Annotated in this window: 54 protein-coding genes (1 of these 54 cut by a window edge); 25 read left to right on the top strand and 29 right to left on the bottom strand. The window is 70.1% G+C overall.

Annotated features, from left to right (window positions below; all coding sequences use genetic code 11):
* A protein-coding gene (locus ABD056_RS05660) for a helix-turn-helix transcriptional regulator (protein ID WP_343865235.1) crosses the window boundary here: on the bottom strand, window positions 1-766 show its 5' portion. Its footprint begins 272 nt before the window's first position; 766 of the gene's 1,038 nt are visible here — the first part of the coding sequence; its start codon is at window positions 764-766; its stop codon lies beyond the left edge, outside the window.
* Between the two features lie 179 nt (window positions 767-945).
* On the opposite strand from ABD056_RS05660, the gene ABD056_RS05655 reads away from it, so the two are divergent.
* The 4 genes from ABD056_RS05655 to ABD056_RS05640 all read left to right on the top strand — a co-directional run bounded on the left by ABD056_RS05655 (window position 946) and on the right by ABD056_RS05640 (window position 7,688).
* A complete protein-coding gene (locus tag ABD056_RS05655) occupies window positions 946-2,952 on the top strand; it encodes a TonB-dependent receptor domain-containing protein (RefSeq protein ID WP_343865233.1) in 2,007 nt (668 codons plus the stop codon).
* 78 nt (window positions 2,953-3,030) lie between these two features.
* Window positions 3,031-3,348 carry a DUF2218 domain-containing protein gene (locus tag ABD056_RS05650; RefSeq protein ID WP_343865231.1) on the top strand — a complete coding sequence of 106 codons (318 nt, stop codon included), beginning with the start codon at window positions 3,031-3,033 and terminating at the stop codon, window positions 3,346-3,348.
* Between the two features lie 100 nt (window positions 3,349-3,448).
* Complete coding sequence (locus ABD056_RS05645) at window positions 3,449-4,633, top strand: efflux RND transporter periplasmic adaptor subunit (protein WP_343865229.1); 1,185 nt, start codon at window positions 3,449-3,451, stop codon at window positions 4,631-4,633.
* Between the two features lie 19 nt (window positions 4,634-4,652).
* A complete protein-coding gene (locus ABD056_RS05640; RefSeq protein ID WP_343865227.1) occupies window positions 4,653-7,688 on the top strand; it encodes an efflux RND transporter permease subunit in 3,036 nt (1,011 codons plus the stop codon).
* A gap of 23 nt (window positions 7,689-7,711) precedes the next feature.
* Here the strand turns inward: ABD056_RS05640 and ABD056_RS05635 are convergent, their stop codons facing one another.
* The 4 genes from ABD056_RS05635 to ABD056_RS05620 form a co-directional block, all read right to left on the bottom strand.
* Complete coding sequence (locus ABD056_RS05635) at window positions 7,712-8,278, bottom strand: hemerythrin domain-containing protein (RefSeq protein WP_343865225.1); 567 nt, start codon at window positions 8,276-8,278, stop codon at window positions 7,712-7,714.
* A gap of 79 nt (window positions 8,279-8,357) precedes the next feature.
* Entirely contained in the window at window positions 8,358-9,011 is a 654-nt protein-coding gene (gene maiA / locus ABD056_RS05630; RefSeq protein ID WP_343865223.1) for a maleylacetoacetate isomerase, read from the bottom strand.
* The gene (locus ABD056_RS05625; RefSeq protein ID WP_343865221.1) at window positions 9,008-10,030 is read right to left on the bottom strand and encodes a fumarylacetoacetate hydrolase family protein; all 1,023 of its coding nucleotides are present in this window, start codon (window positions 10,028-10,030) and stop codon (window positions 9,008-9,010) included. The genes maiA and ABD056_RS05625 overlap by 4 nt, the downstream gene beginning before the upstream one ends.
* A gap of 16 nt (window positions 10,031-10,046) precedes the next feature.
* Window positions 10,047-11,171, bottom strand: coding sequence for a homogentisate 1,2-dioxygenase (locus tag ABD056_RS05620; RefSeq protein ID WP_343865219.1), 1,125 nt, complete (start codon window positions 11,169-11,171; stop codon window positions 10,047-10,049).
* A gap of 141 nt (window positions 11,172-11,312) precedes the next feature.
* Between ABD056_RS05620 and ABD056_RS05615 the strand changes: the two genes are divergently transcribed.
* The gene (locus tag ABD056_RS05615; protein ID WP_343865217.1) at window positions 11,313-11,858 is read left to right on the top strand and encodes a MarR family winged helix-turn-helix transcriptional regulator; all 546 of its coding nucleotides are present in this window, start codon (window positions 11,313-11,315) and stop codon (window positions 11,856-11,858) included.
* Window positions 11,859-11,891: 33 nt separating this feature from the next.
* A complete protein-coding gene (locus ABD056_RS05610) occupies window positions 11,892-12,116 on the top strand; it encodes a hypothetical protein (protein ID WP_343865215.1) in 225 nt (74 codons plus the stop codon).
* 7 nt (window positions 12,117-12,123) lie between these two features.
* Here the strand turns inward: ABD056_RS05610 and ABD056_RS05605 are convergent, their stop codons facing one another.
* From ABD056_RS05605 to ABD056_RS05585, 5 genes are read right to left on the bottom strand one after another with little or no spacing between them, the layout of a single operon-like run.
* A complete protein-coding gene (locus tag ABD056_RS05605) occupies window positions 12,124-12,900 on the bottom strand; it encodes an ABC transporter ATP-binding protein (RefSeq protein ID WP_343865213.1) in 777 nt (258 codons plus the stop codon).
* On the bottom strand, window positions 12,897-13,736 hold the full coding sequence (locus ABD056_RS05600) for an ABC transporter ATP-binding protein (protein WP_343865212.1): 840 nt from the start codon (window positions 13,734-13,736) through the stop codon (window positions 12,897-12,899). Before ABD056_RS05600 ends, ABD056_RS05605 begins: the two co-directional genes overlap by 4 nt.
* Before the next feature lie 7 nt (window positions 13,737-13,743).
* Window positions 13,744-14,664, bottom strand: a complete 921-nt coding sequence (gene nikC / locus ABD056_RS05595) for a nickel transporter permease (RefSeq protein WP_343865211.1) — start codon at window positions 14,662-14,664, stop codon at window positions 13,744-13,746.
* Window position 14,665: 1 nt separating this feature from the next.
* Window positions 14,666-15,766 (bottom strand): ABC transporter permease, encoded by a 1,101-nt coding sequence (locus tag ABD056_RS05590; protein ID WP_343865209.1) that lies wholly within the window; start codon window positions 15,764-15,766, stop codon window positions 14,666-14,668.
* Between the two features lie 14 nt (window positions 15,767-15,780).
* The gene (locus tag ABD056_RS05585) at window positions 15,781-17,376 is read right to left on the bottom strand and encodes an ABC transporter substrate-binding protein (protein WP_343865207.1); all 1,596 of its coding nucleotides are present in this window, start codon (window positions 17,374-17,376) and stop codon (window positions 15,781-15,783) included.
* A 360-nt stretch (window positions 17,377-17,736) separates the two neighbouring features.
* On the opposite strand from ABD056_RS05585, the gene ABD056_RS05580 reads away from it, so the two are divergent.
* Window positions 17,737-19,788 (top strand): methyl-accepting chemotaxis protein, encoded by a 2,052-nt coding sequence (locus tag ABD056_RS05580; RefSeq protein ID WP_343865205.1) that lies wholly within the window; start codon window positions 17,737-17,739, stop codon window positions 19,786-19,788.
* A 75-nt stretch (window positions 19,789-19,863) separates the two neighbouring features.
* Here ABD056_RS05580 and ABD056_RS05575 read toward each other — a convergent pair whose 3' ends face one another.
* Window positions 19,864-20,268 carry a PIN-like domain-containing protein gene (locus tag ABD056_RS05575; RefSeq protein ID WP_343865204.1) on the bottom strand — a complete coding sequence of 135 codons (405 nt, stop codon included), beginning with the start codon at window positions 20,266-20,268 and terminating at the stop codon, window positions 19,864-19,866.
* On the bottom strand, window positions 20,265-20,960 hold the full coding sequence (locus ABD056_RS05570; protein ID WP_343865202.1) for a hypothetical protein: 696 nt from the start codon (window positions 20,958-20,960) through the stop codon (window positions 20,265-20,267). The genes ABD056_RS05575 and ABD056_RS05570 overlap by 4 nt, the downstream gene beginning before the upstream one ends.
* A 167-nt stretch (window positions 20,961-21,127) precedes the next feature.
* Between ABD056_RS05570 and ABD056_RS05565 the strand changes: the two genes are divergently transcribed.
* The 4 genes from ABD056_RS05565 (at window position 21,128) to ABD056_RS05550 (ending at window position 25,157) form a co-directional block, all read left to right on the top strand.
* Complete coding sequence (locus ABD056_RS05565; RefSeq protein ID WP_343865201.1) at window positions 21,128-22,759, top strand: GMC family oxidoreductase; 1,632 nt, start codon at window positions 21,128-21,130, stop codon at window positions 22,757-22,759.
* A 112-nt stretch (window positions 22,760-22,871) separates the two neighbouring features.
* Complete coding sequence (locus ABD056_RS05560; protein WP_343865199.1) at window positions 22,872-23,627, top strand: FadR/GntR family transcriptional regulator; 756 nt, start codon at window positions 22,872-22,874, stop codon at window positions 23,625-23,627.
* Between the two features lie 409 nt (window positions 23,628-24,036).
* Complete coding sequence (locus tag ABD056_RS05555; RefSeq protein ID WP_343865197.1) at window positions 24,037-24,276, top strand: hypothetical protein; 240 nt, start codon at window positions 24,037-24,039, stop codon at window positions 24,274-24,276.
* Between the two features lie 191 nt (window positions 24,277-24,467).
* A complete protein-coding gene (locus tag ABD056_RS05550; RefSeq protein WP_343865195.1) occupies window positions 24,468-25,157 on the top strand; it encodes an extensin-like domain-containing protein in 690 nt (229 codons plus the stop codon).
* Between the two features lie 2 nt (window positions 25,158-25,159).
* Here the strand turns inward: ABD056_RS05550 and ABD056_RS05545 are convergent, their stop codons facing one another.
* The 10 genes from ABD056_RS05545 to ABD056_RS05500 all read right to left on the bottom strand — a co-directional run bounded on the left by ABD056_RS05545 (window position 25,160) and on the right by ABD056_RS05500 (window position 33,439).
* Window positions 25,160-25,429: a pilus assembly protein HicB gene (locus tag ABD056_RS05545; protein ID WP_343865193.1), complete on the bottom strand. Its 270-nt coding sequence runs from the start codon at window positions 25,427-25,429 to the stop codon at window positions 25,160-25,162.
* On the bottom strand, window positions 25,426-25,851 hold the full coding sequence (locus ABD056_RS05540) for a putative toxin-antitoxin system toxin component, PIN family (RefSeq protein WP_343865191.1): 426 nt from the start codon (window positions 25,849-25,851) through the stop codon (window positions 25,426-25,428). The genes ABD056_RS05545 and ABD056_RS05540 overlap by 4 nt, the downstream gene beginning before the upstream one ends.
* A gap of 43 nt (window positions 25,852-25,894) precedes the next feature.
* Window positions 25,895-26,095: a hypothetical protein gene (locus ABD056_RS05535; RefSeq protein ID WP_343865189.1), complete on the bottom strand. Its 201-nt coding sequence runs from the start codon at window positions 26,093-26,095 to the stop codon at window positions 25,895-25,897.
* A gap of 67 nt (window positions 26,096-26,162) precedes the next feature.
* Window positions 26,163-27,848, bottom strand: a complete 1,686-nt coding sequence (gene leuA / locus ABD056_RS05530; RefSeq protein WP_343865187.1) for a 2-isopropylmalate synthase — start codon at window positions 27,846-27,848, stop codon at window positions 26,163-26,165.
* A 369-nt stretch (window positions 27,849-28,217) separates the two neighbouring features.
* The gene (locus ABD056_RS05525; RefSeq protein ID WP_343865185.1) at window positions 28,218-29,402 is read right to left on the bottom strand and encodes a vWA domain-containing protein; all 1,185 of its coding nucleotides are present in this window, start codon (window positions 29,400-29,402) and stop codon (window positions 28,218-28,220) included.
* A 66-nt stretch (window positions 29,403-29,468) separates the two neighbouring features.
* A complete protein-coding gene (locus tag ABD056_RS05520) occupies window positions 29,469-30,071 on the bottom strand; it encodes an SEL1-like repeat protein (RefSeq protein ID WP_343865183.1) in 603 nt (200 codons plus the stop codon).
* A 73-nt stretch (window positions 30,072-30,144) separates the two neighbouring features.
* Entirely contained in the window at window positions 30,145-30,990 is an 846-nt protein-coding gene (locus tag ABD056_RS05515; protein ID WP_343865181.1) for an AAA family ATPase, read from the bottom strand.
* Window positions 30,991-31,152: 162 nt separating this feature from the next.
* The gene (locus tag ABD056_RS05510) at window positions 31,153-31,944 is read right to left on the bottom strand and encodes a DnaJ domain-containing protein (protein WP_343865179.1); all 792 of its coding nucleotides are present in this window, start codon (window positions 31,942-31,944) and stop codon (window positions 31,153-31,155) included.
* An 8-nt stretch (window positions 31,945-31,952) separates the two neighbouring features.
* Window positions 31,953-32,696 (bottom strand): VWA domain-containing protein, encoded by a 744-nt coding sequence (locus ABD056_RS05505; protein ID WP_343865177.1) that lies wholly within the window; start codon window positions 32,694-32,696, stop codon window positions 31,953-31,955.
* A gap of 71 nt (window positions 32,697-32,767) precedes the next feature.
* Window positions 32,768-33,439, bottom strand: a complete 672-nt coding sequence (locus tag ABD056_RS05500) for a trimeric intracellular cation channel family protein (protein WP_343865175.1) — start codon at window positions 33,437-33,439, stop codon at window positions 32,768-32,770.
* 141 nt (window positions 33,440-33,580) lie between these two features.
* On the opposite strand from ABD056_RS05500, the gene ABD056_RS05495 reads away from it, so the two are divergent.
* The 5 genes from ABD056_RS05495 (at window position 33,581) to ABD056_RS05475 (ending at window position 38,119) form a co-directional block, all read left to right on the top strand.
* Entirely contained in the window at window positions 33,581-34,756 is a 1,176-nt protein-coding gene (locus ABD056_RS05495) for an ABC transporter substrate-binding protein (RefSeq protein WP_343865173.1), read from the top strand.
* 61 nt (window positions 34,757-34,817) lie between these two features.
* Window positions 34,818-35,702, top strand: a complete 885-nt coding sequence (locus tag ABD056_RS05490; RefSeq protein ID WP_343865171.1) for a branched-chain amino acid ABC transporter permease — start codon at window positions 34,818-34,820, stop codon at window positions 35,700-35,702.
* A complete protein-coding gene (locus tag ABD056_RS05485; RefSeq protein ID WP_343865169.1) occupies window positions 35,702-36,703 on the top strand; it encodes a branched-chain amino acid ABC transporter permease in 1,002 nt (333 codons plus the stop codon). The genes ABD056_RS05490 and ABD056_RS05485 overlap by 1 nt, the downstream gene beginning before the upstream one ends.
* Window positions 36,687-37,433, top strand: a complete 747-nt coding sequence (locus ABD056_RS05480; RefSeq protein ID WP_343865167.1) for an ABC transporter ATP-binding protein — start codon at window positions 36,687-36,689, stop codon at window positions 37,431-37,433. Before ABD056_RS05485 ends, ABD056_RS05480 begins: the two co-directional genes overlap by 17 nt.
* Window positions 37,427-38,119 (top strand): ABC transporter ATP-binding protein, encoded by a 693-nt coding sequence (locus ABD056_RS05475; protein WP_343865165.1) that lies wholly within the window; start codon window positions 37,427-37,429, stop codon window positions 38,117-38,119. The genes ABD056_RS05480 and ABD056_RS05475 overlap by 7 nt, the downstream gene beginning before the upstream one ends.
* 18 nt (window positions 38,120-38,137) lie before the next feature.
* On the opposite strand, the gene ABD056_RS05470 is transcribed toward ABD056_RS05475, so the two are convergent.
* The 3 genes from ABD056_RS05470 to ABD056_RS05460 form a co-directional block, all read right to left on the bottom strand.
* On the bottom strand, window positions 38,138-38,419 hold the full coding sequence (locus tag ABD056_RS05470; protein ID WP_343865163.1) for a hypothetical protein: 282 nt from the start codon (window positions 38,417-38,419) through the stop codon (window positions 38,138-38,140).
* Window positions 38,420-38,459: 40 nt separating this feature from the next.
* On the bottom strand, window positions 38,460-38,780 hold the full coding sequence (gene sugE / locus ABD056_RS05465) for a quaternary ammonium compound efflux SMR transporter SugE (protein ID WP_343865161.1): 321 nt from the start codon (window positions 38,778-38,780) through the stop codon (window positions 38,460-38,462).
* Window positions 38,781-38,979: 199 nt separating this feature from the next.
* A complete protein-coding gene (locus ABD056_RS05460; RefSeq protein ID WP_343865159.1) occupies window positions 38,980-40,698 on the bottom strand; it encodes an AMP-binding protein in 1,719 nt (572 codons plus the stop codon).
* A 205-nt stretch (window positions 40,699-40,903) separates the two neighbouring features.
* Here ABD056_RS05460 and ABD056_RS05455 point away from each other — a divergent pair, with 205 nt between their 5' ends.
* On the top strand, window positions 40,904-41,353 hold the full coding sequence (locus ABD056_RS05455) for a GNAT family N-acetyltransferase (RefSeq protein WP_343865157.1): 450 nt from the start codon (window positions 40,904-40,906) through the stop codon (window positions 41,351-41,353).
* Between the two features lie 21 nt (window positions 41,354-41,374).
* Here the strand turns inward: ABD056_RS05455 and ABD056_RS05450 are convergent, their stop codons facing one another.
* Window positions 41,375-44,212 (bottom strand): ATP-binding protein, encoded by a 2,838-nt coding sequence (locus tag ABD056_RS05450; protein WP_343865155.1) that lies wholly within the window; start codon window positions 44,210-44,212, stop codon window positions 41,375-41,377.
* Window positions 44,213-44,643: 431 nt separating this feature from the next.
* On the opposite strand from ABD056_RS05450, the gene paaA reads away from it, so the two are divergent.
* The 7 genes from paaA to ABD056_RS05415 all read left to right on the top strand — a co-directional run bounded on the left by paaA (window position 44,644) and on the right by ABD056_RS05415 (window position 50,399).
* Window positions 44,644-45,627 (top strand): 1,2-phenylacetyl-CoA epoxidase subunit PaaA, encoded by a 984-nt coding sequence (gene paaA / locus ABD056_RS05445; protein WP_425545009.1) that lies wholly within the window; start codon window positions 44,644-44,646, stop codon window positions 45,625-45,627.
* 80 nt (window positions 45,628-45,707) lie between these two features.
* On the top strand, window positions 45,708-45,998 hold the full coding sequence (gene paaB / locus ABD056_RS05440; protein ID WP_343865153.1) for a 1,2-phenylacetyl-CoA epoxidase subunit PaaB: 291 nt from the start codon (window positions 45,708-45,710) through the stop codon (window positions 45,996-45,998).
* Between the two features lie 13 nt (window positions 45,999-46,011).
* Entirely contained in the window at window positions 46,012-46,776 is a 765-nt protein-coding gene (gene paaC, locus ABD056_RS05435; protein WP_343865151.1) for a 1,2-phenylacetyl-CoA epoxidase subunit PaaC, read from the top strand.
* A 7-nt stretch (window positions 46,777-46,783) separates the two neighbouring features.
* A complete protein-coding gene (gene paaD, locus ABD056_RS05430) occupies window positions 46,784-47,275 on the top strand; it encodes a 1,2-phenylacetyl-CoA epoxidase subunit PaaD (RefSeq protein WP_343865149.1) in 492 nt (163 codons plus the stop codon).
* A gap of 17 nt (window positions 47,276-47,292) precedes the next feature.
* Complete coding sequence (gene paaE, locus ABD056_RS05425) at window positions 47,293-48,366, top strand: 1,2-phenylacetyl-CoA epoxidase subunit PaaE (protein WP_343865147.1); 1,074 nt, start codon at window positions 47,293-47,295, stop codon at window positions 48,364-48,366.
* Between the two features lie 129 nt (window positions 48,367-48,495).
* The gene (locus ABD056_RS05420; protein WP_343865145.1) at window positions 48,496-50,127 is read left to right on the top strand and encodes an FAD-dependent oxidoreductase; all 1,632 of its coding nucleotides are present in this window, start codon (window positions 48,496-48,498) and stop codon (window positions 50,125-50,127) included.
* A gap of 17 nt (window positions 50,128-50,144) precedes the next feature.
* Entirely contained in the window at window positions 50,145-50,399 is a 255-nt protein-coding gene (locus ABD056_RS05415) for a DUF2783 domain-containing protein (RefSeq protein WP_343865143.1), read from the top strand.
* A 13-nt stretch (window positions 50,400-50,412) separates the two neighbouring features.
* On the opposite strand, the gene ABD056_RS05410 is transcribed toward ABD056_RS05415, so the two are convergent.
* Window positions 50,413-50,691, bottom strand: coding sequence for a hypothetical protein (locus ABD056_RS05410; protein ID WP_343865141.1), 279 nt, complete (start codon window positions 50,689-50,691; stop codon window positions 50,413-50,415).
* Window positions 50,692-50,710: 19 nt separating this feature from the next.
* Window positions 50,711-51,463 carry a helix-turn-helix domain-containing protein gene (locus tag ABD056_RS05405; protein ID WP_343865139.1) on the bottom strand — a complete coding sequence of 251 codons (753 nt, stop codon included), beginning with the start codon at window positions 51,461-51,463 and terminating at the stop codon, window positions 50,711-50,713.
* A 317-nt stretch (window positions 51,464-51,780) separates the two neighbouring features.
* Between ABD056_RS05405 and ABD056_RS05400 the strand changes: the two genes are divergently transcribed.
* A complete protein-coding gene (locus ABD056_RS05400) occupies window positions 51,781-53,064 on the top strand; it encodes a DUF445 domain-containing protein (RefSeq protein WP_343865137.1) in 1,284 nt (427 codons plus the stop codon).
* Between the two features lie 34 nt (window positions 53,065-53,098).
* Here the strand turns inward: ABD056_RS05400 and ABD056_RS05395 are convergent, their stop codons facing one another.
* Window positions 53,099-54,787, bottom strand: coding sequence for a hybrid sensor histidine kinase/response regulator (locus ABD056_RS05395; RefSeq protein WP_343865135.1), 1,689 nt, complete (start codon window positions 54,785-54,787; stop codon window positions 53,099-53,101).
* Between the last annotated feature and the right edge of the window lie 121 nt (window positions 54,788-54,908).

Below are 54,908 nucleotides of genomic sequence, written 5' to 3'. Positions count from 1 at the left end.
CGTGGCGGGCGACATCGGTCAGCGACAGCGGCTCGTCCAGATGGGCCTCGATATAGGCGCAGGCCGCCGCCACCCGCGCCTCCGCCCGCGCCGGCCGGCGGGACGGGGCGGCAGGCCCGCCGATGGCCTGGAAGGCGCGGCCGAGGATGTCCAGCGCCCGACTTTCCTGGAACAGCTCCGCCGCCAGCCCCTCGCCATCGCCGCCGCCGTCGAGCATGGCGCCCGCCAGCCGGGCGAGGTCATGGCCGAGCGGCCACGCCAGGGCGGCGCCGTGGTCGGCGGCCAGCTGCCGCACCAGATGATCGCCGCCGGCCACATCGCCGGCATCCTCCAGCCAGCCGGTGGGGATGCGCAGGCACACCTTGCGCATGCGCTGGCCGCGCACGCCGCGCCGCTCGAACAGGTCGGGGCCGGTGGTGGTGTAGAGGAACCCGGCCGGCACCGCCGCGCCGCTGCCGTTCGGGCAGGCGCCGACCTCGTGCCGCCGGCCGGCGACCGAGATCCCTACCCGCCCCTGCAGGAACAGCGACACGGTCATGCCCGGCGCCACCGTCGCCTGGGTGGTCAGGTCGTGCAGGTCGACCGCGTCGCTCATGTGCAGGGTGAGGCCGCAGCGCAGCGTCCGCACCAGGAACCGGCCGCGCAGGGCCGCTTCCTCCGGCCGCAGGCGCGGCGCGATCAGCCGCACGCCGTCATCGATGCGGGTGCCGGCGATGTCGATGAACGAGACGGTATCAGGATGCGCCCGCTGCGCCACTGCCCCCATGGATCTGGTCCCTCCGTCGCACTTTGACCGCCGCCCAAACACCTTTGACCGGCCCACAAACGCTGCCGCCCCGGAAAAGCCCTATACAAGTTGATGGCGGTCCGCCATTGTGCGCGCCGCTCATGCGAATGCAAATCATTATTATCAAGACCGCGCAGCGGGCCAGCGAGGACAGAGGGATGAAGGACGTGAGTGGCAAGGGCGGCGCGGGCCGCCTGTCGATCCTGGTGACGACGACGGCCCTGGTATCGGCCGCCGCCGCGGGGGCGGCATCGGCGCAGCAGGCGGGGACCACGGCGACGGCGGCCGATACGCCGGTCAGCCTGCGCCCCATCGCCATCGAGGACACCCGGCCGGAGCCGGCCGGCACCATCCAGTTGACGCCTGAGGACATCGAGCGCGAGCAGCCGCAGACCCTGCGCGACCTGTTCCGCGACCAGCCGGCGGTGACCATCTCCAGCGGCAGCGTGGCGTCGCAGAAGCTGTATGTCCACGGCATCGCCCAGAACAAGCTGAACGTGACCATCGACGGCGCCCAGCAGCGCAACAACGTCTGGCACCACAACGGCAACCTGTTCCTTGACCCCGGCCTGCTGAAGAGCGTTGCGGTCAACCCCGGCGTGGCGCCCGCCGATGCCGGTCCGGCCGCCCTTGGCGGCGCCGTCGCCTTCGAGACCAAGGACGCCGCCGACCTGCTGCTGCCGGGGCGCAGCTACGGCGGTCGCCTGACCACCAGCTACGACACCAACTCGGAAACCGCCCGCGCCACCGCCGCCGGCTTCGCCGCCGTGCAGGGTTTCGACCTGCTGGGCATGGTCACCCGCGCCGACGGCAACGACTATGAGAACGGCGCCGGCATCACCGAGCGCGGCACCGGCACCGACCTGCTCAACGGCCTCGCCAAGCTGAGGTACGAGGCTCCGTCGGGCCACAGGGTGAAGGTTTCGGCCGAGTACCTGAACGACGATACGGTGCGCCGCCTGCGCCCCAACATGGGCTTCGTCACCAACGAGCTGAACCGCAACGACCTGACCCGCACCACCTTCACCGCCGCCTATGAGACCACCGCGCCGACGCCGCTGTTCGACCCCAAGGTCTCGGTCTACTACAACCTCTATGACCTGAAGCGGCCCAACGAGAGCGGCTACACCCGCCCCTCCGGCGACTTCAACTCGCAGGTGGAAACCATCGGCGGCAAGCTGCAGAACACCGTCCTGATCCCCATGGGCAACCTGACCGTGGGCGCTGACTTCAGCCACGACGACATCAGCATCGAACGCTTCCACTTCGCCACCGACGTCGGCGAGGAGATCACCACCGCCGGACTGTTCGCCCAGGCGCGCGTTTCGCCGGTGGACCGGCTGACCGTCTCCACCGGCCTGCGCGGCGACGTCCAGCGCTACGAGGCGGTGGACGGCCAGACCTTCGAGAACGCTGGCCTCAGCCCCAACATCTCCGCCGACTACGGCCTCACCGACTGGCTGACCGTGTTCGGCGGCTACAGCTATGTGTGGGGCGGCTTGGAGCCGTCGGAAACCGCCCTGTTCCACGCCCGCAACTATACGTATGCCGATGATCTGGAGCCGGTGACGTCGCACAACGTCCGGGTGGGCGCGCGCACCGAGTACGAAGGCTTCGGCTTCGAGGCGGCCTACTTCCACACCCTGATGCACAACCCGATGGAGTACAACTACACCACCAGCCGGCGCATCAACGGGCCTGACCTGGAAAGCCGCGGCGTCGACCTCATCGCCTCCTACCGCACGGAGACTGCCGGCGTCAGCGCCAAGTACACCCACACCGACATCACCTATGGCGACCGCATCGCCCTGCCCGGCGACTATTACCAGGGTACGGCCATCGGCGACCTGATCACCCTGTCGGGCCACTACACCTTCACGCCCATCGGGCTGACGGTCGGCGCCTCCACCGAAATCGCCCTCGACTTCAAGCACGACGACCTGCGCGCCAACGGCTACGCCGACGTCGACGGCTACACCGTGGTCGACCTGTTCGTGGAATGGGCGCCGCCGTCGCTGGCCCCCTACCTGACCCTGCGGGCGGAGGCCAACAACGTCTTCGACGAGACCTACTACAGCCGCTCCACCTACAGCCAGACGGCCCGGGTGACGCCGGTCTACGACCCCGGCCGCTCGTTCCTGGTGTCGTCGGTCATCCGCTTCTGACATCCACCGCCGCCGCCGGCCGGCCCGTTGTCCGCGGGCCGGCCGGATCGTTTTTTCTCACCACCGGGAGACACGTCCATGCCCGACGCGATGCTGACCACCAGCGGCCGCGCCGAAACCCCCAACGCCGCCCGCTACCTGGGGCAGCTGTGCAAGCACTTCGCCCACAAGATCACCGTCGACTACGACGGCGACGCCGCCCCCGACCACGGCACCGCCCACTTCCCCTGGGGCACCTGCCGCATGACCGCCACCGCCGAGGCGCTGACCATGGACGTCACCGCCGACAGCGCCGAGGGGCTGGACCGCATCCGGGCGGTGGTGGACGATCACCTCGGCCGCTTTGCGTGGCGGGAGACGCTGGCCCTGGCGTGGACGCCGCCGGCCGGCGGCTGAGGCGGCTTCCGCAACGGGCGATGGCGCGGGGTTTCACGCAACCGGGAGGCGCGCCCGGCGTTCCCGACAGTGCCGATCATAGCTGCCTGGAGCAACGCCCGTGGCCCATCGCCGGTGCCATCAGTCCTCGCCCCCGTCGCGCCGCCTGTCCGCCTTTGCCCTTGCCCCGGCGATGGTGCTGGCGGCTGTCCTTGCCGTCGCCGCCTGCGACGACGGCAACGGCGCCGAGCAGGAGGCGGCGGCCCAGCCGGAGGCGCGGCCAGTGCGGGTGCTGACCGTCGCCCCCCATGCGGAGACGGAGATCCGCCACTTCCCCGGCCGGGTGCAGGCGGCGCAGGCGTCGGAGGTATCGTTCCAGGTGTCCGGCCGGTTGGCCGAGTTCCCGGTGCGCGAGGGCTCCACCGTCGAGCAGGGGGCGGTGATCGCCGCTCTCGATCCCACCGATTATCAGATCGCCGTGCGCGAGGCCGAGGTGCAGGTGGACCGCCTGGGCAAGGACCTGGAGCGCAAGCGCATCCTGCGGTCGGAAGGCCATGTGGCCCAGGCGGTGCTGGACGAGGCCCAGGCGCAGTACGATCTGGCGGCGGCGCGGCTGGATCAGGCGCAGCAGAACCTCGCCTACACCACCATCGAGGCGCCCTACCGCGCCCTGGTCGCCTCGCGGCTGGTGGACACCTTCATCAACATCCAGGCCGGGCAGCCGGTGGCGCTGCTGCAGGACGTCTCCAGCCTCGACGTGCAGGTCAGCGTGCCGGAGCGCATGATGGCCCAGGTGCAGCGCGACGACGTGGTGCGCATCACCGCCACCCTGTCGGCCCGGCCGGACCGCCGCTTTCCGCTGGAGCTGAAGGAGGTGGCGACCGAGCCCGACCCGCAGACCCGCACCTACCCGGTCACCTTCACCATGGCGCCGCCCGACGACATCGCCGTGCTGCCCGGCATGTCGGCCACCGTGACGGCGGAGATCACCGAGCCCGGCGCCGGCAGCATCCGCATTCCCACCGGCGCCCTGGTGGCAGCGGCGGACGGGCGCTTCCAGGTGTGGCTGCTCGACCCGCAGGCGGAGACGGTGCGGCCGCAGCCGGTGCAGCCGGGGACCACCGTCGGCGATCAGGTGATCATCCTCGACGGCCTCAGCGGCGGCGAGACCATCGTGGCGGCCGGCGCCGGCTTCCTGGCCGACGGGCAGCGGGTGCGGCCGCAGGCGCCCACCGATCCGCAGGCCGCCCGCCAGCCGCAGCCGGCCGGCGCCGACGGATCGCAGCCCTCGCCCCGACAGCCCTGACCGCGGAGACCGCGTCGCAATGGATATCGCCCGCGCCTCCATCGAGAAGCCGGTCAACACCTGGCTGATCATACTCATCTGCCTGTTCGGCGGACTGTGGGGCCTGTTCACCCTCGGCCGGCTGGAAGACCCGGAGTTCACCATCAAGGAGGCGGTGGTCACCACCGCCTACCCCGGCGCCTCGCCTGTGGAGGTGGAGCAGGAGGTGACCGACCAGCTGGAAACCGCCATCCAGCGCATGCCGCAGGTGAAGGAGGTGCGCTCCCGCTCCTCCGCCGGCATGTCGCAGATCACCGTGGAGATCCAGGACACCTACGACGGCGACAGCCTGCCGCAGGTGTGGGACGAGCTGCGCCGCAAGGTGAACGACGTGCAGCGCGACCTGCCGCCCGGGGCCGGGCCGTCGGTGGTCAACGACGACTTCGGCGACGTCTTCGGCCTCTACTACGCCCTCACCGCCCCCGACTACAGCCGCGCCGACCTGCGCGACTTCGCCCGCACCCTGCGGCAGGAGCTGCTGCAGGTGCCGGGCGTCGCCAAGGTGGTCATCGGCGGCCTGCGGGAAGAACGCATCTTCGTCGAAATCCCGCAGTCGGTGCTGACCCAGCTGGGCATCCCGCCGACCACCATCGCCGATGCCCTGCAGGTGCAGAACGCCGTGGTCGACAGCGGCGCCATGCGCGTCGGCGACGCCTACGTCCGCCTGGCGCCCACCGGCAGCTTCGGGTCGGTGGAGCGGATCGAGAACCTCTATCTCAGCGCCGGCAGCGGCGCCACCATCCGCCTCGGCGACATCGGCCGCATCGTCCGCGGGTATGAGGACGTGCCCGAGACCCTGGTGCTGCACAACGGCGTGCCGGCCGCCACCCTCGGCGTCTCGGCCCAGCCCGACACCAACATCGTCGAGGTCGGCGAAGCGGTGGAGGCGCGCATCGCCGAGGTGATGCGCGGCCTGCCGGTGGGGGTCGCGCTGCACCCGATCTATGAACAGCACAAGGTGGTGAACGAGTCGGTCACCGGCTTCATCATCAACCTCGCCAGCTCCGTCGGCATCGTCATCCTGGTGCTGTGCCTGGCCATGGGCTGGCGCGGCGGGGTGGTGGCCGGCGGCTCGCTGCTGCTGACGGTGCTCGGCACGCTGCTGCTGATGAAGGTGTTCGGCATCACCATGCAGCGGGTGTCGCTGGGGGCGCTGATCATCGCCATGGGCATGCTGGTGGACAACGCCATCGTCATCGCCGAGGGCATGCTGGTGCGCATGCGCCGCGGCACGGCCGCCACCGAGGCCGCCAGCGAGATCGCCGGCCAGACCCAGATCCCGCTGCTGGCGGCGACGGTCATCGGCATCCTGGCCTTTTCCGGCATCGGCCTGTCGAACGATTCCACCGGCGAATACACCTTCTCGCTGTTCGCCGTCATCGGGCTGTCGCTGCTGCTCAGCTGGCTGCTGGCGGTGACGGTGACACCCCTGCTGGCGTCGTACCTGTTCCGCGTCCGCACCGACCTCGACCCCGACCGGCCGGAGGCGCCGCTGCTGCGGATCTATCGCGGCGGCGTCGGGCAGGCGCTGCGTCACCGGGCGCTGACGGTGGTGTCGCTGGTGGTGGCGACGGTGGCGGCGGCCTTCGGCTTCGGCTTCGTCAGCCAGTCGTTCTTCCCCGACAGCGCGACGCCGCTGTTCTACGTCGATTACTGGCGCGAGCAGGGCACCGACATCCGCGCCACCGCCGCCGACATGGAGGAGATCGAGCGCCACCTGCGCGGGCTGGAGGGGGTGACGGTGGTGTCCACCTTCATCGGCGCCGGGGCCGACCGCATGATGCTCACCTACGCGCCGGAGCGGCCCAACTCCGCCTACGGCCAGTTCATCGTGCGGGTGGACGATGCCGGCCGCATCCCCGCCCTGGCACGCGACGCGCTCGCCTGGATCGCCGACGCCTATCCGCAGGCGGAAACCAAGATGGAGCGCGTGCGCCTCGGCCCCGGCGGCGGCGCCCGCATCGAGGCCCGCTTCTCGGGCCCCGACCCGGTGGTGCTGCGCCAGCTGGCGGCGGAGGCGGAGGGCATCTTCCGCGCCGAACGGCTGATCAACGTCCGCCACGACTGGCGCCAGCGCGAACTGGTCATCGTGCCGGAAATGGCGGAGGACCGCGCCACCGCCGCCGGCGTCAGCCGCCGCGACATCGCCGACGCCCTGGCGGTGGCGACCGAGGGCCGCCGCTCCGGCCTCTACCGCGAGGGCGACCGCCTCATCCCCATCGTGCTGCGCGCGCCCGAGGAGGAACGCCACGGCACCACCGACCTGCGCGACCGGCGGGTCTGGGCGCAGGCGGTGCAGTCCTACGTGCCGATGACCGAGGTGGTGAACGGCTTCCGCACCGAACAGGAAGACGGCCTCATCCGCCGGCTGGACAAGGCCCGCACCATCACCGCCCAGGCCGATCCGCCCTACGGCGCCAACGCCGCCGCCGCCTTCGACCGCCTGCGCCCGCGCATCGAGGCCATTCCCATGCCCGAAGGCTACCGGCTGGAGTGGGGCGGCGAGTACGAAAGCTCGTCCGACGCCCAGGGGTCGCTGGCGAGCGGCCTGCCGCTCGGCTTCCTCGCCATGGTGCTGATCACCGTCGCCCTGTTCGGCAAGGTGCGGCAGCCGCTCATCATCTGGCTGTGCGTGCCCATGGCCATCTGCGGCGTCACCGTGGCGCTGCTGCTGTCGGGGCAGCCGTTCGGGTTCATGGCGCTGCTCGGCTTCCTCAGCCTGTCGGGCATGCTGATCAAGAACGCCATCGTGCTGGTGGACGAGATCGACCTGCGCATCGGCGACGGCCACGCCCGCCACGCCGCCATCATCAACGCCAGCGTCAGCCGCTTCACGCCAGTGCTGCTGGCGGCGGGGACCACCATCCTCGGCATGGTGCCGCTGCTGTTCGACGTGTTCTTCTCCGCCATGGCGGTGACCATCATGGGCGGCCTCGCCTTCGCCACCGTGCTGACGCTGGTGGCGGTGCCGGTGTTCTACGCCCTGTTCTTCCGCATCAGGGAGGACGAGGCGTAGCGCGGCGCCCCCTCGCCCTGCCCCTACCCGCCGACGCCGTAGGGCGCCGGGGCCTCGTTCACCAGCCGGCTGTAGAGGCGGCGCATGTCGGCGCGGGCCTCGGCGCCGAACAGCGGGTCGCGGTTGTCGGCGAAGGCGGCGTCGATGGCCGCCCAGTCGGCCGGCGTCAGGGACTTCTCCGCCATCGGCAGGATGACGCCTTCCTCCTTCTGCATGTGGCGGATCTGGAAGCGCAGGTATTGCGCCACCCGCTCCCGCAGCAGGTCCGCCGCGCCGGCCTCGCCGCGTTCGCAGGCGCCGACGGTGTCCTTCAGGCGGCTGAGGGCGCCGGGGCAGCCGGCGTGCTCGGCCTCCAGTTCCTCCAGCATGGCGTCGGCCAGCGGGTCGCGGCGGCGCAGGGTGGCGAACAGGTGGAGGTCTTCCTTGGGGTGGTGGAACCGGTCGGTGAAGGTCTCGATGTAGTCCAGCACCGCCCGCACGAAGGGGAGGTCCGGCGCCTCCCGTCCGTCGCGCAGCATGGCGTCGAGCATGGTGACGACGCGGAACAGGTTGCGGTGTTCCTGGCGGATGATCTGCACAGCCTGGCTCATGGCCTGCCGCCCTTCCCTGCAGCGGCGCCGCTGCGGCGCCTTATGGTTCGTTCGTGCGCGAGTGCGCGGGCCAAGTGTATCACGTCACCGCGGCATCGGGCTGCCGTTCCGGTGCGGCGTCGGCGAAGGCCGGCAGCTCCCGGCAGGCCTGGTCGATCCGCACCAGCGTCGGGCAGGCCGACAGGTCGAGGTCGAAGCGGCGGGCGTTGTAGAGCTGCGGCACCAGGCAGATGTCGGCCAGGGTCGGGCTGTCGCCCTGCACGAAGCGGCCGGTTCCGGAGTGACCGGCCACCAGCGCCTCCAGCTGCGCGAGGCCAAGGCCGGTCCAGTGGCGGTACCACGCCAGCTTGTCATCTTCCGACAGGCCGAGGCTGCCGGTCAGGTGCCCCAGCACCCGCAGGTTCACCAGCGGATGGATCTCGCAGGCGATGGCGAGCGCGAAGGCCCGCACCCGCGCCCGCGCCTCCGGGTCCGAGGGCAGCAGCGGCGGGCGCGGGTGGCGCTCCTCCAGCCATTCGCAGATGGCGAGCGACTGGGTGAGCACGCTGCCGCCCTCCGTCACCACGGTCGGCACCGCCGCCTGCGGGTTGAGGGCGGTGTACTCCGGCCGGTGCTGCTCGCCGCCGTCGCGGACGAGGTGGACCGGCACCTGCTCCGCCGTCAGCCCCTTCAGGTTGAGCGCGATGCGGACGCGGTAGGCGGTGGACGACCGCCAGTAGCCGTAGAGCTTCATGAGCCGCCCCCCTCGTACCGCCGCACCTCCTGGTCGATGGCGCCGAAGATGGTGGCGCCGGCGGCGTCGAGCATCTCGATACGGATGCGGTCGCCGAAGCGCATGAAGGGGGTGGCGGGGGCGCCGTCGCGGATGGTCTCGATCATCCGCACCTCGGCGATGCAGGAATAGCCGACGCCGCCCTCGGCGATGGACGTGCCGTGGTCGGTGCCCTGCTTGTTGGAGACGGTGCCCGACCCGATGATCGTCCCCGCCCCCAGCGGCCGCGTCTTCGCCGCGTGGGCGATCAGCGTCGGGAAGGCGAAGGTCATGTCGACGCCGGCATCGGGCTCGCCGAACTTGCGACCGTTGAGGTGGCTGACCAGCGGCCGGCAGACCTTGCCGTCGCGCCATGCCTCGCCCAGTTCGTCGGGCGTCACCGCGACGGGGGAGAAGACGCTCGACGGCTTGGACTGGAAGAAGCCGAAGCCCTTGGCCAGTTCCGCGGGGATGAGGCCGCGCAAGGACACGTCGTTGACCAGCATGACCAGCCGGACGGCATCGGCCGCCTGAGCCTCCGTCGCGCCCATGGGGACGTCGCCGGTGATGACGGCGACCTCCGCCTCGAAGTCGATGCCCCAGGACTCGTCGGCCATGAGGATGGGGTCGCAGGGGCCGAGGAAGGTGTCGGAGCCGCCCTGATACATGAGCGGATCGGTCCAGAAGCTGTCCGGCAGCTCCGCCCCCCGCGCCCGCCGCACCAGTTCCACATGGTTGACGTAGGCGGAGCCGTCGGCCCACTGGTAGGCGCGCGGCAGCGGGCTGGCGCAGGCGGCGGGGTCGAACGGCCGCGCCTCCGCCACCCGGCCGGCGTTGAGGGCGTCGGAACGGTCGCGCAGCAGCGCTTCCAACTGGTTCCAGCGGTCGAGGGCATCCTGCAGGGTGCGGGCGATGTCGGTCGGCGCCGTGCACAGGCTCAGGTCGCGCGAGACGATGACGAGGCGGCCGTCGCGGCCGTCCTTCAGGCTGGCGAGTTTCATGGCTGCGGCCCCTCCCTCACCGTGCCTGCCAGGATCGGTAATACTCCGTCCACTCCACCCCCTCGGGCAGCGGCGGCACCTGCAGCAGGTCGCGGGTATCGACCATCACCGCCACCTCGTCGGTTTCCTTGCGGGCGTGGCGCTGGGCGGTTTCATAGGCCTTGGGGTGCGGCCCGTGGGGGAAGCCGACCGGGTGGTAGGTGGTCATGCCGGGGTGGATGTTGTCGCGCGAGAAGAACTCGCCGCGGTGGTAGAAGATGAACTCGTCATAATCGACGTTGCTGTGGAAGTAGGGCAGCTTCAGCGCGCCGGGGTCGGATTCGATGGGGCGCGGCGCGAAGGTGCAGACCACCACCCGCCCGGCCAGGAAGGTGGTATGGGCCGACGGCGGCACGTGGTAGCGGGCGCTCATCAGCGGCCGGATGTCGCGCCAGTTCAGCCGCACCGGGGCAAGGTTGCCGTGCCAGCCCACCGCATCCAGCGGATTGAAGGCGTAGGTCACCTGCGACACCTGCCCCTCGCGCTTGATAAGGCAGGTGGTTTCCGCCTCGGAATACTGGTCGCGGAAGGCCTCGTCGATGCGCGGCACCGCCAGCACCGCCGGATCGAAGATGGCGTGGGTGCCCATGATGCCCTTTTCCGGCAGCTTGAAGCTGTCGCCGGTGGCCTCGATCATCAGCACCTCGGCCGGCTCGTCGCACTCCAGCCGCCACTGCACGCCGCGCGGCACCACCAGATAGTCGCCGTCGCGGAAGGTCATGTGGCCGTAATCGCAGAAGAAACGGCCGCGCCCCTGGTGGAAGAACAGGATGTCGTCGCCGTCGGCATTGCGGGCCAGCACCGGCATGGCCCCCTCCGTGCGCCAGAACCGCACCTTGGTGGCGGCGTTGTGCAGCACCAGTTGCGCTGCCCAGGGGTCGTGGCCCACCTCCGTCACCTTGTTGAGGTCGAAGGCGCGCGGGCGCAGCGGCCCCTCCCACTTGACCCAGCCGGTCGGCGGGTGTTTGTGATGGATCTGGGACGCCGGGCCGAAAAAGCCCTCGCGCCCCATCTCCTGCTCGTAGGTGCCTTCGGGCAGGTCGCAATGGGCCTGCCGGCTCGCCAGCCCCTCCACATGCGGAAAGGAAATCCAGTTCTTCATGGCCGTCGCCTCATTTTTCGTGGTGCCGGAGGCCGCTGCGGGCGTCGTGCCGCCGCTGCGCGACCGTCCGGCCGCGGGTCGCTTGCCCGCTGCCTCCGCCTACGTTAGTTTCATTTGAAACCACTTCCAAGGACAAATGCGATGAGGGATGGCAAGCCCGCGCCCGACGCCCCGCCGGCCGACACCCCGGAAACGACAGGCCACGACACCGCACCGCCGCCGCCGCTGCTGCTGGACGGCTTCGTGCCCTATCGGCTGTCGGTGCTGGCCAACGTCATCAGCCGCTCGGTGGCGGCGATCTATGAGGAGCGGTTCGGCCTCACCATCCCCGAATGGCGGGTGATGGCGGTGCTGGGGCTGGAGGACGGCGGGCCGGAGCCGGTGAGCGCCAATTCTGTCGCCGCCCGCACCGCCATGGACAAGGTGCAGGTCAGCCGCGCCATCGCCCGCATGGTGCAGGCGGGCCTGGTCAGCCGCGACACCGACAGCGCCGACCGCCGCCGCTCCGCCCTTGCCCTGACCGACAAGGGCCTGGCCGTCTACCGCCAGATCGTGCCGGCGGCGCGGCGTTATGAACAGGAGCTGCTGGCGGCGCTGAGCCCCGAGGATCAGGCGGCGCTCGACCGGCTGCTGTCCACCCTGCATGCGGCGGCTGTGGCACGGGCACGGGCGCAAGGCGTAGAATAGGGACCAGCCACCTTGCCTGAAGGGATTAGCATCATGATCCGCCCTGCCCTGCCCCTCCGCCTTGCTGCCGCCGGCCTTGCCGCGGCCCTGCTGGCCGGGTGCGCCGGCGCGCCGGGGACGTCCTACGACCCCGCCACCGACCCGATGATCGCCAACGCCCGCCCCGGCTCCATCGTCTACAGCGACAGCTGGAAGCCCGGCTGGTCCTACGACATGGACGACAGCCGCTACTACTATCTGGTGCCGCCGGCCCGTTGACGGGCGCTCACCCCTCCAGCAGCAGCTCCGCCGCCACGGCGCGATCATAGCCCTTGGCGGCGAGCAGCAGCTGGCGGGTGTAGTCCTCGCGCACCTCGCCGCCGCGCAGCTGGTCGACGGTCAGCCGCTCCACCACCGCGCCGTGGCGCATGACGCTCATGCGGTCGCACATGTGGGCAATGACCGCCAGGTTGTGGCTGACCAGGATCATGGTCAGGCCGAGGTCGCGCTTCAGCCGCATCAGCAGGTTGAGGATCTCCGCCTGCACCGAGACGTCGAGGGCGCTGGTCGGCTCGTCCAGCAGCAGCACCCGCGGCTCCAGGATGATGGCGCGGGCGATGGCGACGCGCTGGCGCTGGCCGCCCGACAGCTGGTGCGGGTAGCGGAAGCGGAAGCTGTCGTTCAGCCCGACCTCGCGCAGCGCCCGGCGGATGCGGCCGTCGTGGTCGTCGAAGCCGTGGATCTTCAGCGGCTCGGCCAGGGTGCGGTCGACCGTGTGGCGCGGGTGCAGGCTGCCGTAGGGGTCCTGGAACACCATCTGGACGCGGCGGTGGAACTGCGCCGACCGCCGCCGTCCCAGGCGTTCCCCGGCCACCTCCATGCGCCCGTCCCAGGCGCCGTCCAGCCCGGCCAGGGCGCGCAGCACGGTGGACTTGCCGCTGCCGCTCTCCCCCACCAGCCCGTAGACCTCGCCTTCCTCGACGGTGACGGAGACGCCGCGCACCGCCCGGATGACGTGACGGCCGCTGCGGAAGGTGACGTGCAGGTCGTCGATGACGATCATGCGCCGTCTCCCGTCCAGGCCGGATCGCGGGCCAGCACCGGCAGGTCGCCGCGCGGGCCGTCCAGCACCGGCAGCGCCGCCAGCAGGCCGCGGGTATAGGGGTGGCGGGCGGCGTGCAGGTCGGCGGCGGCGCATTCCTCCATCACCCGGCCGGCGAACATCACCACCACCCGGTCGCAGAAGCTGGCGACCAGGTTGAGGTCGTGGGAAATGAACATCAGCCCCATGCCGGTTTCCCGCACCAGATCGTCCAGGATCGCCAGCACCTGCATCTGCACCGTCACGTCGAGCGCGCTGGTGGGTTCGTCGGCGATGAGCAGGTCGGGGCCGAGGGCGACCATCATGGCGATCATCACCCGCTGGCCCATGCCGCCCGACAGTTCGTGCGGGTGGGCGTCGTAGACCCGCTCGGGATCGTGGATGCGCACCCGCGCCAGCGCCTCCAGCGCCTTGGCCCGCGCCGCCCGGCGGCCAAGCGCCGGGTCGGCGGTGCGGAAGGCTTCCGTCAGTTGACGGCCGATGGTCATGACCGGGTTGAGCGAATACTTCGGGTCCTGCAGCACCATGCCGATGCGGCGGCCGCGCAGGCGGCGCATCTCCGCCTCCGGCAGGGTGAGCAGGTCGGTGCCGTCGAAGCTCAGGCGGTCGGCCGTCACCACGCCGGGCGGGCGGATCAGGCGCAGCACGGCACGGCCGGTCATGGACTTGCCGGAGCCGGACTCGCCGACGATGCCCACCCGCTCGCCGCGTGCCACCCGCAGGGACAGGCCGCGCACGGCATGGACGGTGCCGGTATCGGTGTGGAAGTCGACGCGCAGGTTGTCGATGTGGAGCATGGCGGCCTCAGTTCCCGCTCTTGGGGTCGAGCACGTCGCGCAGGCCGTCGCCGAGCAGGTTGAAGCCCAGCGACACGACGAAGATCGCCACCCCCGGCACCGTCGCCACCCACCACTGGTCGAGCATGAACTTGCGGCCCGACGCGACCATGGCGCCCCACTCCGGGCTCGGCGGCTGGGCGCCAAGGCCGAGGAAGCCGAGGCCGGCGGCGGTGAGGATGATGCCGGCCATGTCGAGCGTCACCCGCACGATCACCGACGACGTGCACAGCGGCGCCACCTGCCGCACGATGATGCGCAGCGACGACGCCCCCTGCAGCCGGGCGGCGGCGATGAAGTCGCTGCGGCGGATGGTCAGTGTCTCCGCCCGCGCCATGCGGGCATAGGGGGGCCAGGTGGTGATGGCGATGGCGATGACGGCGTTCTCGATCCCCGGCCCCAGCGCCGCCACCAGCGCCAGCGCCAGGATCAGGCGTGGAAAGGCCAGGAAGACGTCGGTAATGCGCATCAGCACCGTGTCCACCCAGCCGCCGAAATAGCCGGAGACGGTGCCGACGACCAGCCCCACCGGGGCGACGATGATCGCCACCAGGATGACGATGGTCAGGGTGATGCGGGCGCCGTAGAGCAGGCGGGACAGGATGTCGCGCCCCAGCTCGTCGGTGCCGAGCAGGTAGCCCTCGGTGCCCGGCGGCACCAGGCGCATGCTCAGGTCCTGGGCGTAGGGGGAATGGGGCGCCAGCCACGGCCCGATCAGCGCCACCAGCAGCAGCGTGACGATGATGGCGAGGCCGGTGACAGCCAGCGGGTTGCGGCGGAAATGCAGCCAGCCGCGGAAGGCACGGCCGCACCACGCCTGCCGGCGGGAGGCCGGCGCCTCGTCCAGCAGCCAGGCGCGCAAGGTGGGGGGCGGCGAGGAAACGGTCATGTCAGCGCGCCCTCGGGTCCAGCTTGCGGTAAAGAAGGTCGGACAGCAGGTTGAGGCCGATGAACACGCAGCCCACCACCACCGTGCCGCCCAGCACCGCATTCATGTCGGCATTGAGCAGGGAATTGGTGATGTAGAAGCCGAGCCCCGGCCACGAGAACACGATTTCCGTCAGCACCGACCCTTCCAGCAGCGTGCCGTAGGACAGGGCGATCACCGTCACCAGCGGCACCCAGGCATTGCCGAGGGCGTGGCGCCAGATCACCGTGCGCTCCGGCAGGCCCTTCACGCGGGCGGTGGTGATGTACTCCTGCCGCAGCTGCTCCAGCATGAAGCTGCGCGTCATGCGGCTGATGTAGGCGAGGCTGAAGTAGCCGAGGATGGAGGCCGGCAGCACGATGTGCGACACCGCGTTGCGAAACACGTCCCACTCCCCGGCAATGGCGGAATCGAGCAGGATCACGCCGGTATAGGTCGGCACCAGGCCTTCATAGTAGAGGTCGATGCGCCCCGGCCCGGCCACCAGGTCGAGCTTGGCGTAAAGGATCAGCAGCCCCATGAGGCCGAGCCAGAACACCGGCACCGAATAGCCCATCAGCCCGATGACGCGGATCACATGGTCGATCCAGGTGCCGCGCCGCACGGCGGCGATGACGCCGGCGGGAATGCCGACGATGATGCCGATGATGGTCGCCACCGTCGCCAGTTCCAGCGTCGCCGGGAACACCCGCCGCACGTCCGTCAGCACCGGGTTGGACGTCAGCACCGAGGTGCCGAAGTCACCGCGCACGGCATTCCAGACGTAATGGCCGAACTGCTGCCACAGCGGCAGGTTCAGCCCCAATTCCTCGCGCATCCGCTCGTAGGTGTCGGCGCTGGCGCGGTCGCCCACCGCGGCCAGAACCGGGTCGATGGGCACCACCCGGCCGATGAAGAAGGTGACGGCGAGCAGGCCGAGGAAGGTGACCGCCACGCTGATGAGCAGCCGCAGGCCGCTCGCCGCCCATTGCGGGGTGGCGGTGAGGGCGCCGCGGCGGCGCCCTCCCGTCCCCGGGATCTGAGGCGCGGGGATCTGCGCCTCGGGTTTGCTGTCTGGAGTCATGCCGGGGTCTGTCGTCACTCTTTGCTGATGTTGCGGTAGTAGACGACGTCGAAGTTGGGCCCGACCTCGAAGCCGGAGACGCCCTTGCGCTCCGCCACCACGGCGATGTCCTGGAACATGATGACGAAGGGCGACGCCTTCTGGTGCTCGCGCTGCATCTCTTCATACAGGGCGCTGCGCCGGGCGGTGTCGCTTTCCGCCAGCGCCTCGTCGGTGCGGCGGGTGAGGTCGGGGATGTCCCAGGCGTTACGCCAGGCCAGCAGCTTGAAGTCGCTGTCGTCGGCGTTGTTGGGGTTCCAGGCGAAGCCCTGGGCGTTGGAGTGCGGGTCCAGGTAATCCGGCGCCCAGCGGCCGATGTAGATGTCGTGCTGGCGGGCGCGGTACTTGGTCAGTGTCTGCTTGTTGTCGCCGGGGATGATCTCCAGGTCGATGCCGGCCTTGGCCCACATGGCCTGGATGGCCTGCGCCACATCCGCCGTCGGATAGGTGTTGCGCACGTCCATGGTGACCTTGAAGCCGTCGCCGACGCCCGCTTCGGCCAGCAGCGCCTTGGCCTTGTCCAGGTCGTAGCGGTAGGGCTTGTCCTCGATGTCGCCCAGGAACCCGGCCGGCAGGAAGGACTGGTGCTGCACCTTGGTGCCGCGCAGGATGTTGGTCTCGATGCTGTCGTAGTCGATCAGCCACTTCAGCGCCTCGGCCACCTGCGGCTTGGCCAGCTGCTCGTTCTTCTGGTTGAGGCCGAGGTAGTAAATGGCGCCCTGCGGCACCTTGCGCAGGCCGATGTCGGCATTCTTCGCCAGCTGGTCGATGTCGTCGGGGCCGAGGTTGCGGGCGATGTCCGCATCCCCCTTCTCCAGCAGCAGGCGCTGCGGCGCGCTTTCCGGGATGTGGCGCAGGGCGACGCGCTTCATCTTGGCCGGGCCGCGCCAGTAGCCGTCGAAGCGGTCGAGCATGACCAGTTCGTTCGGCTTCCAGGTGTTCAGCTTGAAGGGGCCGGAGCCGGCGGCATTGGTCTTCAGCCAGCCGTTGCCGAAGTCGCCGTCCTTCTCGTGCTGCATCACCGTCTGGCGGTCGAGCACCGAACTGACCCACGAACCGAGGCAGTTGAGCACGAAGGATTCGGCATAGGGCTTGTCGGTCTCGAACACCAGGGTGCGGGCGTCGGTGGCGCGCACCTTCTGGTCCACATTGTCCGCCGTCAGGCCGAACTCGCTCAGGATGAAGGCGGGGCCCTTGTTCAGCTTCACCACCCGCTGCAGCGACCAGGCGGCATCCTCGGCGGTGACCGGGTTGCCGGAGTGGAAGGTCATGCCGTCGCGGATCTTGAACGTGAAGGTCTTGCCGTCGTCAGAGACGCTCCAGCTTTCGGCGATGCCGCCCTGGATGTCGTCGGTGTTGTCGATGTTGTAGAAAACCAGCCGGTCATAAAGGTTGGCGGCCAGCTCGGCGCCGGAAAACTCGTAGGCCTCGGCGGGATCGAGGGTGATCAGCTCGTCGAGCTGCCAGACGATGACGGCCATGTCCTTGGGCGTGGCGGCGTTCACGGCAACGGTGCCGAACGCGGTGGTCAGCGCGACCACGGCCGCGGCGCAGACGGTGCGAAGCTTCATGATTTTTTGTGCCTCCCTGCGGATGCGATGCCGCATGGCGATTATTTTGAACACCAGGATCATGGGGGAGGCCGACTCCGGCGGTCAAGGATCACGCAGGGCGTGCATACGGTCGGATGATACGGATCGCTACGATCAGCGGCCTCCGCCGTATCATCCGCCCGCCCCCGCCCCATCCGGCGATAGCGCCCGAAACCGCTGCAAACCGCGCTGCCGCAGGCAGGGGCGTAACCATTCACCGACACGCATGTACCTATTTCCTGCTCCGCCCGCAAAAATCCCTCTATCCGAATAGGTAAGACCTGTGGATAAAGTCGGACTCGTCCGAAAGGAGTTGCGACAGCGAGGGGAGAGGCTGAGATGGGATTCCTGAACACCTTGCGCGGGGCCATTCTGGTTCCGGTGCTGACGGCAACCGTGGTCAGCCTGGCGTTGCTGATCGGTTTCGCCGCCGTCCTGCAGCGCAATGATGCCGAGATGCTCGACAGCGCCATCATGCGCGAAACCGCCGAGCGTGCCGCCCGCAGCTTCGACGGCTTCGTCATGCGCGCCGCCGCCATCGCCGAGGGCAACGCCGCCACGGTGGCCTCCGCCATCGACGCCGGCACCTGGGACCGCGCCGACAACGCCGTCAGCCTGGCCGGCCAGCTGGCGGTCCACAAGCACCTGACGGGCATCTACATCGGCTTCGAGCCCAATGCCGACGGGCGGGACGCGCAGCACACCAGCGACGGCCTCGGCACCGAGGGCGAGGGTCGCTACCTGCTCTATGCCGCCCGCGCCGCCGACGGCTCGGTGGTGCTGGAGCCGGTGCCCATGACCGGCGACGCGGCGGAGGAGTTCTGGTACCGCCAGCCCATGCGCGAGCGGCGCACCGTCATCACCCCGCCCTACGAGTTCCAGGTGGCCGGCCGCACCGTGCTCATGACCACCATCAGCGCCCCCATCGTGCTGAAAAGCGGCAAGGTCATCGGCATCGCCACCAGCGACATCGCGCTCGACATCATCGCCGGCGAGCTGTCGGCGCTGAAGCCGTTCGAGGTCGGCACGGTCGGGCTGGTCAGCCACGACGGCACCTGGGTCGCCCACCCGCAGGCCTCGCGCATCGGCACCCAGGCCGGCGCCGAGGACCGGCCGCTGCTGCAGGCCGCCGCCAGCGGCGGCAACTGGATCGGCGAGCGCGGCAGCAATCTGGCCGCCAGCGCCGGCTCCGACCTGGGCGCCATCCGCGAGCGCTGGACGGTGATCGCCGAGGCGCCGCTGGACGTGGTCTATGCCCCCGCCCGCCGCACCACCTGGCTGCTGCTGGCGGCCGGCGCGGCCACCATGGCGGTGCTGGTGGTGGTGGGGCTGTGGATCGCCCGCCGCATCAGCCGCCCGGTGGTCGCCATGACCGCCACCGTCGGCCGCCTCGCCGCCGGCGACCTGGACGCGCCGGTGCCGCCCGCCAGCCGCATCGGCGAGGTGGACGCCATCGGCATCGCCATGACCGACTTCAAGGACAAGCTGCGCGCCGCCGAGGAACAGCGCCGCGAGCGCGAACAGCGCCAGAAGGCGGACCTGGAGCGCGCCGCCATGCTGCGCCGCCTGACCGAGACCTTCGATCTGGAAGTGGGCGAGATGGTCACCGGCCTCGCCTCCGTCGCCACCGAGCTGGAGGCGACGGCCCAGTCCATGAGCAGCATTTCCGAACAGACCGCCCGCCAGGCGGAAGCGGTGGCCTCGGCCTCCCACAATGCCGAAGCCAGTGTCGAGAGCATGGCCTCGGCGGCGGAGGAACTGTCGGCCTCCATCGCCGAGATCGCCCGCCATGTGTCCTCCTCCTCCTCCGTCGCCAGCGAGGCGAGCCAGCGCGCCACCTCCGCCCGCGATCTGGTCGGCGGGCTGTCGTCGGCGGCCGGGCGCATCGGCGAGGTGGTGAACCTCATCAACGACATCGCCAGCCAGACCAACCTGCTGGCGCTGAACGCCACCATCGAAGCGGCGCGCGCCGGCGACATGGGCAAGGGCTTCGCGGTCGTCGCCAACGAGGTGAAGAGCCTCGCCAACCAGACCGCCCGCGCCACCGACGAAATCGCCGGGCAGATCAAGGAAGTGCAGCAGGCGGTGGAGGAAACCGTCAGCGCCATGGACTCGATCTCCACCATCATCGAGGAAATCAACACCCTCAGCACTACGGTTGCGGCGGCGGTGGAGGAACAGTCCGCCGCCACCCACGAAATCGCCCGCAACGCCCAGTCCGTCGCCGGCGACACCAGCGAGGTGGTCAGCCACATCGGCGGCGTCAGTAACGGCGCGGCCGAAACCCTGAAGGCCGCCAAGGCGGTGCTGGACGAAGCCGAGTCCATGGCCAGCCGCGCCGACGGCCTGCGCCGCAAGGTGGACGACTTCCTGGCCGCCGTGACGGCGTAAGGGAGGGGGGAGGACGACTTGAGCAACAGGCCCCGCCGGTGCGCACTGGCGGGGCCTGTTGGTAAGGACTGAGACTCAGCGGGAGAACTGGCGGAAGCGGGCGCCCTTGCCTGCGGGGATCTCCAGCATGCTGCCCGGCGCCGTGATCTCGGCCGCCGTGACCATTCGCGGCCACCACAGCAGCAGGTGCCCGGCCTTCGTCACCGTGTTCATCTTGCGCCAGCCGGGCGCCAGGAAGAAGCCAAGCAGGTTGGCCTGTCGCCAAGCCATCCGTTCGCTCTGCACCTTGCGGATCCGGTGATCGTCCGACAACACCGCCCAGCCGCCGTCGGCGCCGAGGGCACTAATCCAGTCCACATCCGACGTGCTTTGGGGAAACATATGGCGGAGTGCGACGACACGATGCCCCTCCGGCTCCACAAGGACGTTCAGTGCGTCAGCAAGCCGAGGCGGCAGGCAGTTGTCCACGAAGAGCTTCACGGCTCGTCCGCCTGCCCTTCCTGGAACCGCACGGCGGCCCGGACCGCCGCCTCGGGAACATCATAAAGCCGTGCCACCAAGGGCAGCGACCCCTCTGCCGCCACCGCATCGGCCAGAACGACGGTCGGCACCCCACCCGCATCCACGATGGGCTGACCGAACGCCCTGGCCGGATCAAGAACGACATGGCGCCCGTGCCCGAGCGGCCACCACCGCACTGCCCCTTCATCATCCATGTCGAGATCGCGAAAGCTCGGTTTCACGACGCTGTGGAACAGGTGTTGACGGCGCGCGACGTCCAGCAGGAGGGGTTCCTCGGCATCCCCCGTGATCTCGACAAAGATACGGCGACCGTCCGTACGGAAGCGTGCGGAAGAAAACGGACGCTCATCGCCAATCAGGTCACGGGCCTGCTGCAGGGCGCGCCGGATGGTTACCAAACCGATCCCCTGTGCAACCAAGGCACCGATCACCCGCACCTCCGCCAGATCGCGGAACCCAAGATTGATGTCGTGGTCGAAGGGGGGAATCTGGGGCCGCCACAGAGGCTCCGAGCGGTGTTCAGCGCCGTCGCGGAGATACCGGTAGCCGCCAAGCCACCGCCGGATGCGGGGCGCGGACACGCCGGTCAGCCGTGCAACCTCTGGAACGCTGTATAAGCCGATCCCAAGGTAGGCAAGGCGGTTGGACATAGCAGCCCCATTCCAGGCGAAGATAAATGTGATGGTTCGTTGTACATCGGGATTCGCGCGGCGTCAGCAACTGCCGCTCCCCCTTCCCCCGCCGCCCTGCCTCCCCTAAACTTGCATACAAACGACCTCGCGAATGGGTCCACCGTGGTCAGGGAGGAACGGCCGTCATGCAGCATCTGGGCAGCTTCGACTTCGTCATCGTCGGCGCCGGCAGCGCCGGGTGCGTGCTCGCCAACCGGCTGAGCAAGGAGGGGCGCCACTCCGTGCTGCTGCTGGAGGCGGGCGGCAAGGACGATTACATCTGGATCCACGTGCCGGTCGGCTACCTCTACTGCATGGGCAACCCGCGCACCGACTGGGGCTTCAGGACCGAGGCCGAGCCGGGCCTTGCCGGGCGGGCGCTCAACTACCCGCGCGGCAAGGTGCTGGGCGGCTGTTCGTCCATCAACGGCATGATCTACATGCGCGGCCAGAGCGCCGACTACGATCACTGGCGGCAGCTGGGCAATCCCGGCTGGGGGTGGGACGACGTGCTGCCCTACTTCAAGAAGAGCCAGGACCAGGCCGCCTGCGCCATCGGCGATCACCATGCCGAAGGCGGCGAGTGGCGGGTGGAGAAGCAGCGCCTGCGCTGGGACATCCTCGACGCCTTCAAGGAAGCCGCCATGCAGTACGGCATCCCCGGCTGCGACGACTTCAACACCGGCGACAACCAGGGTGTCGGCTACTTCCACGTCAACCAGCGCGGCGGCTGGCGGGTGAACACCTCCAAGGCCTTCCTGCGCCCGGCCCTCGGCCGCCCCAACCTGCGCGTCGTCACCAAGGCGCATGCCAAGCGCCTGCGCATCGTCGACGGCCGCGTCACCGGCGTCGAGGTCTCGGTGGACGGCCAGGACGCCTTCGCCGAAGCCGCCGGGGAGGTCATCCTGGCCTCGGGCGCCATCGGCAGCCCGCAGATCCTGCAGCTGTCCGGCGTCGGCCCGGGCGCCCTGCTGCAGGAACACGGCATCCCGGTGGTGCTGGAGCGCGACGGCGTCGGCGCCAACCTGCAGGACCATCTGCAGGTGCGCTGCGCCTACAAGGTCCAGGGCGTCGAGACCCTGAACGAGCGCGCCGGCAGCCTGCTCGGCAAGCTCGGCATCGGCCTTGAGTACGTGCTGTTCCGCCGCGGCCCCATGTCCATGGCGCCGTCGCAGCTGGGCGCCTTCGTGAAGTCCGACCCGGCGCTGGCGACGCCCGACCTGGAATACCACGTCCAGCCGCTGACCCTGGAGGCCTTCGGCCAGCCGCTGCACCCCTTCCCCGCCTTCACCGCCAGCGTCTGCAACCTGCGCCCGGAAAGCCGCGGCTGGGTGAGCATCAACAGCCCCGATCCCTTCGCCGCGCCGTCCATCCGCCCCAACTACCTGTCCACCGACGGCGACCGGCTGGTGGCGGCGCGGTCGGTGCAGATCACCCGGCAGATCGTGCGGCAGCCGGCGCTCGCACGCTTCAAGCCGGAGGAGTTCAAGCCCGGCCCCAACTACCAGACCGACGAGGAACTGTGGCGCGGCGCCGGCGAGATCGCCACCACCATCTTCCATCCCGTCGGCACCTGCCGCATGGGCGCTGACGAGGCCGCCGTGGTGGACCCGCGCCTGCGGGTGAAGGGGCTGGCCGGCCTGCGGGTGGTGGATGCCTCCATCATGCCGACCATCACCTCGGGCAACACCAACTCGCCGGTCATCATGATCGCCGAGAAAGCCTCCGACATGATCCTGGAGGACGCCCGCACCGGCACCGCCGCCCGGGTAGCATGACGGCGGGTGCGGCGACTCGCTTGTGGTCGGCGGGCGGCGGCAGTATTCTCGGCCGCTCGCGGAGAAACGGGGCAGAGTCCCCGTCTCTGGCGAGGGAGAGGAACGGCAGGACATGACCCAGACCTTTGCGCGCCTTGAGGTTTCCCCCGCCTACAAGGTGGTGTACGAGGCCATCGAGAAGGAAATCCTCAGCGGCCGCCTGAAGGAAGGCGACCAGCTGCCGACCGAAACCGCCCTGGCGGAGCAGTTCGGCGTCAACCGCTCGACGGTGCGCGAGGGCATCCGCCTGCTGGAACAGTCCGGCCTGGTGCGGCGCGAGGCCGGCCGCCGCCTGCACGTCAACCTGCCGCATTACACCGAACTGGCGCCGCGCGTCTCCCGCGCCATGGTCATGCAGCGCGTCACCTTCCGCGAGCTGTGGGAAGTGTGCATGGTGCTGGAGCCCCATGCCGCCATCGACGCCTGCCAGCGCGCGTCGGAAGCGGAGCTGGAGGCGCTGTCGCGCAACCTGTGGGAAATGAAGGCGGCGCTGGATGCCGGCACGCCGCTGACCCAGCTGGACGTGGAGTTCCACGCCCTGGTGGCGGAGATGACCGGCAACAAGGCCCTGCTGCTGGCGCGCGAGCCGATCTCGCTGCTGTTCTACCCCGCCGTGAAGGTGCTGTTCGAGCAGCCGGAAACCAGCGCCGTCGCCGGCCGGCGGGTGGTGCAGGCGCACCAGTACATCGTCGACGCCCTGAAGGCCCGCGACGTGGAAACGGCCCGCCTGTGGATGTACAAGCACATGGTCGACTTCAAGCGCGGCTATGACGTCTGCGGCCTGGACATCGACGCCGTGGTCGAGCGCATGCCGGCCGGCCGCGCCTGATCCGGCGGCACAGCGGCGGCGCCGGTCGCCGCTCGGACTTTAGCATCAGATATACGCTCCTTTGGTCGCACTGCCTTACCCCGTCGGAGCCGGCGGGGCGGGCGGCGGCTGCTGTAGACTGGCTGTCCTGGTGAGGCCTTCGCGGGCCGCACCGCGGCATGCCCCTGTCTGCGCGGGCGCATCGGGCCGGCGGCAGGCGGCGCCGTCGGATGCCTCCCCCCGGAACCCCGGCGCAGGTGGGCGGGCCCCCGACCGCCCGTCGGCCGGGGGCTCTGCCGCGTGCGGAGGATCGGCGGCGTGATCGGAAGACGTGCACGCCGCCCCGAAGAGTGCGCCCGCCGGCCGCGACGGCCCGCCCGTTCAGCCGTTGAACGCTTTGCCGTTCAAGCCATTGCAAAGGAGTTCATTCATGCGCGTGCTTTTCTCCGTCGCCACCGTTGCCCTGCTGGCCGCCTGCGCCAATGCCGGCGACGCCGACCGCACCACCATCGGCACCAGCCATCAGCAGATCGGTGAATCCAGCGCCGCCGCGGCCCAGGCCGCCACCCGCGCCGCCGCCGCCGCCGAGCGTGCCGAGGCCGCCGCCGTGCGGACGGAGCAGATCGTCAACCAGATGGAACAGGGCTACCGCCAGGGCCTGCGGAAGTAAGCCCGCCGCCTGAAACCCGGTGCGGCGCCCCGCCGGTGCCGCACCGGCCCTTCCCCGCCGACCGCCGGCTGCGCCCCTGCCCCGCCCCCTCGCGCAGCCGTGACGAAGCGCCCGCTCCGGCACAGGCGTTGCCTTACCAGCACCATGGTTCTGTCGTACTGGTGCGGTGATGGCTGCCTGACCCGGACCGGATGACCCGCTTTCTCTTCCGCGCCGTCCTGCTTGTCGCCGTCGGGCTTGGCCTGGCGGTGTGGCGGGGCGACCTGGTGGTGCCCGACCGCTGGAACCCCTGGGCACCGCTGGACGTGACGGCGGAGCCCGATTTCCTCACCCCGTTCCGGCTCGGCCGGCTGCAGCGCGACGGCGACCTCTGCCGCGCCGCCCTCGCCACCAGTGACCTTGCCTGGACACCCCTGCCCGACCGCCCCTCCGACGTCGGCTGCGGCCTGACCGACGCGGTGCGCCTCACCGACGCCGGCCCCGACTTCGGCGAACCGCTGACCGCCACCTGCCGCCTGGCCGTCGCCTGGGCGCTGTTCGAGCGGCACGAGCTGCAGCCGGCGGCCCGCGCCGAGATGGGGGCGGAGGTGACGCGGGTCGGCCACTACGGCACCCACGTCTGCCGCAATATCGCCGGCTCCGCCCGCCGCAGCGAGCATGCGACGGCCAACGCCCTCGACATCGCCAGCCTGACCCTCGCCGACGGCCGCACCGTCAGCGTCCGCCAGCACTGGGACGACGACGGGGCGCGGGGCCGCTTCCTCCGCCGCGTGCGCGACGGCGCCTGCCGTTACTTCGACGTGGTGCTCGGCCCCGACTACAACGCCGCCCACGCCGACCACTTCCACGTCGACATGGGCCGCTTCAGCACCTGCCGGTAGGCTCAGCAGGACGGCGCCGGGCCGCCCTCCAGGTCGTCCCCAGGTGCGGGCGGGACGTCGGGCGCGCTGTCCAGCAACCGGAGAAACTCCTCCGGCCCGGCACCGGTGGGGCGGCGGGCAAAGAACTCCTCCGTCGCCGTCATCACGCCCACCTTCTCGGCCACTGCAACGGCGATGAACTGATTCAGCGACACACCATCCTGCGCCGCCAGCCGTTTCGCCGCGTCCTTGATCGAGGCAGGCAGCTTCAGCGGGTAGGTTCCCTTGCTCATGAGCACATCCTCCTCATCAGCGCCCCAGGCGTCATCACGGACAGCCCGAACCTGTCGCACGCGGGGCAGAAATCGCGCAGGTTATGAGTCACTAATACCGCAGCCCCACCGTTCACCGCAGCTTCAAGAACGAGTTCGTCACCCGGATCTTTCAACTGCGGCCGCCAGGAGAAGTTCACCGTCACCGGTTCCACAAAAGCCTTCATGCCATCGAGAAAGCGGTCGACAGTCGCTTCATCCCAGCCCGTCAGCGCGAGAAGCTGGGGCCGCTTCAGAACACCTTCATACTCGACAAAGAGAGCGACCGTAGCCAGCGGCACCAGCTCTCGCTCAGCCACCCGGCGCAGGATGGCATTGCTCGCGCCCCGCCGGCTGCGGAGGGCGGCAACAAGAACGTTCGTATCGAGCACCACGCGAAGCATGGCTGAATTTATGACATCCCATGCGATATCTCAACGCCCCGCCCTACTCCCCCAGCACCGCCGTGAAGGCGCGGTCGCCGAAGCGGCGGCGGAGGAAGTCCTCCGCCGTGGTCTCGGCGGCGATCTTGTGCAGGACGGCGGTCACCGCGAACTGTTCCAGGGTCATCTGACGATCCGCCGCCAAGTCCTGGGCAGCCGTCATCATCCAGTCCGGCAGGCGGACCGTCACGCTGTTGCTGTTCATGTCGGATGTCTCTCCGGGAGAGGGTGGAGCGGCCGCGCCGCAGCCGGCGGCGGCCGCTCCCCCTGACTTACTTCGCGGCTTCGCCGCGGTTGATGGCGCTCAACACCGCCTTCAGCGAGGCGACCACGATGTTGCGGTCCATGCCGGCGCCCCAGCGGCTGCGGCCGGCGGCGTCGGTGACGCAGACGTAGGCGGCGGCCTGGGCATCGGAGCCGCGGCCGATGGCGTGCTCGCTATAGTCCTCCACCTTCACCCGCACGCCGCAGGCGCGGCCGAGGGCGTCGACCAGGGCGTCGATGGGGCCGGCGCCCTGCCCTTCGATGGACTTGCCGGCGCCGTTGTCGAGGATGCGCGCCGTTAGCGCCCGCTTGCCGCCTTCGCCCTCGCCCAGCGGCACGGTGCGGTGCTCGATGAAGCCGAAGCGGCCGCCTTCGGCCAGATAGGCTTCCTGGAAGGCGCGCCAGATGAGGTCGGGCGTCTGCTCCTCGCCGGTGCGGTCGGCCATCTGCTGCACGACCTTGGCGAATTCCACCTGCATGCCGCGCGGGATCTTGAGGTCGAAGTCGCGCTCCAGCACATGCGCCACGCCGCCCTTGCCCGACTGGCTGTTGACGCGGATGACCGCTTCATAGGTGCGGCCGATGTCGGCCGGGTCGATGGGCAGGTAGGGCACTTCCCACACCGGCTGATTGCTGGCGCGCATGGCCTTCAGGCCCTTGTTGATGGCGTCCTGGTGGCTGCCCGAGAACGCCGTGAACACCAGTTCGCCGGCCCACGGGTGGCGCGGGTGAACCGGCATGCGGTTGCACTCTTCCGCGATCTCGACGATGCGCTTCATGTCGGAGAAGTCGATGCCGGGGTCGACGCCCTGGCTGAACAGGTTCATGCCCAGCGTCACCAGATCGACGTTGCCGGTGCGCTCGCCATTGCCGAACAGGGTGCCCTCGACGCGATCGGCGCCGGCCATGACCGCCAGTTCGGCGGCGGCGACGGCGCAGCCGCGGTCGTTATGCGGGTGGACCGAGATGATGGCGCAGTCGCGGTTGGGCAGGTGGCGGCAGAACCATTCCACCTGATCGGCGTGGACGTTGGGCGACGACATCTCGACGGTGGCCGGCAGGTTCAGGATGACGCGGCGCTGCGGCGTCGGCTGCCACACCTCCATCACCGCCTTGCAGATGTCGACGGCGAAGTCCAGTTCGGTGCCGGTGAAGCTTTCCGGCGAGTATTCGTGCACGATGTCGGCGCCGCGGGCGCGGGCGGCCTCGGCGTGGGTGTGGACCAGGCGGGCGCCCTTCACCGCCAGGTCGATGATGCCCTGGCGGTCCATGCCGAACACCACGCGGCGCTGCAGCTCGCTGGTGGAGTTGTAGAGGTGGACGATGGCGCGCGGCGCCCCTTCGATGGCCTCGAAGGTGCGGGCGATCAGGTCTTCGCGCGCCTGGGTCAGCACCTGGATGGTGACGTCGGCGGGGATGCGGCCCTCGTCGATGAGCAGGCGCAGGAAGTCGAAATCGGTCTGCGAGGCGGCGGGGAAGCCGACCTCGATCTCCTTGAAGCCCATCTCCACCAGCAGGGTGAACATCTTCAGCTTGCGGTCGGGGCCCATGGGCTCCACCAGCGCCTGGTTGCCGTCGCGGAGATCGACGGCGCACCACATGGGCGGCTTGCTGATGGTGTTGTTCGGCCACGTGCGGTCGGTCAGGGTTACCGGCTGGAACGGGCGGTACTTGGTGGTGGGATCGACCTTCATCGTCTTGTCTCGCGTCTCTTCGGCGGTGCGAACGGAATGGGTGGAGAAAGCGGCTTCAGCCGTCGGTGCGCCGCAGGCGGTCAGGACCGACGGCCGCAGGTAAGTCGCAGCAGCGCCAGAAGTCGCGCGACGATATACGGCGCGACGTAGACGGAAACGGCGGTGGGACTGTGGCTGGTCATGGCGGCGGCGCTCTGCCCTATGGTGACTGCGAAACGACGGATGCCGGCGTCACCTGCGGGGTGCGCCGGATCAGATAAGTCGCAGTAGGACGAGGTCGCGAATCTGTGCCATGCCTTATGGGTAAGGAATGTTCGCCGCCGCGTCAACCCCGGAAACGGCATGACCGGCCGCGACGCCGGGCCGCGGCTAGCGGTTCAGCGCCTGCATGGCGCCGTCCAGCCCTTCCAGGGTCAGCGGGAACATGCGGCCTTCCATCAGCTGCCGCACCATCTGGGTCGACTGGGTGAACTGCCAGTACCGCTGTTCCGTCGGGTTCAGCCACACCGCATGGGGCCAGGTGGCGAGCATGCGGCGCAGCCACACCTCGCCGGCTTCCTCGTTCCAGTGCTCCACCGACCCGCCGGGATAGACGATCTCGTAGGGGCTCATGGCGGCGTCGCCGACGAAGATCAGCTTGTAGTCGCTGCCGTAAGTGTGCAGCACGTCCCAGGTCGGGATGCGGTCGGCATGGCGGCGGCTGTTGTCGCGCCATACGTATTCGTACACGCAGTTATGGAAGTAGTAGTATTCCAGGTGCTTGAACTCGGTCCGCACCGCCGAGAACAGTTCCGCGCAGGTGCGGACGTGGTCGTCCATGGACCCGCCGATATCCAGGAACAGCAGCACCTTCACCGTGTTGTGCCGTTCCGGCACCATCTGGATGTCCAGCATGCCGCCGTGATGGGCGGTGGAGCGGATGGTGCCATCGAGGTCCAGCTCCGTCGCCGCCCCCTCGCGGGCGAAGCGGCGCAGGCGGCGCAGGGCGACCTTGATGTTGCGGGTGCCCAGCTCGATGGTGTCGTCGAGGTTGCGGAACTCCCGCTTGTCCCACACCTTCACCGCCCGCCGGTGGCGGCTTTCGTGCTGGCCGATGCGGATGCCTTCGGGGTTGTAGCCGTAGGCGCCGAAAGGGCTGGTGCCGGCGGTGCCGATCCACTTGTTGCCGCCCTGGTGGCGGCCCTTCTGCTCGGCGAGGCGCTGCTTCAGCGTCTCCATCAGCTTGTCCCAGCCGCCGAGCGACTGGATCTTCTGCTTCTCCTCGTCGGTGAGGAACTTTTCCGCCAGCTTGCGCAGCCATTCGTCGGGGATCTGGGCCAGCAGGGCGTCGGGGTCGGTGGCCTGCTCCAGCCCCTTGAAGACGGTGCCGAACACCCGGTCGAAGCGGTCCAGGTGGCGTTCGTCCTTCACCAGCGCCGCCCGCGACAGGTAATAGAAGTCCTCGACGGAGAAATGGGCGCAGCCTTTCTCCACCGCCTCCAGCAGCGTCAGGTATTCCGTGAGGCTGACCGGCACGCCGGCCTCGCGCAGGGCGTAGAACAGCTTGACGAACATGGGCCTCCGGTCGGGTCGGGCGGGTCGGGTCGGGTCGGGCGCGGGAAGACGGGGGACGCGGCGGCGTCAGAACGGCAGCCGGGCGGCCTGCTGTTCCGTCACCGACATGGACTTGTAGACGGCGATGGCGTTTTCCCGCGCGTTGGGCACGCCCAGCTGGTGGGCGCGAGCATAGAGGCGGAACGCCGCCGGCAGGTCGCGGGCGACGCCGGAGCCGTTGGCGCGCATCCACGCCAGCAGTTCCACCGCCTCCGGCCGGCCTTCGGACGACAGCCGCTCCACTTCCGACACATGGGCCGGTTCCGCCCCGTTGCGGGCGACGGCGGCCACCACCTCGGCCCAGCTGGGCGGCGGCGGCGGCGGCTCGATCTCGTAGACCACCTGCGGCGGCTCGAACCCCGGCGGCGGCGGCGGCGGTTCCGGCGCCGGGCCGAGCAGGGTGAGACCGGCGCGGTTGGTGACGAACTGCGGCAGGCGGCCGGAATTCTCGGTCAGCAGGCTGTCGCGGAACATGCCGTCCAGGGTGGGGGCGAGGATGGCCTCGCGCTCCTGCACCGGCGGCGGCTCGGCCTTGGGGCGCTGGGGCTTGGCGTCCGCCGCCAGGGCAGCCGCCGGCAGCAGCGCCAGCCCGACGAGCGCCGCGGTGAGTCCCGTAAACCAGGATCGCATGATCGTGCCTGTCATGACCCGAACACCCCGTCGATCCCCTCGATCCGACCCCTCGCCCGATTGCCGATGACCGTCAGCGCCCCTCGCGCCGGGCCAGGAACGCCAGGCGTTCCAGCAGGTGAACGTCCTGCTCGCTCTTCAGCAGCGCGCCGTGCAGCGGCGGCAGCATGGTCTTGACGTCCTTGGCCCGCAGCGCCTCGGCCGGCATGTCGTCGGCCATCAACAGCTTGAGCCAGTCCAGCAACTCGCTGGTGGACGGCTTCTTCTTCAGCCCCGGCACCTCGCGCAGGTCGTAGAACAGGTTCAGCGCCTCGCGCACCAGGGCGCCCTTGATGTCCGGGTAATGCACGTCGACGATGCGCTGCATGGTCTCGGCATCAGGGAAGCGGATGTAGTGGAAGAAACAGCGGCGCAGGAAGGCGTCCGGCAGTTCCTTCTCGTTGTTGGAGGTGATGAGGATGATCGGCCGGGTCGCCGCCTTCACCGTCTCGCCCGTTTCGTGGACGTAGAATTCCATGCGGTCGAGTTCCTGCAGCAGGTCGTTCGGGAACTCGATGTCGGCCTTGTCGATCTCGTCGATCAGCAGCACGCAGCCGCCGTCGCGGGTGAAGCCTTCCCACAGCTTGCCGGGGCGGATGTAGTTGCGGATGTCGTGCACCCGCTCGTCCCCCAGTTGCGAATCGCGCAGGCGCGAGACGGCGTCGTATTCATAAAGGCCGTGCTGGGCCTTGGTGGTGGACTTGATGTGCCACGACACCAGCGGCAGGCCGAGCGCCGCCGCCACCTCCTGCGCCAGCACGGTCTTGCCGGTGCCGGGCTCACCCTTCACCAGCAGCGGGCGCTGCAGCGTCACGGCGGCGTTGACCGCCACCATCAGGTCTTCGGTGGCGACGTAATTCTCGGTTCCGGTAAACTTCATCGGTCGGCCTGACAGTCTCTACCAGAGGGATGATGATAGGCGACGAAGGTTGCGCAATCGTTGACGCGAGGAAACACCGCGGCGACTTTTTGTTTTAACGAGTCGACACGGCGATTGCGAGTCTTCCGCGGCTGCGAAAGACCCTGATTTGCGGCGGGAAATTCAATCCCCCAGCAGCACGCGGCGGGCCTCGTTCAGCTTGGCCGCCATCCAGGCGGAGCCGCCGTGGTCGGGATGCATCTGGCGCATGAGGCGGCGGTAGGCGGCCTTGATGGCATCGGCATCCGCCCCCTCCTCCAGGCCGAGCACCTTGAGCGCGTCGGCGCGGGTCATGGGGCCGGAGTCGCCGGCCGCCGGCGGGGCGTCCTGCCCGGCCGCACCGCCGGCGGCGCGCCAGTCAGGGTCGGCGCGGTCGAGCCAGGCTTCATAGAGGCGCAGCGAGTCGGCATCGCCCTGCACCTGCCGCCACAGGTCCAGCCGTTCCTCCGCCGTCAGGGTGGCGAGGTCGCGGCCGAGGTAGGGGCCCTGCAGCACGCGGCCGGTCATGGCGCCGCTGTCGTGCTCCAGCGTCATGGACAGCCACGCCGTCATCACGTCGGAGCGCTGGCCGGCGGCACGGCCGGACCCGCCGCCGGGCATGCCGAAGCCGAATCCGCCGCCAGGGGAGGAAAAGCCGCCCGGCCCGCCGAACAGGCCGGTGCGGCGCAGCACGTGGCCGAGCAGCACCAGCCGCAGCAGCCGCATGACCCAGGGGGCGAGGCCGGCCAGCAGCGCCAGCGCCCAGCCGAGGCGGCCGGTGACCGCCAGCGCCACCACCGCCAGCAGCGCCAGCACCAGGGCGCCGCGCTTCAGCCCGCGGACGACGTCGCGCGGGGCGGCATTGACGTACCATTGCCCGATGAGCATGTAGGCGACCAGCAGGCCGACCCCGAGAACCAGCGCCCCCAGCAGCATGGCGGCCGTCAGCCTCCCATCTGGTGGGTCAGCTGCAGGACGCTGCGGCTGCCGGAGCGGCGGCCGTAGTCCACCAGCGCCCGGCGGCCGCCGGCGGCGAACACCGCCACCGCCGACAGCAGGTCGTGCAGGTCCTTGGGGCTGGAGGCGTCGAAGCGGCAGCAGGCGCCGCCGGACAGCCGCGCCGCCTGCTGGAAGACGCCGAAGGCGGCCATGTCCGGCCCTTCGTGGAACAGGAAGGCGGGCAATCCGTTCAGCCCCATCTCGCCGGCCAGATGGCAGATCTCGTCGGGGTTTTCCTCCACCGCGTCGCCGACGAACACCAGCGCCGCCACCTTGCGCTCGCGCGTCTGGTTGAGGGCGTGGCGCAGCACGCGGGCGATCTGGGTGTGGCCGCCGATGCAGCCCACCTTGCTCATGCGGCGCAGCAGGTCGGCGCCGTCGCTAAGCCAGGGGGTGGCCTTGAACTCGCCGAAGCCGCGGTAGAAGGCGACCTGCATCTCCAGCCCGCCGAGGCCGGCGGCGACGGAGAACATCTCCATCTGCAGGCGGCTGGCCTGGGCCCAGGTGGGTTGCCGGCTGGCGGTGGCATCAAGGGCGAACAGCAGGCGGCCGCGCTGGCCCGCCTGAACCTGCGGCGCCGGCGTTGCCGCCACCTTGCGCAGAAAGGCGTCCACGCCCGATCCGGTGGGGCGCGGCGTCGGTGTTCCGGTGGCGCGCGGCGCCGGGGTCTGTGTGTCGTCTGACGTCATGGCTCCAGCCTGGCCCGATTGCTCCCGCTCACATAGGGACATGGACCGGCCGGTTCCACCGTTGCCGCTGCTCAGGGGCGCCATTTCGGCGGTCCGTCCAGCGGCTTGTCGGGGCGGCGGTAGTGCGGCAGCGACCAGCCGCGCAGGATCGCCAGCGCCCGCACCACGAAGGTGATGCCGAAGGCGGCCATGGCCCGCACCTCGCGCGGGACCTCCAGTTCGGTCATCACCACCAGGGCGGCGGCGCCGATGAAGGCGGCGGTGGCATAGATCTCCTTGCGCAGCATGAGCGGGCTTTCGCCGCACAGGATGTCGCGGATCAGGCCGCCGAAGGCCGCCGTCATGATGCCCATGGTGATGGCGACCGAAGGCGGCGCGCCGGCCTCCAGCGCCTTCTGGGTGCCGGTGACGGTGAACAGCGCCATGCCGACGGCATCGGCCCACACCAGCGCCTTGTAGCGGCTGTCGAGCAGGCGGGCGAGCCAGAACACCGGCAGAGAGGCGACGATGCAGGCCACCAGGTAATGCGGCTTCGCCACCCAGAACACCGGCAGCCCCAGCACCAGGTCGCGCAGGGTGCCGCCGCCGACGGCGGTCGCCACACCCAGCACCATGAAGCCGAAGGGGTCCATCTCCTTGCGCGCCGCCGTCAGCGCACCGGAGAGGGCGAAGACGGCGACGCCCAGCACCTCCAGCACGGCGATGAAGCCCTGCAGGGCGACGACGGAAGGGATCTCGGTCATGGCGGCGGCTCGGCGGTGGGCGGGAGGGAGGCGGGAGACAGCGAGCATGCCTGCGGCGGCGGCGGAACGGAAATCGTTTTCGCCGCGCCCGCCGCATCAGGTACAACAGGACGCTGAACAGAACAGGGGAGCCTTCCGTCGATGCCCATGAAGTCCGCCGCCGCTGCGGCCGCCGCCGCCGCCCTTCTGCTCGCCACCGCCGCCGCCGCCCAGGCGGCCGATCCGGTGAAGGTGGGTATGGTCACCACCCTGTCCACCGGCGCCGGTTACCTCGGCGACCACGTCCGCAAGGGCTTCGAGCTGGCGCTGGAACAGGCCGGCGTCGCCGACCGCGTGACCCTGCTGGTGGAGGACGACGGCCTCGACCCCGGCACCGCCACCCAGCTGACCGAGCGCATGGTGGAGCGCGACGGCGTGAAGATCATGACCGGCGCCATCTTCTCCAACGTCGCCATGGCGACCATCCCCAAGCTGGTGCGCAACTACGACATCCTTTACGTCAGCCCCAACGCCGGGCCGGCGCCGCTGGCCGGCAAGGGCTGCCATCCGCGCTACTTCAACACCGCCTACCAGAACGACAACTTCGCCGAGGTGATGGGCAAGTACGCCAACGAGCAGAACCTGAAGCGGGTCTACCTGATGGCGCCCAACTACCAGGCCGGCAAGGATTCCATCGGCGGCTTCAAGCGCTTCTTCAAGGGCGAGGTGGTGGGCGAGGTCTACACCAAGCTGAACCAGACCGACTACGCCGCCGAAATCGCCGAACTGCGCGCCGCCAACCCCGACGCGGTGTACTTCTTCTATCCCGGCGGCATGGGCATCAACTTCATGAAGCAGTTCGCCCAGGCCGGCCTCGCCGACAAGGTGGTGGCGCTCGGCCCGGCGTTCTCCTTCGACGACACGCTGCTGGATGCGGTGGGCGATGCCGCCATCGGCTTCTTCAACGGCTCCCAGTGGTCGCCGGACCTGGACGTGGCCGCCAACAAGACCTTCGTCGACGGCTACAAGGCCAAGTTCAGCGAATACCCGACGCTCTACGCCGCCCAGGGCTACGACACGGCGCAGGCCATCGTCGCCGCCCTGCAGAAGACCGACTGGTCGACCGCCGACATGGATGCCCTGGCCGCCGCCATGAAGCAGGCCGATTTCCCCTCGGTGCGCGGCGAGTTCGCCTTCGGCAACAACAACCACCCGATCCAGGACATCTATGTCCGCGAGGTGTTCAAGGACGACACCGGCAACGTCACCAACCGCATCGCGACCAAGGGCTTCGACAACCACGTCGACGCCTACGCCGCCGAATGCGAGATGAAGTGATGCGGCCCGGCGGCCGGCGCGGGGACAGTCCGCTCCCGCCGGCCGCCGGTCGGTGAGAGCCATGCTGCTTTTCCTCGAACAGCTTCTGAACGGCGTGCAGCTGTCGGTGACGCTGCTGCTGATGGCGTCGGGCCTGACGCTGGTGTTCGGCATCATGAACCTGCTGAACCTGGCGCACGGATCGCTGTTCATGGTCGGCGCCTATGTCGCCGCCTGGACCACCGGCGTCAGCGGCTCGTGGCTGCTCGGGCTGGTGGCCGGGGCGGCCGCGGCCTTCGTCACCGGCATCGTCATCGAGCTGGTGGTGATGCGCCGTCTCTATGCCCGCGATCACCTGGACCAGGTGCTGGCCACCTTCGGGCTGATCCTGTTCTTCAACGAACTGGTGCGCCTGCTGTGGGGCATCCGCCCCATGCGGCTGGACGTGCCGGAGGCGCTGGGCGGCTTCGTCGAGATCGTGCCCGGCGCCCCCTATCCGCTCTACCGCCTGGCGGTGATCGCCGCCGGGGCGGCCGTCATGCTGGCGCTGGCGTGGCTGGTGCAGGGCACGCGGGTCGGCATGCGCATCCGCGCCGGGTCGGTGGACCGCGAGATGATCGGCGCCCTCGGCGTCGACATCGGCCGGCTGTACACGCTGGTCTTCGCGCTGGGCGCCCTGCTGGCGGGGCTGGCCGGCGTGCTGGCGGGGCCGTTCCTCGCCATCCAGTCGGGCATGGGCGAGCCCATCCTCATCCTCGCCTTCGTCGTGGTGGTGATCGGCGGCATCGGCTCGCTGAAGGGGGCGGTTGCCGGCTCGCTGCTGGTCGGCATCACCGACACCCTCGGCCGCGTCTACCTGCCGAAGATCACCGATGCCGGGCCGGCGCTGTCGTCCATGCTCATCTTCCTGGTCATGGCGGTGGTGCTGGCGGTGTTCCCCACCGGCCTCTACGGGCGGAAAAGCTGATGCCGCCGCTGCTGCGTGATGCCCTGCCCTTCCTGGTGCTGGCGGTGGCGCCGGTGGTGGCGACGCTGGCCGGGGCCGACTGGCTGGTGCCGGTGTTCACCCGCATGGTGGTCTTCGCCCTGGCGGCCATGGCGCTGGACTTCATCCTCGGCGTCGGCGGCATGGTGAGCCTCGGCCACGCCGCCTTCTTCGCCGTCGGCGGCTATGTGGTCGGCATCGGCTCGCAGCATGTGGCCGAGTCCACCCCGACGCCCTTCGGCCTGCCGGGATGGGACGACCTGCTCATCAGCCTGCCGCTGGCCTTCACGGTCGGCGTGCTGATCGCCCTGCCGTTCGGCTGGGTGTCGCTGCGCACCCGCGGCGCCTACTTCATCATGATCACCCTGGCGCTGGCCCAGATGGTCTATTACGGGCTGGTGGGGCTGACGTCCTACGGCGGCGACGACGGCATCTCCATGTGGTGGGGCCGCAACACCGTGGCCGGCGCCGCCCTGCCCAACCGCCTTGCCCTGCACTTCCTCTGCCTCGGCCTGCTGGTGGCGGCCTTCGTCGTGCTGAAGCGCCTGTGCGCCGCCCCCTTCGGCCGGGTGCTCGACGGCGCCCGCCAGAACGAGGCCCGCATGCGGGCGCTGGGCTACCGTCCGCTGCCCTACCAGATCGGCGCCTTCGCCCTGTCGGGCGGCATCGTGGCGGTGGCCGGCGCGCTGATGGCCAACGTCGACGAGTTCGTCTCCCCCGGCATGGGCCACTGGACCATCTCCGGCGAGCTGCTGGTGATCGTCATCCTGGGCGGCATCGGCAGCCTGTCGGGCGCCGTGTGGGGGGCGGTGGTGCTGCTCGGCCTGGAGGAAGGGCTGAAGGAGATCACCGAGCACTGGCCCATCCTGCTCGGCCCGCTGCTGGTGGTGATCGTGCTGTTCGCCCGCGGCGGCCTGACCGGCCTGCTCGACCGCCTGGGCAGCCGCCGCACGCAGGGAGGCGACGATGCTGGAGGCGCGTGACCTGCGCAAGAGCTTCGGCGCCCTGGTCGCCACCGACGGCCTGTCGCTGATGGTGGAACACGGCCGCATCCACGCCCTCATCGGCCCCAACGGCGCCGGAAAGTCGACGGCGCTGGCGCAGCTCGGCGGCTCGCTGCGGCCGGACGAGGGCGACATCCGCCTCGACGGCCGCAGCATCACGGCGGTGGACGAGGCCGGGCGGGCGCGGCTCGGCATCGCCCGCTCGTTCCAGATCTCCGCCCTGTTCCCGGAGATGACGGCGCTGGAAAGCGTCATGATGGCGGTGCAGGCGACGCGGCCGCACCACGCCCGCTTCTGGCGCCCGGCCCGCAGCGACAGCGGGCTGGTGGAGCCGGCCCGCGCCGCCCTCTACAACCTCGGCATCGGCCACCTCGCCCGCACCCGCGCCGGCGAACTGGCGCACGGCCAGCGGCGGCTGCTGGAGATGGCCATGGCGCTGGCCGGCAAGCCGCGCGTGCTGCTGCTGGACGAGCCCATGGCCGGCCTCGGCTTCACCGAGACGCGCAACCTGATGGCGGTGATCGCGGCGCTGAAGCCGAAGATGGCGATCCTGCTGGTCGAGCACGACATGGACGTGGTGTTCAAGCTGGCCGACGTGGTGACCGTGCTGGTGGACGGCGCCGTCATCGCCAGCGGCCCGCCCGCCGCCATCCGCGACGATGCGGCGGTGCGCCGCGCCTACCTCAGCGAGGGGGACGACGCATGCTGATCGAAGCCCTCGGCCTGTGCGCCGGCTATGGCGACGCCCGCGTGCTGCACGGCATCGACCTCGCCGTGGCGGAAGGCGAGATCGTCGCCCTGCTCGGCCGCAACGGCATGGGCAAGACCACCACCATCAAGGCGCTGATGGGCATGCTGCCGGCCACCGCCGGCGAGGTGCGCATGGGCGGCCGCGACGTCACCCCCCTGCCCGCCCACGCCCGCGCCCGCCTCGGCCTCGGGCTGGTGCCGGAGGGGCGGCGGGTGTTCCCCAACCTGACGGTGGCGGAAAACCTGCGCGCCACCGCCGTGCCGGGCGGCCGCTGGAGCCTCGCCGACGTCTACGCCCTGTTCCCGCGACTGGCGGAGCGCATGGGCAACTTCGGCAACCAGCTGTCGGGCGGCGAGCAGCAGATGCTGGCCATCGGCCGCGCCCTGCTGACCAACCCGCGGGTGCTGATCCTGGACGAAGCGACGGAAGGGCTGGCACCGGTCATCCGCCGGGAAATCTGGGCGACGCTGGCGCGGCTGAAGGCGGAGGGACAGGCCATCCTGCTGGCCGACAGCCGCCTGCAGGCGGTGCTGGCGCTGGCCGACCGGGCGGTCGTGCTGACCAAGGGCGAAGTCGCCTGGGCCGGCACCACCGCCGCCCTGCAGGCCAACCCGGACCTGCAACGGCGGCACCTGGCGGTGTAGGGCGGCCGGCCGCCGCCCCTACTCCGCCACCAGCCCGAGCGGGGCGCCGAAGGCGCGCACGCGGGCATCCAGCGCCAGCAGGCGCTCGGCGATGCGGCAGGCGGGGTCGGCGGACGGATGGGCGGCGCGGGCGCGGCCGACGTAGAAGCGGGCGACGTCGATGCTGCCGAGGGCGGCGGCGGTGGCGGCCATCTCCAGGTTCATGGCCACACCCATGGCCAGGGCCGGTCCGGCCTCGGCCTCCAGGGCCTGCCGTGTCCGCGCGATGTCTTCCGCCAGCTCGCCATAGTGCCGCTTCATGCCCCGTCCCTGTTGCCCGCCCTGCGGGGCCGGGAACGGATCAGTCCCCCGGCACCAGCTTCAGCCCGACGATGCCGGCGAGGACGAGCCCGATGCACAGCAGTCGGAGGGGCGCCGTGCTTTCAGCGAACAGCACGATGCCCACCACTGCCGTACCCACGGTGCCGATGCCGGTCCACACCGCATAGGCGGTGCCGAGCGGCAGGCTCCGCAGAGCCGTTGCCAGCAGAATGAAACTCACCGCCATCGCCCCTACCGTCAGCGCGGTCGGCGTGATGCGCGTGAACCCTTGCGTGTACTTGAGGCCTACTGCCCAGCCGATCTCGAACAGACCGGCAATGAAGAGAATCAGCCATGCCATGGCGCATCCTCCGCGTCATGGCAGGGCCGTCCCTGCCCATGCTTCCCCTCGCCGGACCACGGCCCGGCGGCGGGGTCGTCCCCGCGGAAGCTGGTGTGCGACAGGTGATGCCATCGCGAAACACGTGTAACAAGACGAAAAAGGCCGCCCGGCCATGCAGGAATGACCGGGCGGCCTTGCATTTACTGCAGACCGAAGATCAGGCGGTCTTTTCTTCCGTCAGCCCAAGGTCTTCCGCAACCATCTTGCGCATGATGAACTTCTGGATCTTCCCCGTCACGGTCATGGGGAATTCATCGACGAAACGGATGTACTTCGGGATCTTGTAGTGGGCGATCTGGCCCTTGCAGAAGGCGCGGATGTCTTCCTCCGTCACCTCGTGGCCTTCGCGGAGTCGGATGCAGGCGCACAGTTCCTCGCCGTACTTCTTGTCGGGCACGCCGATCACCTGCACGTCATTGACGGCGGGATGGCGGTAGAGGAATTCCTCCACCTCGCGCGGGTAGATGTTCTCGCCGCCGCGGATGACCAGATCCTTGATGCGGCCGACGATGTTGCAATAGCCCTCGTCGTCAATCACCGCCAGGTCGCCGGTGTGCATCCAGCCGGCGGTGTCGATGGCCTCGCGCGTCTTCTCCTCGTCGTCCCAATACCCGAGCATGACCGAATAGCCGCGCGTGCACAGCTCCCCGGCGGTGCCGCGCGGCACGATGTTGCCCTCCAGGTCGACGATCTTCACCTCGATGTGCGGCTGCACCCGGCCGACCGTGGACACCCGCTTGTCGAGCGCATCGTCCACCGCCGACTGGAAGCTGACCGGGCTGGTTTCGGTCATGCCGTAGGCGATGGTCACCTGCTGCATGTTCATGTCGCGGATGACCCGCTTCATGACCTCGATCGGGCACGGGCTGCCGGCCATGATGCCGGTGCGCAGGCTCGACAGGTCGAAGCGGCTGAATTCCGGGTGGTCCAGCTGGGCGATGAACATGGTCGGCACGCCGTAGAGGCCGGTGCACTTCTCGCGCTCCACCGCCTCCAGCACCGCCAGCGGGTCGAAGGCCTCGGCCGGGTAGACCATGGTGGCGCCGTGGGTGACGCAGCCCAGGTTGCCCATCACCATGCCGAAGCAGTGATAGAGCGGCACCGGAATGCACAGCCGGTCACCGTGCTGCAGGCGGATCGCCTCGCCGACGAAGAAGCCGTTGTTGAGGATGTTGTGGTGGGTGAGCGTCGCCCCCTTGGGGAAGCCGGTGGTGCCGCTGGTGAACTGGATGTTGATGGGGTCGTCGAACTGCAGCCGGTCGGCCAGCGACGCCACCCGCCGCCGCGCGCCGTCGTCGGCCGCCTCGGCAATCTGGTGGAAGGCGTACATGCCGTGGATGTGGTCGGCGCCGATGTGCACCACCACCCGCAGGTCCGGCAGCCGCGCCGCCGTCAGCGCGCCGGGGGAGCAATGGTCCAGCTCCGGCGCCAGGGTGCGGATCATCTCGATGTAGTTGGAGGACTTGAAGGTGTCGGCCAGGATCAGCGCCTTGCAGCCCACCTTGGTCAGGGCGTACTCCAGCTCCGCCAGCCGGTAGCTGGGGTTGATGTTGACCAGCACCAGCCCGGCCTTGGCGGTGGCGAACTGGGTGACGCACCATTCGGCATTGTTGGGCGACCAGATGCCGACCCGGTCGCCGGGCTCCAGCCCCAGCGCCAGCAGGCCGGCGGCGACCTCGTCCACCTGCCGCTTCAGCTCGGCATAGGTCCAGCGCACCCCCTGGTGGCGGACCACCAGCGCCTCGGTATCGGGCCAGCGGGCGGCGGCCTTGTCGAAGTGACGGCCGATGGTGTCGCCGATCAGCGGCGTCCCGCTGGCGCCGTGGACATAGCTCGGCAGACCCGTGGCCCCCGTGGCCTCCCTGGTGTCGGTCATGGCGAAGCGTCTCCTCCCGTATTCTTCCCGTATTTTTCGTTCCCGCGCCCCTGGAGGCACGGCGGAAAGAGCCTACGCGCAGCTGCCGTTTACGTAAACGTCAATCTGCCGGATCGTTGGGCGTAGCCGACAACGGCCCTTGCCGCCGCCCTTTCCCCCCTGTATCTGCGGGCCGACACCGCCGCAGACAAGGACGCGCCGCGCCATGACCGTTCCCGCCGCCGAGGGGCTGACCGTCACCCTCACCGATGCCCCCGCCGCCGCCGACCTGAAGGCGCTGCATGCCGGGCTGGAAGCGTTCAACACCCGGGTCAGCCCGCCCTACGACCGCCGCGACCTGTGCCTGTTCGCCCGCCGTGCCGACGGCAGCGTCGCCGCCGGCCTGTCCGGCTATACGCAGTGGTCGTGGCTCTATGTCGATTATCTGTGGCTGGACGAGAGCCTGCGCGGCAGCGGCCTTGGCGCCAGCCTGCTGCAGCAGGCGGAGGCGGAGGCGCTGGCCCGCGGCTGCCGCTGGTCGCGGCTCTACACCTACGACTTCCAGGCGCCCGGCTTCTACGAGCGCCAGGGCTACAGCGTCTGGGGCGAGCTGGAGGACTTCCCGCCCGGCCACCGCCAGATCTGGTTCCGCAAGGCGCTGACCGCCGCCGGCTGAGACCCGCCGTTGCCGGCGCCGTCAGGGGTTTGACGGCGCCAGCAGGCGGAAGGGCTCGACGGCCGCCTCGACGCTGCGCGGGGTGACCGGCAGCGGCAGGGCCGGGATGGCGAGGCGGCTCAGGCGCTCGGTCACCTCGTCGGTCGCCGGGTCGGTCACCGCCAGCACCCGCAGGTCAGCATGGGCCGACAGCAGCCGCCGCAGTCCGTCGACATCGGCCAGCGACATGGCCGGCAGGATCACCAGATCGGACCCCTGCGGCGACAGCGCCCGCGCCGCCTCGCCGGCCGGAGCGGTGTCCACCGGCAGGTCGAGCTTGCCGAGGATGGCGACCAGCAGCGCCTCGGTGGTGCGGTCGAAGCCGCACACCAGGGCCCGCGCCACCGGCGGCGGCGGGCGCACCCCGGCGCCGCTGTCGACGGTCACCGGCACCGTCAGGGTGAAGCGGCTGCCGCTCGGGCTGCGGCGCTGGGCGGTCAGGCTGCCGCCCATGCGCTCGGCCAGGTCGCGGGCGACGGCAAGGCCGAGGCCAAAGCCGCCGTAGCGGCGGTCGAGCCCGTTCTCGCCCTGGTGGAAGGGCTCGAACAGCGCCTCCAGCGGGCCGTCGGGCAGGCCGATGCCGGTATCCTCCACCACCACCGTCAGGGTGGCGGCATCGCCGTCGCCGCCCACCACGTCGGCCACCACCGCCACCGAGCCGCGTTCGGTGAACTTGAGCGCGTTGGCGACCAGATGGGTGATCACCTGCCGCACCTGCTGACCGGCGGCCAGCACCCGCAGCTGCAGGCCGGGGCCGGGCAGCAGCGCCAGGGTCAGGCCGCGGAAGCCGTCCACCAGTTCCTCCAGCAGCGTCGCCGGCACCACCCAGCGGCGGTCCAGCACCAGCGTGCCGGTGTCGAGCGACGACATGGTCAGCAGGTCTTCCACCAGCCCGAGCAGCGCCTGGCCCGACTGGCCGATCATGCCGATGGAGCGCTGCATGCGGGCCGGATCGGTCTCGTGGCTGCACACCTCGGCCAGGCCGATGATGCCGTTGAGCGGCGTGCGCAGCTCGTGGCTGACCTTGGCGAGGAATTCCGACTTCACCCGCGCCGCTTCCAGGGCGCGGTCGCGCGCCTCGGCGATCTGGCGGCGGGCTTCCTCCAGCACCGTGACGTCCAGCAGCACGCACAGCACGCCGCGCTCGCCGCCGTGGGCAAGGCGGGTGAAGCGGCCGCTGTAGCGCCGCGCCGGCTCGCCCAGGGTGAGCGCCAGGGTGCCCTCCTCCTGGCCGCCGTCGCAGGCGAGCAGGGCGTCGTGCAGGGGCGTGTGGCCGACCTCGGCCACCAGGGCGTCGTAGGCGCTGTTGTGGGCGATGACCACGTCGGGGTCGCCGGCACGATAGAGCACCACCGGCACCGGCAGGTTCTCGATCAGGGCGCGGCGGAAGGCATCGGATTCCTCCAGCGAGCGGCTGGCCGCCATCAGACGGGCGGTCTTGTCGCCCAGTTCGCCGCCCATGTCGACCACCGCCCGGCCCACCGCCGCCACCTCGCGGATGGCCGAAGGCGGCAGGGTCTGGCGGAAGTCGCCGCGGGCGATGTTGCCGGCCGCCGTCGCCACCGCCTCCAGCGGCTGGGCCAGGGTGTGGGCGTGGCGGCGGGCGGAGAACCACAGGACGGTGAAGAACAGGGCATAGAACACCACCAGCGCCGCCACCATGGCATAGCCCAGGCGGTCGAAGCGATCGCCGACGGCGATGGCGGCGGCGAACAGGTCGCGCTCCGGCACGAACACGATCAGGTGCCAGTCGGTGGCCGGCACCGCCTGCCACGCCACCAGATGCGGTTCGTCAAGCAGGGTGGCGCTGCCGCTGCCCTCGCCATCCATCACCGGCAGGCGGCTCAGGTCGGCGATGCGGGCGAGCGAGTAGTCCTCCGGCTTGAAGGTGTTGGAGCGCACCGCCTCTTCATACGTATGCTTACCCACCTCGCGCAGGCCGAGGCTTTCCTCCGCCGCCGGCGGCATGGCGAGGATGGTGCCGTCGCGCCCGACCATGACGGCATAGCCGCCCCACGGCGTGCGGATGTCGAGGATGCGCTTGACGATGGTGTCGATGGTGATGTCGAGGCCGACCACCCCTTCCAGCACATCGTCGCCGCCATAGACCGGGGCAATGGCCGAGATCAGCCAGCCCTGGCCGGCGGGGTCGACATAGGCGTCGGTCCAGACCACGCGACGGTCCGGGTTATGGGCGGCATCGGCCTCGTAATAGAAATTGAAGCTGGGGATATCCAGGCGCGGGGCGTACTGGCTCAGCGTGTCGAAGAACGGGAAGATGCGGTTGTAGCTGTCCCAGGTGTTGTAATAGCTCTGCACCACCAGCGGGTTGGCGTGGGTGACGTCGCGCAGGATGGGGTCGAGCGCCGCCAGGTCCAGCGCCTTCTGCTGCATCTCCGGCGTCACCGGCACCGCCCCGGAATAGAAGCCGGCGCCGCGGCCGACGTCGTCGCGGGTGTAGTAGACCACGCCGGTGGGGTCAAAGGTGAACCGCCCCGCCTCGTCGGCCGGCACCGGCAGGCGCGGATCGGCGCCCTGCACCTCCTCCACCTGGCGGCGCAGCACGTCGGTCAGGCTGGTCACCGCCTGCAGCTTCTCGTCCACCGCCACCGCGTTCAGGCGCGCCACCTCCTGCAGGGACTGTTCCGCCGTCGCCCGGATGGAGGCGATGTTGGCGTTCTTGGTCAGCAGGTTGGTGCTGAAGTAGGCGCCGATCAGCAGCAGCTCCACCGCCAGCAGCGGCACCAGCGCCGTGCGGGCGTAGGAGCGCCAGATCCAGCGAAACAGCGTTTGCGGCGATGCCTGGGCGGCAGAGGACATGACCATGGTTCCCGGCGCTGCAGAGCGACCGCCCGGCGGCGGCCGAACGATCAGACGGCCGGGGAGAGGCAATTTCCGCGCCAACATCCTGCGGCGGTAGAACCCTAGACTTTCTGCGGATCGCCCCTGCCGAACGTCGAGTCGCGCCTGCCGCTCGTTCGCATCCTGCGAGGCGCTTCGCATCCCGCCACGCCACCGCCCCCTTTGCGGTCGCCGGAAAACCCGTAAGGGAAACATGGTTTCGCCATCCGAACGCATAACCGTATCACATCAGCAACGCCACATCCTGCCCGCTCCCCGCCCAAGGGCGGAACATCTGCGACACACTTGCCGCCCGACCTCCCCATAAAGCGTTACAGTTTTATCTAGCGACATGGCAGAAACTGTATTACGTTGATCGGAGCAAGGAGAGACGGCCACCCAAGGCCGGCATGACGGGAGGCAACACGGTGATGAAGGACGCTCTGTCGAGCCCGGACCCGCGCGAGGCGACGTTCCAGGCCACCATCGACGCCGAGGGCAAGATCGAGCCCAAGGACTGGATGCCCGAGGCCTATCGCAAGACGCTGATCCGCCAGATCTCGCAGCACGCCCATTCCGAGATCATCGGCATGCAGCCGGAAGGCAACTGGATCGGCCGGGCGCCGACCCTGCGCCGCAAGGTGGCGCTGATCGCCAAGGTGCAGGACGAGGCCGGCCACGGCCTTTACCTCTACAGCGCCGCCGAAACCCTCGGCGCCAGCCGCGACGACATGGTGGAGGCGCTGATGGACGGTCGCGCCAAGTATTCCACCATCTTCAACTACCCGACCCTGACCTGGGCCGACATCGGCACCATCGGCTGGCTGGTGGACGGCGCCGCCATCACCAATCAGGTGGCGCTCTGCCGCACGTCCTACGGCCCCTATGCCCGCGCCATGGTGCGCATCTGCAAGGAAGAGAGCTTCCACCAGCGCCAGGGCTACGAAATCCTGCTGGAGCTGTGCCGTGGCACACCGGAGCAGAAGAAGATGGCCCAGGACAGCATGAACCGCTGGTGGTGGCCGGCGCTGATGATGTTCGGCCCGTCCGACGACAACAGCCCCAACTCGGCCCAGTCCATGGCCTGGAAGATCAAGCGCCTGTCCAACGACGAGCTGCGCCAGCGCTTCGTCGACCAGACGGTGCCGCAGGCGGAGTTCCTGGGGCTCACCATCCCCGACCCGCAGCTGCGCTGGAACGAGGAGCGCGGCCACTACGACTTCGGCGACGTGCCGTGGGACGAGTTCCACGCCGTCCTTAAGGGCAACGGCCCGTGCAACCGCCAGCGCATGGCCTTCCGCCGCCAGGCCCACGACGACGGCGCCTGGGTGCGCGAAGCCGCCCTGGCCCATGCTGCCAAGCGCGCGGCCCGCGACAAGAAAAACGCCGCCTGAGGCGACGAGAAGAACGCCGCCTGAGGCGACAAGAAAAAAACGCCGCCAGAGGCGGCTGGCACCGGGAGGAGTCCGAGCCCATGAGCAAGCAGCAGCAGTGGCCGCTGTGGGAAGTGTTCATCCGCAGCAAGGCGGGTCTGGCGCACAAGCACGTCGGCAGCGTCCACGCCGCCGACGCGAAGATGGCGCTGGAAAACGCCCGTGACCTCTACACCCGGCGCGGCGAAGGCGCCTCGCTGTGGGTGGTGCCGGCGGCGGCCATCGTCGCCAGCGCGCCGGAGGACAAGGGCGCCCTGTTCGACCCCGCCGACGACAAGGTCTACCGCCACCCCACCTTCTACAAGATCCCCGACGACGTCGGGCATATGTGAGGGGCGGCCGGCGATGACCACGATCAGCAAGGACGACCTGTTCACCTATGCCCTGCGGCTGGGCGACGACAGCCTCATCCTCGGCCAGCGGCTGGGCGACTGGTGCGCCCGCAGCCCGGAGATGGAACTGGACATGGCGCTGATGAACGTCGCGCTCGACCTGTTCGGCCGGGCGCGCGGCTTCCTCACCCACGCCGGGGCCGTGGAAGGCGCCGGCCGGGACGAGGACGCGCTCGCCTTCCGCCGCGACATCGAGGCCTTCACCAACGTGTTGCTGGTGGAACAGCCCAACGGCAGCTTCGCCGACACCATCGCCCGCCAGTTCCTGTTCGACGCCTTCGACCTGCCGTTCATGGAGGCGCTGACCACCTCCGCCGACGAGACGCTGGCCGCCATCGCCGCCAAGGCGGTGAAGGAAACCGCCTATCACCTGCGGTTCTCGGCCGAGTGGGTGGTGCGCCTGGGCGACGGCACCGAGGACAGCCACCGCCGCATGCAGACGGCGCTGGATGCCCTGTGGCCCTACGCCCACGAATTGTTCGAGATGGACGCGACGGAGGACCGCCTGTGCGCCGCCGGCGTCGCCGTCGACCGCGGCGCCCTGCGCGGCCGCTTCGACGACATGCTGCGCACCACGCTGACCGAGGCCACCCTGACCCTGCCCAAGTCCGCCTGGCGGCCGGCCGGCGGACGTCAGGGCCGTCACTCGGAACCGCTCGGCCTGCTGCTGGCGGAAATGCAGTGGATGCAGCGGGCCTATCCCGGCTGTTCGTGGTGAGGCCGCCATGTCCGCCGACCGCCGCGCCTGGGATGCGCTCGACGGAGTGCACGACCCGGAAATCCCCCATGTCTCCATCGTCGATCTGGGCATCGTCCGCTCGGTGACGGCGGCGCCCGATGGCTCCCATGTGGAGGCGGCCCTCAGCCCCACCTACTCCGGCTGTCCGGCGGTGTCGGTGATCGAGCTGGATGCCGAGATGGCGCTGCGTCAGGCCGGCTTCCGCTCCGTCACCGTGCGGCGGGTGATGGCGCCGGCCTGGACCACCGACTGGATCACCCCGCGCGGCCGCGACCGCCTGACCGCCGCCGGCATCGCGCCGCCGGCCGGACCGGCGGGCGGCAAGGGCGCCCTGCTCGGCCATGCGCCGCAGGTGGCGTGCCCGCAGTGCGGCTCCCTCCACACCGAACGTCTGTCGGAGTTCGGCTCCACCGCGTGCAAGGCGCTGTACCGCTGCCGCGACTGCCTGGAGCCCTTCGACTACTTCAAATGCCTCTGAAGGGAAGGACTGCCCCCATGGCCTCCCACTTCCATCCGCTCACCGTCGCCGACGTGCGGCATGAAACCGACGACTGCGTTTCCATCCGCTTCGCGGTGCCCGAGCCCCTGCGCGACGCCTTCCGCTTCCAGCACGGCCAGTACCTGACCCTGCGGACCGTCATCGACGGCGAGGACGTGCGGCGCAGCTATTCCATCTGCGCCGGCGTGCCCGACGGCGAGCTGCGGGTGGCGGTGAAGAGCGTGCCCGGCGGCCGTTTCTCCACCTGGGCCAACCAGGCGCTGAAGCCGGGCGACGTGATCGAGGTGATGCAACCCACCGGCCGCTTCACCACCCCCATCGAGCCCGACCGCGCCAAGACCTACGTGCTGTTCGCCGCGGGCAGCGGCATCACGCCGGTGATCTCCATCGTCCGCACCGTGCTGGCGCTGGAGCCGCAGGCCACCGTCACCCTGTTCTACGGCAACCGCAAGGGCAGCGGCATCATCTTCCGCGAGGAGGTGGAAGACCTGAAGAACCGCTTCATGGGCCGGTTCCGCGTCTTCCACGTACTGTCCCGCGACGTGCAGCAGGTGGAGCTGCTGCGCGGCCGCCTGGACCGTGCCAAGGTCGACACCCTGCTGGATGCCCTGGTGCAGGTGGACGCGGTCGACCACTTCTTCGTCTGCGGCCCGGAAGGCATGACCGCCGACGTGCGCGCCGCCCTGGACGCCCGCGGCGTGCCGTCGGAGCGGGTACACTTCGAACTGTTCGGCGTACCCGGTCAGTCCCGCCCCGCCAACCGCAACGAGGCCGCCGCCGTCGCCACCGGCGAGACCAGCGCCGTCACCGTCACCCTGGACGGCCTCAGCACCCGCTTCACCATGGATCGCGGCCTGTCGCTGCTGGATGCCGGCCGCGAGGCGGGGCTCGACCTGCCCTATGCCTGCAAGGGCGGCGTCTGCGCCACCTGCCGCTGCAAGGTGGTGGAGGGCGAGGTGGAGATGGCGGTGAACTACGGCCTGGAGCCCTCCGAAGTCGCTGCCGGCTTCGTGCTGTCGTGCCAGAGCCGGCCGAAGACCGAAACGGTGGTGGTCGACTTCGACGGCTGACCGGGGGGACGGGAGGACAGGCGCGCCCGCCTGCTCCTTTTCCGCCCTTGAAGGTCGGACTTTCCGCATATAGTATCAAATGAAACTGTTTCGCAGAAAACAGGCCGTCCACGACCGGGGAAGCGTTCCATGCTCAACACCTACCAATACCCGCAGTACGCCTACGTTCCGCCCGACGCCCTGAAGACCGGCCGCGCCGAGCGGCGGCCGGCGGTGGTGGTGGGGGCCGGGCCGGTGGGGCTGACGGCGGCGCTCGACCTGGCCGCCCACGGCGTGCCGGTGGTGGTGCTGGACGACAACAACACCGTCTCCGTCGGCTCGCGCGCCGTGTGCTACGCCAAACGGGCGCTGGAGGTGTGGGACCGCCTGGGCTGCGCCGGCCCCATGCTCGACCGTGGCGTGCGCTGGCAGGTCGGCAAAGTGTTCCGCGACGAACAGCTGGTCTACCAGTTCGACCTGCTGCCGGAACGGCATCACAAGATGCCGGCCTTCATCAACCTGCAGCAGTACTACCTGGAGGAAACCCTGGTCGACCGCGCCCTGGCCCAGGGCAACCAGATCGACCTGCGGTGGAAGAACCGCGTCACCGCGCTCGACAGCCGCGACGACGGCGTCACCCTGACGGTCGACACCCCCGACGGCCCCTATACCCTGGAGGCCGACTGGGTCATCGCCTGCGACGGCGCCAGGTCCGACATCCGCGGCATGATCGGCGCCAGCTTCGAGGGGCAGGCCTTCCAGGACCGCTTCCTGATCGCCGACGTGGTGATGAAGGCGGGCTTCCCCACCGAACGCTGGTTCTGGTTCGACCCGCCCTTCCATCGCGGCCAGAGCGTGCTGCTGCACAAGCAGGCCGACGACGTGTGGCGCATCGACTTCCAGCTGGGCTGGGACGCCGACCCGGAGGAAGAAAAGAAGCCGGAAAAGGTCATCCCGCGTCTGAAGGCCATGCTGGGGGAAGACACCGAGTTCGACCTGGAATGGGTGAGCGTCTACCAGTTCGCCTGCCGCCGCATGGAGCGGTTCCGCCACGGCCGGTTGTTGTTTGCCGGCGATGCGGCGCATCAGGTCAGCCCCTTCGGGGCGCGCGGCGCCAACTCCGGCGTGCAGGACATCGACAACCTGGCGTGGAAGCTGGCCCTGGTGCTGGCCGGCACGGCGCCGGACCGGCTGCTCGACAGCTACGACGCCGAGCGGGTGCCGGCCGCCGACGACAACATCCGCAACTCCACCCGCTCCACCGACTTCATCACCCCGAAAAGCCCCATCAGCCGCGCCTTCCGCGATGCCGCCTTGGACCTGGCGGAGCATCACGGCTTCGCCCGCCGGCTGGTGAACTCGGGCCGCCTGTCGCTGCCCACGCCCTATGCCGGCAGCCCGCTCAACACCCCCGACCGCGATGCTTTCCAGGGCGCCATGGCGCCGGGCTGCCCGGCCGCCGATGCGCCGCTGACCGTCGACGGCCGCGAGGACTGGCTGCTGAACCACCTGGGCGGCTGCTTCACCCTGCTCTACTTCAGCCCCGACGGCGGCGTCCCCGCCACCCTGCGGGCCTTCGAGCAGGATGCCGTGCCGGTGAGCGTGCTGGCGGTGGGGGCCGGCGGCTGCGCCGATCCCTCCGGCGTGCTGACCCAGCGCTACGACGGCCGCCCCGGCACCCTCTACCTCATCCGGCCGGACCAGTATGTGGCGGCACGCTTCCGCGACGTCGACCCGCGGCTGGTGCGCATCGCGCTCGATACCGCCTGCGGCCGCCTGTGATCCGGGGAGGACGGGAGATGTTCATGAAGACCGACGCGCCGCCAGCCCGCCACAGCGGCAGCCTCATCACCGACTGCAACCTGCCGCAGCCGGACGACTTCTATGAAGCGCTGATCGACACCCACCGCGGCCTGACCGACGAGCAGAGCCGCGACGTCAACTGCCGCCTGGTGCTGCTGCTCGCCAATCACATCGGCGACATGGACGTGCTGCGCCAGGCGCTGGCCATCGCAGCCGGACGCGGCGGCGGAGACGGCGCGGCAGAACAGTGACGGCGGCAGGCGATCAGGTGCGGATTTCGGCGGTGGCCGCCCGTTCCTCGCGCAGTTCTGCCGCCGCTTCGTCATAAAGCTGGCGATACACCGCTTCCAGGTCGGGATGCTGGCCGAGCAGGTCGTCGATGACCTGTTCGGCCCGGATCTCGCCCAGGGTGGTGCGGTAGGTGCGCGACAGGAAATCCTCGATGGACAGCTCCTTCTCCGCCGCGCGGGCGGCGGCCATGTCCATCTGCTGGCGCAGCAGCGCCTTGATCCAGTGCTTCAGCGCCTTGCGTTCGGCGGTCATGGCGGACAGGTCCCCAGGCTCACGCCGACTGACGCAGGGCGGCGTCGGCATCCTCGTCGGCGCGGCGGCTGCGGCTGCGGTCGGCCACCATCTCGCGCATGATGCCTGCCACCAGCCGGCGCATGGCCGGGGTCAGCTGGGTGTAGAGGTCGAAAAGCTCGTCGCGGTCAAGGTCGGGGCTGCGGCGGTCGTCCGCCCCGCCCTCCTCCGGCGCTGACGCGGGAGACGCGGCGGCGTCCGCCGCGGCGCTGCCCATCACCGCCTCGGCCTCATCGGCGGCGGCATTGGCGGCCTGGGCCGCGCCCTCGCCGCTGAACCACCCCAGGTCCACGTGCAGCACCTGGGCGATACGGGCCAGGATGGCGACCGGCACCCGCCGATGACCCAATTCGAAGTTGCGCATGCGCGCCGGCGCCACGCCAACCTGCGCCGCCAGATCATCCAGGCTGAGGCCGCGGGCCTGGCGGCGGTTGGCTATCGCATCCCCCACCATGCTGTCGCCCTGCGGCAGATCCGCCGGACCGGGCATGCCACGACCGCCACCGGCCCCGCCGCCGCGCGCGACGCGGGTGGCACGGGCGGACAGCATGCGGTTGACGCGGAACAGCACCGCCGTGCGGTCGTATTCCGTGAGATCGGGGAAGCGCTCGGTCAGGACCTGCTCGGCGGCGGCCGCACTGTCGCCGTCACCCGAGCGTCGGCCGGTGATCTCGGCCAGAACGTCGCGCGCAATCGCCTGCGCCCGTTCGGGGGTCATACCAGTGTCAATCATACCTGAGCCGGTCCCTTTGGAACTATAATCCTCTACATCACCCTCTACGCCCTTGTGCGCGCCACGTCAAACCTTCTGGAGGATTAGGAATGCTACTGTTCAACTGCAGAAACGTGCGACGGACGCCGCACCCCGCCGCAGTTGCCGGGCACGAGCGTAAAGGCTGAGGTAAACGCGCGGATATCCCCAAAAGTTCCATCCTCCGGCATCCAACAGAACCACCCTCCGCTCCGCGTCTTCGGGTATCGAGCGGGTGGTGGCGGACGCCCGTTGATGGTAGCCATCAGAGCAAGGCAGATTGCGCGAAAAGGCCCGTCATGACCGATCAGCCGCAGCCGGCGGCCCCCATGCCCGCCGCCGACTCCGCCGAGACCGAGGAGCAGCGGCGCGCCCTGCGCCGCTATCGCATGGGCGCCACCGGCCTGCTGGTGGCCATGGGCGGCATCTTCGTCGGCAGCCACTTCCTGCCCGGCCAGGGCACCTATGCCATGGGCCTGCTGCAGGCGGGGACGGAGGCGGCCCTGGTGGGCGGCCTCGCCGACTGGTTTGCCGTCACCGCCCTGTTCCGCCGGCCGCTCGGCCTGCCCATCCCGCACACGGCGCTGATCCCCTCCAACCACGAGCGCATCGCCCGCCGCCTCGGCCGCTTCGTCACCCGCTGGTTCCTGGCGCCGGAGGTGCTGGAGGAACGGCTGAAGACGCTCCACGCCGCCCAGCGCCTGGGCAGCTGGCTCATCCACCCGGACAATTCCCGCACCGCCGCCCGCCGCATCGCCGAACTGCTGCCGGCCGCCCTCAGCGCCGCCGGCGACGAGCGCCTGCGGGCGCTGGTGCAGCGCAGCCTGACCGCCCGCCTGCGTCAGGCCGACGTGGCGCCGCTGCTCGGCCAGTTGCTGGCCGCCGTGCCGGACGAGGATTTCGAGACGCTGCTCACCCAGGGGGTCAGCCTGGCGCGCGAACAGCTGGTCCTCAACGAGGCCCGCATCCACGCCATCGTCACCGAACGCAGCGCCTGGTGGCTGCCCAAGGCGGTGGACCGGCGGGTGGCGAAGACGCTCATCGCCGCCGCCTTCGAAACCCTGGACGACCTGGAAGACCCCGACAACGACCTCCGCCGCCGCCTGACGGAGGTGCTGCGCGACTTCCGCGAGCGGCTGCGCACCGACCCGGAGTTGCACGCCCGCATCCGCAGCATGAAGAACGGCCTGCTGCGGCACCCGCAGGTGCAGGAGGCCATGGCGCGGGCCTGGGACGACCTGCGCCGCACCCTGGTCGACGGCGCCAGCCGCCCCGACAGCCGCCTGCGCCTGGGCCTGGAGGAAACCCTGCTGAGCATGGGCCGCCGCCTGCTGGAAGACGCCGACCTGCGCCGCGCCATCGACGAGCGGGTGGAAGCGGCTGTGGCCGCCGTGCTGGTGCCGTGGCGGGAGGAAATCGGCCGCTTCATCGAGGACGTGGTACGCCGCTGGGACACCGCCACCCTGACCGAGCGCCTGGAGCTGACCGTCGGCCGCGACCTGCAGTTCATCCGCGTCAACGGCACCCTGGTCGGCGCCCTGGTCGGCTGCCTGCTCTACGTGGCGGTGGAGGCGCTGACCTGAGGGCGAGGGCGACCGGCGGCGCCCGCCTCCCCCGTCACCCCTCCGCCGCGTGCCCCGCCGCCGCCGCCCGGCCCTTCAGGCCGCGGGTCAGGTGCGAGAGCATCCGCCGGGCATCCACCGGCTTGCCCAGCACCGCCGTCACCTCCTGCACCTGCGGATCGGATTCCGGCACGCCGGCGCCGCTGATGACCAGCACCGGCAGCACCGGGTCGCGCTCGCGCAGGCGGCGGATCAGGTGCCAGCCGTCGTCGCCGCCCGGCAGGGTGAGGTCGGTGATGAGGGCGTCGGGCGGGTCCAGCCGCGCCTTGGCCATGGCCTCGCCGGCATCGCTGGCGGTGGAGACGCGGAAGCCCTGCTCGATGAGATAGACCGCCAGCGCCTGCCGGGTCAGCGCCTCGTCCTCCACCACCAGCACATGGCCGGTGGGCTGGCCGGCGGAGGCGACGCCATGACCGCCGGGGCCGCCGGCAAGGCCCGTCAGCAGCGGCTCGCCACCGGCACCGGCATCGGTGGCCGCCGAGGCCAGCGGCAGGCGGATGGAGAACACCGCGCCGCCGCGGTTCTCCGCCCGCATGGTGCCGCCCATCTTGGTCACCGCATTCATGCAGATGGACAGGCCGAGGCCGGTGCCGACCCCTTCCCGCTTGGTGGTGAAGAAGGGCTCGAAGATGTCCTGGATCAGGTGGCGCGGGATGCCGGGGCCGTTGTCCGCCACCTCGATCAGCAGCTGCCGCACGTCGCTGTCCGGCGCCACCCGCACCCGCACCTCCGGCGCCCAGCCGGCGGCGGGGGCGGAGCCGGTGTCGCCGCGGCGTTCGACCAGGGCGTCGAGTGCGTTCTTCAGCAGGTTGATGATGACCTGTTCCAGGTCGACCGGATTGCCTTCCAGCACCCCGGCGCGCTCCGGCATGTCGAGGCTGAGGGTCATGCCCTCGCGGCTGAAGGCGGGGGTCATCATCTCCACCGCCGCCGCCACCGGGCCGGCGGCGTCGAAGGCCACCTGACGGCCGCTGCTGGAGCGGCTGAAGACCCGGATGTGGTCGATGATCTCCGCCATGCGGCTGCACTGGCGGGTGCCCATCTCCAGCTTTTCCGCCACTTCCTGCGGCGCCGCCTCGCCGCTGGCCAGCCGCAGGCGCAGGCCTTCCAGCCCCATGGACAGGATGTTGAGCGGCTGGCTGAGTTCGTGCGCCACCCCCGCCGCCATCTGGCCGAGGGTCGCCATCTTGGCCGTCTGCATCAGGCGGCCACGCACGCCCTGGCCGGCATCCAGCGGCCGGATCACCGCCTGCGCCGCCGGCCGGTCGTGCAGGCGGATGGGGGCGCTGATGATCCAGGCGTCGAACAGGCTGCCGTCGCGCCGCTGCAGGTCCTCCTGAATGCCGTTCCACGGCGCCACCGCGGTCGGCCGGATGACCTCGCGCACATGCTCGCGCACCGCCGGCGCCACCAGGTCGGTCATCGCCATGTCGGCGGGCCAGTCGGTGGGGCTGTAGCCGAACAGCGCCTGGGCGGCGCGGTTGATGAACACCACCCGGTTGTCACGATGGACGACGATGGCTTCCGGCGACTGTTCCACCAGCGCGCGGTAGCGTTCCTCGCTCTCGCGCACCGCCTGCTCGGCGGCCAGACGGGCGGAGACGTCGCGGTAGATCCATACCCGGCCGATGACGGCGCCGTCGCCGCCGTTCTCCCGCAGGGCGCTCTCCAGCACGTCGACCACCCGGCCGTCGAGCCGCCGCAGGCGCCGCCAGCCCGGCTCCAGCCCCTCGTCGGCGGCCGGGTCGGCGGCGGGGGCGGCGGGGCGCCTCGCGCCCGGGGTGCTGGAAGCCCCTTACTGGGGG

Origin of the sequence: Caenispirillum bisanense (assembly GCF_039523075.1) — a bacterium.
GTDB lineage: Bacteria > Pseudomonadota > Alphaproteobacteria > Rhodospirillales > Rhodospirillaceae > Caenispirillum > Caenispirillum bisanense.
This window is presented reverse-complemented; position numbering and strand designations above follow the sequence as displayed.

Excerpts from the sequence above, each read along its gene's own strand:
- maiA (WP_343865223.1), bottom strand. The coding sequence starts at position 9,011 with ATGAAGCTCTACGGCTACTGGCGGTCGTCCACCGCCTACCGCGTCCGC.
- ABD056_RS05610 (WP_343865215.1), top strand. The coding sequence starts at position 11,892 with ATGATCCGCCCTGCCCTGCCCCTCCGCCTTGCTGCCGCCGGCCTTGCC.
- ABD056_RS05650 (WP_343865231.1), top strand. The coding sequence starts at position 3,031 with ATGCCCGACGCGATGCTGACCACCAGCGGCCGCGCCGAAACCCCCAAC.
- paaE (WP_343865147.1), top strand. The coding sequence starts at position 47,293 with ATGGCCTCCCACTTCCATCCGCTCACCGTCGCCGACGTGCGGCATGAA.
- ABD056_RS05585 (WP_343865207.1), bottom strand. The coding sequence starts at position 17,376 with ATGAAGCTTCGCACCGTCTGCGCCGCGGCCGTGGTCGCGCTGACCACC.
- sugE (WP_343865161.1), bottom strand. The coding sequence starts at position 38,780 with ATGGCATGGCTGATTCTCTTCATTGCCGGTCTGTTCGAGATCGGCTGG.
- leuA (WP_343865187.1), bottom strand. The coding sequence starts at position 27,848 with ATGAAGGTCGATCCCACCACCAAGTACCGCCCGTTCCAGCCGGTAACC.
- ABD056_RS05540 (WP_343865191.1), bottom strand. The coding sequence starts at position 25,851 with ATGCTTCGCGTGGTGCTCGATACGAACGTTCTTGTTGCCGCCCTCCGC.
- ABD056_RS05400 (WP_343865137.1), top strand. The coding sequence starts at position 51,781 with ATGACCGATCAGCCGCAGCCGGCGGCCCCCATGCCCGCCGCCGACTCC.
- ABD056_RS05565 (WP_343865201.1), top strand. The coding sequence starts at position 21,128 with ATGCAGCATCTGGGCAGCTTCGACTTCGTCATCGTCGGCGCCGGCAGC.
- ABD056_RS05520 (WP_343865183.1), bottom strand. The coding sequence starts at position 30,071 with ATGCGATCCTGGTTTACGGGACTCACCGCGGCGCTCGTCGGGCTGGCG.
- ABD056_RS05500 (WP_343865175.1), bottom strand. The coding sequence starts at position 33,439 with ATGACCGAGATCCCTTCCGTCGTCGCCCTGCAGGGCTTCATCGCCGTG.
- paaC (WP_343865151.1), top strand. The coding sequence starts at position 46,012 with ATGACCACGATCAGCAAGGACGACCTGTTCACCTATGCCCTGCGGCTG.
- ABD056_RS05470 (WP_343865163.1), bottom strand. The coding sequence starts at position 38,419 with ATGAAGCGGCACTATGGCGAGCTGGCGGAAGACATCGCGCGGACACGG.
- ABD056_RS05615 (WP_343865217.1), top strand. The coding sequence starts at position 11,313 with ATGAGGGATGGCAAGCCCGCGCCCGACGCCCCGCCGGCCGACACCCCG.
- ABD056_RS05420 (WP_343865145.1), top strand. The coding sequence starts at position 48,496 with ATGCTCAACACCTACCAATACCCGCAGTACGCCTACGTTCCGCCCGAC.
- ABD056_RS05455 (WP_343865157.1), top strand. The coding sequence starts at position 40,904 with ATGACCGTTCCCGCCGCCGAGGGGCTGACCGTCACCCTCACCGATGCC.
- ABD056_RS05605 (WP_343865213.1), bottom strand. The coding sequence starts at position 12,900 with ATGATCGTCATCGACGACCTGCACGTCACCTTCCGCAGCGGCCGTCAC.
- ABD056_RS05480 (WP_343865167.1), top strand. The coding sequence starts at position 36,687 with ATGCTGGAGGCGCGTGACCTGCGCAAGAGCTTCGGCGCCCTGGTCGCC.
- ABD056_RS05515 (WP_343865181.1), bottom strand. The coding sequence starts at position 30,990 with ATGAAGTTTACCGGAACCGAGAATTACGTCGCCACCGAAGACCTGATG.
- ABD056_RS05415 (WP_343865143.1), top strand. The coding sequence starts at position 50,145 with ATGTTCATGAAGACCGACGCGCCGCCAGCCCGCCACAGCGGCAGCCTC.
- ABD056_RS05505 (WP_343865177.1), bottom strand. The coding sequence starts at position 32,696 with ATGACGTCAGACGACACACAGACCCCGGCGCCGCGCGCCACCGGAACA.
- ABD056_RS05495 (WP_343865173.1), top strand. The coding sequence starts at position 33,581 with ATGCCCATGAAGTCCGCCGCCGCTGCGGCCGCCGCCGCCGCCCTTCTG.
- paaB (WP_343865153.1), top strand. The coding sequence starts at position 45,708 with ATGAGCAAGCAGCAGCAGTGGCCGCTGTGGGAAGTGTTCATCCGCAGC.
- ABD056_RS05510 (WP_343865179.1), bottom strand. The coding sequence starts at position 31,944 with ATGCTGCTGGGGGCGCTGGTTCTCGGGGTCGGCCTGCTGGTCGCCTAC.
- ABD056_RS05590 (WP_343865209.1), bottom strand. The coding sequence starts at position 15,766 with ATGACTCCAGACAGCAAACCCGAGGCGCAGATCCCCGCGCCTCAGATC.
- paaA (WP_425545009.1), top strand. The coding sequence starts at position 44,644 with ATGACGGGAGGCAACACGGTGATGAAGGACGCTCTGTCGAGCCCGGAC.
- ABD056_RS05560 (WP_343865199.1), top strand. The coding sequence starts at position 22,872 with ATGACCCAGACCTTTGCGCGCCTTGAGGTTTCCCCCGCCTACAAGGTG.
- ABD056_RS05475 (WP_343865165.1), top strand. The coding sequence starts at position 37,427 with ATGCTGATCGAAGCCCTCGGCCTGTGCGCCGGCTATGGCGACGCCCGC.
- ABD056_RS05640 (WP_343865227.1), top strand. The coding sequence starts at position 4,653 with ATGGATATCGCCCGCGCCTCCATCGAGAAGCCGGTCAACACCTGGCTG.
- ABD056_RS05550 (WP_343865195.1), top strand. The coding sequence starts at position 24,468 with ATGACCCGCTTTCTCTTCCGCGCCGTCCTGCTTGTCGCCGTCGGGCTT.
- ABD056_RS05545 (WP_343865193.1), bottom strand. The coding sequence starts at position 25,429 with ATGAGCAAGGGAACCTACCCGCTGAAGCTGCCTGCCTCGATCAAGGAC.
- ABD056_RS05555 (WP_343865197.1), top strand. The coding sequence starts at position 24,037 with ATGCGCGTGCTTTTCTCCGTCGCCACCGTTGCCCTGCTGGCCGCCTGC.
- ABD056_RS05600 (WP_343865212.1), bottom strand. The coding sequence starts at position 13,736 with ATGCTCCACATCGACAACCTGCGCGTCGACTTCCACACCGATACCGGC.
- ABD056_RS05460 (WP_343865159.1), bottom strand. The coding sequence starts at position 40,698 with ATGACCGACACCAGGGAGGCCACGGGGGCCACGGGTCTGCCGAGCTAT.
- ABD056_RS05535 (WP_343865189.1), bottom strand. The coding sequence starts at position 26,095 with ATGAACAGCAACAGCGTGACGGTCCGCCTGCCGGACTGGATGATGACG.
- ABD056_RS05485 (WP_343865169.1), top strand. The coding sequence starts at position 35,702 with ATGCCGCCGCTGCTGCGTGATGCCCTGCCCTTCCTGGTGCTGGCGGTG.
- ABD056_RS05625 (WP_343865221.1), bottom strand. The coding sequence starts at position 10,030 with ATGAAACTCGCCAGCCTGAAGGACGGCCGCGACGGCCGCCTCGTCATC.
- ABD056_RS05450 (WP_343865155.1), bottom strand. The coding sequence starts at position 44,212 with ATGTCCTCTGCCGCCCAGGCATCGCCGCAAACGCTGTTTCGCTGGATC.
- ABD056_RS05620 (WP_343865219.1), bottom strand. The coding sequence starts at position 11,171 with ATGAAGAACTGGATTTCCTTTCCGCATGTGGAGGGGCTGGCGAGCCGG.
- ABD056_RS05525 (WP_343865185.1), bottom strand. The coding sequence starts at position 29,402 with ATGTTCGTCAAGCTGTTCTACGCCCTGCGCGAGGCCGGCGTGCCGGTC.
- paaD (WP_343865149.1), top strand. The coding sequence starts at position 46,784 with ATGTCCGCCGACCGCCGCGCCTGGGATGCGCTCGACGGAGTGCACGAC.
- ABD056_RS05490 (WP_343865171.1), top strand. The coding sequence starts at position 34,818 with ATGCTGCTTTTCCTCGAACAGCTTCTGAACGGCGTGCAGCTGTCGGTG.
- nikC (WP_343865211.1), bottom strand. The coding sequence starts at position 14,664 with ATGACCGTTTCCTCGCCGCCCCCCACCTTGCGCGCCTGGCTGCTGGAC.
- ABD056_RS05410 (WP_343865141.1), bottom strand. The coding sequence starts at position 50,691 with ATGACCGCCGAACGCAAGGCGCTGAAGCACTGGATCAAGGCGCTGCTG.
- ABD056_RS05405 (WP_343865139.1), bottom strand. The coding sequence starts at position 51,463 with ATGATTGACACTGGTATGACCCCCGAACGGGCGCAGGCGATTGCGCGC.
- ABD056_RS05635 (WP_343865225.1), bottom strand. The coding sequence starts at position 8,278 with ATGAGCCAGGCTGTGCAGATCATCCGCCAGGAACACCGCAACCTGTTC.
- ABD056_RS05655 (WP_343865233.1), top strand. The coding sequence starts at position 946 with ATGAAGGACGTGAGTGGCAAGGGCGGCGCGGGCCGCCTGTCGATCCTG.
- ABD056_RS05570 (WP_343865202.1), bottom strand. The coding sequence starts at position 20,960 with ATGTCCAACCGCCTTGCCTACCTTGGGATCGGCTTATACAGCGTTCCA.
- ABD056_RS05580 (WP_343865205.1), top strand. The coding sequence starts at position 17,737 with ATGGGATTCCTGAACACCTTGCGCGGGGCCATTCTGGTTCCGGTGCTG.